Raw genomic sequence first — 41,815 nt, 5'->3', positions numbered from 1 at the left:
GCGGGCCACGCGGGCGGTGGCGGGGGCCATGGCCGAGGCTACGGGGCGCGCGGGCTTGGCAGCAGCAGCCGCCGCCGGACGGGCGCGGCCGGGGGCGGCCTGCGGGACCACGTCAAAGCGCAGCCGTTCGACCGGCTGGCCGTGGCGGCTGAGGACGCCCATGATGTCCTTGGCGAAATGCCGGTTCACCCAGTCCGAGATGAAGCGGGTGGGGCTGGCGAAATGGGCAATCCCCCCATCCAGCCCGGTCAACCGCAAGGGTTTGATCCAATGGTTGAAATTGTTCGGCCCCACGCTTGTTTCCAGCGTGGCGCATGCCTGACCCCAAAGATCGTCCATTGTCGTGCCCTATCTATCCTGTCCCCAGCCTTCGCCGGACGATCCGGCGAAACAGGATTCGCGACGCGCATCGGAATGGCAAAACCGCGCCAACACCCCACCCTGCGGCCCGAAACAGGGTCGCATGACGGGGCTTTCGCCCGATTCCAGATCCAAAGACACGAGGCCCGCGCGCATCCGGTGGCAGCCGTCTGCAAGAACCCCGAGGGCAGCATGAAGCGCCTGTTGCTTCACTGACCCGACCTGCCGTTTGCGGATTTGAAATCCGCCGCCGACCGGCCCGTCCCCCAACACAGCGACGTGAATCGCCCCATCAGGTTAGCCACGGCGCCGGGGGCCCCGCAACCGAACTATGCGCTTGACAGGGTCTTTGCCGAACCGAATCTGCGAGCCCCTTGACTCAAAAGGAAAGAATCCCGAACGCCTTGAAATGTAGGCATTTTTGCAACATTCGCAGGTGCAGAAACGCAAAATCGGGCGCGGATTTTCCTCCACGCCCGATCCTGTTCCAGGGCCCCGGGGGCCGCGATTTCAAGGCAATCCGGGCCAGGGCCCGCGCGGCGATCAGACCGCCGACAGCGCCTTCACGCGGGCCGCCAGGCGCGAGATTTTCCGCGACGCAGTATTCTTGTGGACCACGCCCTTGGTGACGCCGCGCATCAGTTCGGGCTGCGCCGCCTGCAGCGCCGCCTTGGCCCCATCGGCATTGCCCGAAGCGATGGCTTCTTCCACCTTGCGGATGAAGGTGCGGATGCGCGAGCGGCGGGCCTTGTTCACATCGGTGCGGCGCTCGATCTGGCGGGCGCGTTTCTTGGACTGGGGCGTATTGGCCATGGGATCTATCCTTTGGGTCTTTCAGCGTTTCGGTCGCGCGAAAGACCCAAGGCATCCGCTTTCCGGGGAAAGCAGCCATGATTCTTGCCTAAGCGGGCCCACGCGCATGTAAGCCGGGGCGTATAGGGCAAACCTTCCAGAAAGGAAAGCCTGAAATCAGCGGTCGCGGAACTGCGGCTCGCGCTTTTCCAGGAAGGCGGCCATGCCTTCCTTCTGGTCCTCGGTGGAAAACAGCGCCTGGAAGGTGCGCCGCTCGAACAGGATGCCCTCGGTCATGGTGGTCTCAAAGGCGCGGTTCACGGCCTCCTTCGCGGCCTTGACCGAGACTTGCGATTTCTCGGCGATCTTTCGGGCCGCGGCCATGGCCTCGGGGATCAGCTTGGCGGCGGGCACCACGCGGCTGACAAGGCCCGCGCGCTCGGCCTCGGCCGCGTCCATGAAGCGGCCGGTCAGGTGCATGTCCATGGCCTTGGACTTGCCCACGAAGCGGGTAAGCCGCTGCGTGCCGCCGATGCCCGCGATGACGCCCAGGTTGATCTCGGGCTGGCCGAACTTGGCGGTGTCCGCCGCGATGATGAAATCGCAGATCATCGCCAGCTCGCAGCCCCCGCCCAAGGCATAGCCGGAAACGGCAGCGATGATCGGCTTGCGGATGCGGGTGATGGCGTCGATCTTGGCGCCGAACAGGTCTTCCTCATAGGCGTCCACGAAACTCTTGGTGGACATTTCCTTGATGTCGGCGCCGGCCGCGAAGGCCTTTTCGCTGCCGGTCAGCACCACGCAGCGGATCTTGTCGTTGCGGTCGGCATCAGCCAGGGCATGGCCCAGTTCCGTGATCAGCGCGGTGTTCAGCGCGTTCAACGCCTCGGGGCGGTTCAGGCGGATCAGGGCGGTGCTGTCCTCGATCTCGACGATGATGGTGTCATAGGCCATGGTTGCGCCCCCCTTGCGATGCGTTCGGGGCGGACCCTAACAAAAGCGGGGACGAAAAGCCAAGCAGCCTATCTCTGGCAGACCGGACAGTAGAAACTCGACCGGCCCCCCTGGACGATGCGGCGGATGGTGCCCGCGCAGCCTGGGGTGGGGCAGGGCGCGCCCTCGCGGTCATAGACGCGGAAGCTGTGCTGGAAATAGCCCAGTTCCCCGCTGGCCTGCCGGTGGTCGCGCAAGCTGGATCCGCCCGCCGCGATGGCGTCCGTCAGCACGTCGCGGATATGGCCCACAAGCGCCGCGATGCGCGCGGCCCCGATGCGCCCCGCCGCCCGGCGCGGGTCGATGCCCGCGCGGTGCAGCGCCTCGCTGACATAGATGTTGCCAAGGCCCGCGACGATGCGCTGGTCCAGCAGCGCCTGTTTCACGGGCACCCTGCGGCCCGCAAAGGCCGTCGCCAGATAGCCCGGCGTGAAGCTGTCGTCGAAGGGTTCCGGCCCCAGGTGGTCCAGCAGCGGATGGGACACCCCCTCGCGGATCAGGTCCACCATGCCAAAGCGGCGGGCGTCGTTGAAGGTGATCGTGGTGCCCCCGTCCGTCACCAGCACCACATGGTCGTGGCGCGGCAGGATCGCCGGGTCGCGGTGGAAATCTCCAAGGCTGCCCCCCTGCACCAGCATCCGCCCCGACATGCCCAGATGCATCAGCAGCGTGCCGCCCCGGTCCAGGTCGGCCAGCAGGTATTTCGACCGCCGCCGCAGCGCCGTCACCGTGGCCCCGGTCAGCACCTGCACCAGATCGACCGGCAAGGGCCAGCGCAGGTCGGGGCGGCGAACCTCGGCCCGCCGGATGCGTTGGCCTTCGAGGTGCGGCAACAGGCCGCGGCGGACGGTTTCGACTTCGGGGAGTTCTGGCAAAGGGGCCTGCCCATGCATTGTGTGTCGGGGACTTCGGGCTTATCTGGCGATGAAACAGCGGATCGGCAAGCGGCATGAGCGACAAGACCCAGACCCATTTCGGTTTCCGGACCGTGGACGAGGATGCCAAGGCCGGGATGGTCCACGGGGTCTTTTCCAGCGTTGCCAGCCGCTATGACCTGATGAACGACCTGATGAGCGCGGGCGTCCACCGGGTCTGGAAGAACGCGATGATGGACTGGCTTGCGCCGCGGAATGGCCAGCACCTGCTGGACGTGGCGGGCGGCACGGGCGACATCGCCTTCCGCTTTCTGGACCGCGCGCCGGGCGCGCGCGTCACCGTCTGCGACATGACCGAATCCATGCTGGTCGAGGGGCGCAAGCGCGCCGATGCTGTGGAGAAATCCGACCGGCTGGCCTGGGTCACGGGCGACGCGATGGCGCTGCCCTTTGCGGATGCCAGCTTCGACCGCTACACGATCAGCTTCGGCATCCGCAACGTCACCCGCATCCCCGACGCCCTGGCCGAGGCGTACCGCGTGCTGAAGCCCGGCGGGCGGCTGGTGGTGCTGGAGTTCAGCCAGATCCCGGTGGATGCGCTGCAATGGGCCTATGACCGCTACAGCTTCAACGTCATCCCGGCCATGGGCCAGGCGGTGACGGGGGATCGCGACAGCTATCAATACCTGGTCGAATCGATCCGCAAGTTCCCCGACCAGGACAGCTTCGCCGACATGATCCGCGCGGCGGGCTTTGACCGCGTGCAATACCGCAACCTGTCCATGGGCATCGCGGCCCTTCATTCGGGCTGGAAGCTTTGAGGGGGCCGCACAACCTTTTGCGCCTGATCCGCACGGGCGCCACGTTTGAACGCACCGGCGCCATGCGCGCGGTCCTGGACGCGGTGGATGCGCCGCCGCGCCTGCGCATCGCCGCGCGCGTGCTGGGCTGGCCGTTCCGCTGGCTGGGCTACAACGGCGATCCGAACCTGCCGCCGATCACGCGGGCCATCACCGCGCTTGGACCGGCCTACATCAAGTTCGGCCAGATCCTGTCCACCCGCGCCGATGTGGTGGGGGTCGAACTGGCCCAGCAGTTGCGGATGCTGCAGGACCGCCTGCCGCCCTTTCCCACCGAGCAGGCGAAAGAGATCATCCAGGCCGACCTGCGCCAGCCGGTGGACCTGCTGTTTTCGGAATTCTCGGAACCCGTGGCCGCGGCCTCCATCGCCCAGGTCCACCGCGCCCGCGTGCGCGACACGGGGCGAGAGGTCGCGGTCAAGGTCTTGCGCCCCGGCATCGGCCCCGCCTTCCGCCGCGACATCGACGCCTTTCACTTTGCCGCCGGGCTTATCGAGGCCCTTGCGCCCGGCAGCCGCCGCCTGCGCCCGCGCGACGTGGTGCGCCATTTCGAATCCACCGTCACCGCCGAACAGGACATGCGGCTGGAAGCGGCCAACGCGTCCGAATTCGCGGAAAACACCAAGGGCGATGCGGGCTTTGCCATTCCCCATCCGCATTGGGACCTGTCGTCGCGGCGCGTCCTGACATCGGACTGGGCCGAGGGGTTGCCAATGGGCGACCGCGCCGCGCTGGTGGCGGCGGGGCACGACACGGCCCGCATCGCCACGCGGGTGATCCAGCTGTTCCTGCAGCACGCGCTGCGCGACGGGTTCTTCCATGCCGACATGCATCACGGCAACCTCAAGGTCGCGGCGAATGGCGACGTGCTGGCCTATGACTTCGGCATCATGGGCGAGATCGACGAATACACCCGCCGCATCTATGCCGAGATCCTGTATGGCTTCATCCAGCGCGATTACCGCCGCGTGGCCCGCGTGCATTTCGAGGCGGGCTATGTCCCCCGCGACCGCGACGAGGCGCAGTTCGCCCGCGCCCTGCGGGCCGTGGGCGAGCCGATCTTCGGGGCCAATGCCAGCCAGATTTCCATGGCGAACCTGCTGGCCTATCTGTTCGAGGTGACGGAACGCTTCGGGATGCAGACCCAGACCCAGTTGATCCTGCTGCAGCGCACCATGGTCGTGGTCGAGGGCGTGGCCCGGTCGGTCGATCCGCAGCTGAACATCTGGGACGCGGCCAAGCCCGTGGTGTCGGACTACATCCGGTCGAACATCGGGCCGAAGGCGCTGGCGGGCGACATGGCGCGCGTGGCGCAAACCGTCGGGCGATACGGCCCGCTGCTGCCGCGCATCGTCGAGCAGGCGCTGTGGGAACGCGCGCACCCCGAGGATGCCCGCCGGGTGCAGCCCGTGCTGGTGCGGCGCGGCGCGCCGGTCTGGCTGGCGGTGGTGCTGGCGCTTGGGGCCGGGGCGGCCTTGGGGATGGTGCTGGTTTGAGGGGCCGTCCCTTGGGCTGGCGAAGGCCATCGCCTTCGCCACATTGGAACATATCCATCTGAACTGCCGGGCCCAAAGGCCCGGCCAGCGCCCGCCCCGCCCCCGGCGGGCGCTTCACGCCCCCCGAGGCGGGCGCCGGCCTTTCGTGGTCATGAGACGGCACCGTCTCTGAGTGAACCGTCCGATAAAGGGCGGGGGAAACGCATGCGTTTCCTGATCCCGCCTTCAACCTTCGTTCAGAAACACAAAATCTCGGCCTCGGCCTCGGCGCGCTTCAGCCCGGCCACGATCTCGGTCATCTGGGCCATGCTCTTGAACATGCCCGCGCGCTCGCCGGTGGTCTGCTGCATCCGCAGCACGGTTTCGGCCTGGACATAATCGTCATAGGGCAGAACCTCGGCGATCCGGTCGATGGCGCAGGAACAGCGGTCCAGCATGTCGCGGCTTTGCCCGTTGGTCGCCATGCAGGCAAAGACATATTCGGCCCGCGCGTTGGTCGGGTAATCGTTGACCGCCTGCGCATGGACCGCCCCGGCCCCCAGGGTGGTCGCCAGGACCAGCAGCCGCAGGATCATTGCAGCGCCATCCGGTTCAGATAGCCGGGCTGATCGCCTTGGGTCTCGGCCCGCAGTTCGCGGATCGGCTGGCGGGGATCGCCCAGCACGAAGGTCAGCGTCAGGCTGTCGAAGCCCCCCATGCGGGCCGCGTTCGGATCCCCGTCGAAGGGCTGGAAGCTGGCCACCGACTGTTCCCCTTCACGGGTGATCCGGCCGCCGCCGAACAGCGCGTCCTTGATGCGGTTGCGGATATAGAAGGGGCTTCCCCCGGTCAGCCGCGCCATGTCGCGGGCCGTCTGTTCCAGAAAGAAGGTCAGCACCGGATCGCCGCCGGACACCGGAAAGGGCCCGATCTGCCGGGTGCGGGTGTCGGTCTTCTGGACCAGTTGCAGGATCGGCTGCCGGTCCGAAGGATCGGTGCCCTCCCTCAGGGTCACGCTGCCCTTGTCGATGCGCAGAAAGCCCGGCGACTCGGGGCCCTCGACATGCAGGGTCCAGTTGAGATCGCGGCCCTCCAGCGACCAGGGGCCGCGCTCGGCAAAGACGGCATCCCCGGCCTCGCCCGCCAGGACGGGGCTGGCGGTCAGCACGGACAGGCCCAGCCACAGGGCTGCGGCAATCGCACGGTTCATGGTCATCCTCCCACATGCAGATCCAGATTTGCGCCGCAAGGGCCCAAGGGCAAGCCCTGCCGCGCGCGCCCTCGGCCTTTGGTCGCAGGTCACGCGAGGATCCCGCCCAGCATCTCGGCCAGTTCAGCGGGGCGGACGGGCTTTTCCATCAGGTGCACCCCCATGGCCGCGCAGCTGCGGCCGATCTGCGGGTCGCGATGGGCGGTGATCATCACCGCCGGAATGGCCTGGCCCACCGATCCGCGCAGCGCCCGGATCGCGTCCACCCCGGTGTCGCCGTTTTCCAGGTTGTAGTCGGCCAGGATCACGTCGGGCGGGTCGTCGCCCATGGTGGCCAGGGCCTCGGCCGTGCCGCCGGTCACGCGGGCGACCATGCCCAGCCGGTCGCGCAGGATCATCTCGTATCCGCGCCGCATCCCGGGGTCGTTTTCCACCACCAGCGCCACGCGCCCGCGCAGGGGCAGGGCCGCCTGGTCGGGCCGGGCGGGCGGGCCGATGGGGTCGCGTTCCACCACGGGCAGGCCCACGCGGAAGACGGTGCCGCGCATGGCCTCGGAATCCAGGCGGATGGGGTGGTCCAGTTTCGCGCAGGCGCGGCGCACGATGGACAGGCCAAGGCCCATGCCGGGGGTGGCCGCGTCATGGGACAGGCGCTGGAATTCGTCGAAGATGCGGTTGCGGTCCACCGCCGGGATGCCCACGCCCGTGTCATAGACACACAGCCAGCACAGATCCCCCCGTTTGCGCGCGCCCACCACCACGCCGCCCTTGTGGGTGTACTTGATCGCGTTCGAGACCAGGTTCTGCGCGATCCGCCGCAGGAAGACCGGGTCGCTTTCGACCACCATGTCGGTGGGGACAAAGGACAGGCGCAGCCCCTTGGCCTCGGCCAGGGGGGCGAATTCGACGGCCAGGCGGCGGAACAGATCGCCCAGGGGGACGGGCTGGCGGTGAAACTCGATCCGCTGGCTGTCCAGGCGCGAGATGTCGAGCACCGCGTGCATCAGCTGCTCCACCGATTCAAAGGCCCCCGACAGCCGGCCGGTCAGTTCGGACTGAAGCTCGCTCATCGGGGTGTCGGTCAGCATCGACAAAAACAGCCGCGCCGCCGAGAGGGGTTGCAGCAGGTCGTGGCTGGCCGCGCGCAGGAAGCGGGTCTTGGACCGGTTCGCCTCCTCGGCGGATGCGCGCGCCACGGCCAGTTCGCGGTTTCGCTGCGACAGGTCGGCCAGGGCGCGTTCCAGGTCGCGGGTGCGGGCCATCACCTCCTGCTCCAGCGCGACGGCGGCCTGGAACATCGACCAGGCGGACCCGCGCGATTCCTCCAGCCGGTCGATGCGGTCGATCAGCACCTGGTTGATGCGGCGCAGCTTCTCGACCTGGCGTTCGGGCGTGTCGTCGTCACGCAACATGGGCGGGGGCCGCATCCGGGTTGGGCATGAAGGCCAGCCCCACGAAGGTCTGGTTCACATGCATCCCGCTGTGCTGTTCGCCATAGGTGTTGAAGCCCGCCACGCGGTATCGCGAGAGCAGCTCCGACATCTGGTCGCGCAGGCCTTCGCGTTCCAGGGCAAGGCGGCGCAGGATGCAGTCAAAGCCCAGCACCATCAGGGGCGGGCGGGGCAGGGAGGCCAGCGCCTCGGCAAAGCCCTGGGTCATATCCTCGGCCCGGCCCAGGGTCAGCACGGTTCCGGTGTCGATGGCCGACATCAGGGACAGCCCGCCATCGCCGGTCTGGGCGCTGATGGCGCGGACATGATGGTGGCGCCCCATGCGCAGCAGCAGGGGATGGCGGGCAAAGTCCGCGGGCGTCAGCGCGTCGGTGGCGATGCCGGTCAGGCGGGCATATTCCTCGGCCGCGGGTTCGGCGTTCAGTTCCAGGATGCGGCGCTTTTCGGGAATGGCTGCGGTCACCACCACGCGCGTGGCGGTGGGGCTGAAATGGGCGAAGGTGACCTCGCTGACGGCAAGGTCGGTTTCCACCAGCAGGAAGACGGCGGCGTTGGTCACGACCTTGCCCCCCGCCAGAAGCCAGGTCTGGCGGAACAGCAGCCCGTCGCCCGCCGATCCGCCCAGCGTGGGGACCGAAGGCAGCGCCGCGTCGATGGTGGCCACAAGCGCGTCTTCCTGGCCCGCCAGCCCATCGACCATCAACAGCCCGAACAGCGACCGCTGCGGATCGGGGCCGAAGCCCGCCTGCAACCGGCGCAGCGCCGCCATCCAGTCCGACACCGGAAGCTGGTCCAGATGCGGCAGCACCAGGACGGATGCGCGGAAATGGGCTGCAGGAAACCCGATCGCGACCACGCTGTCGCTGGCATAGCCGTCCGGGCCGATCTCGCCGGCGGACGAACAGCCCGCGATCACGCAGCCCTCGGGCAGGCCCGCCCGCAGGGTGGCGTCCAGCGTGGCCAGATCGGGGCCATGGGCGCCGAAGACCAGCACCAGCCCGGGATTGGCTCCGCGCAGGCCGTCCAGCAGAACCTGGCCGTGATCGGCCCGTCCGCGGTCGGCCTGCACGGCCACCGGCCCGGTGGCGCCCTCCTTCGCAGCCGGGCCGGTATCCATCAGCCCGCCTCGAACAGGCGGACCGTGTTGGCAAGCAGCACCGCCTGGGTGCGGCGGCGCGCGTTGATCTTGGACATGATCGCGGTGATGTGGGTCTTCACCGTGGCCTCGGCGATGGACAGGTCATAGCTGATTTCCTTGTTCGCCTTGCCCTGGCAGATCAGCCGCAGGATCTTCATCTGCTGCGGCGTCAGGGTGGCGAAGCGGCGGGCGAGTTCCGCCTTGGCCTCGTCCTCGGCGCAGGCCTGGTCGGGGGCATAGCCTTCGGGCGTGACATGTTCGCCTTCCCACATGCGGCGCAGGCTGTCGACCAGCGCCTCTCGGCTCAGCGACTTGCTGATGTATCCCTGCGCGCCCGCCGCCATCGCGGCGGAAATCATCGCGCCGTCCAGGTCGGCGGAAATCATGGTGATGGGCACGTCGGGCAACTGGCGGCGCAGGGTCACGATGCCCTCGGCCCCCCGCGCGTCGGGCAGGTTCAGGTCCAGGATCACGGCGTCGGGCGCGCCCTGGGCGCGGATGCCGTCCAGCGCGGCGCCCAGGCTGCGGGCGGTGCGCACATTCTTCAGCCCGAAGCTGATCTTCAGCGTCAGCGCCAAGGCGTCGCACATCAGGGGATGATCGTCCACGATCAGGATTTCCCGGACCTGATCGGCGCTTTGCCGTGGCGTCTGCGGCACGCGTGCCTGCATGGCTGCGGCTGTCATGCATATCCCTCCATTGCGTAACCGCGCGGTCTCCCCTCCGCGCCGTTCCGATCTTAGGGCAGTGTTGCAACAAAGCAACCCTGCATCTGCGACAAAGGTCTGATGGAACCGGCGGTCATCCGCCCGCGGCGAATTCCTGGTCCCAGACATTGCCGTCGGTGTCCTCGGCATGGACGCGGATCGGCTGGCCGTTGGGGCGATAGGCAAAGCGGAACACCGGATCCTCGCTGATCGAGATCCCGGCCTTCAGCGCGAACAGCAGCTCCTCGCCCTGGCGCACGTCCAGGCGGTCGATGAAATGGGCGGGGATGTTCAGAAGCGTCACCTGGTCGCGCTGCAGGCCGGAAAAGTTCGGGTGCCGGATCATCAGCGTGCCAACCTGGCGGCCGTCTTCCTGGGCCGTGCGCCAGCGCATCTGGCCCATCGTCGCCTCGACCGCGGCCATGTCCTTGCCCGCAGGCGCCGAGCATCCGCCCGAGGCCTTGACGAAGCGCCCCGCCATGACCTGGCTGCCGGTGCCCGTGTCGGCAATGGCGCGCACGTCGGAATAGCTGTCCACGCGGACGCGGAATTCGAAATCCAGCGGCATCATCGCCGGGCCGAAGCTGTATTCGGCGGCGACCGGGGCGGGGTTTTCGTCGATCACCAGGGTCGCGGCGGTGATGGCCGGGGCCCCGTGCGGCTGCACCAGGCGGATGGGAACGATGGCGGCCTCGTGCGCGCGCACGGGGGCCTCCAGGTCCAGGACGCCCAGGTCCTGCGGCACGTCCGAGGCCAGGCCCAGGACCGAATCGCGCAGGTCGTCCCAGGTGGCCGAATCCTGCAGGGGGTTGTCCTGCGCCATCGCCGGTCCGGCCAGCAGCAGAACGGCAAGGATATGCGCTTTCATCGCTTACTCTCCTTTCCTCATGCGGCGATAGACAAGATCGGCGGTGTCGGCCCGGGCGTCGTCCTCGGCCCGCGCCACGACCTGCGCGTGAAAGGGCGACAGCGAGCAGACCGGGTCGGTCGCCCGCGCATCGCCCGCCAGCGCCATGGCCTGGCAGCGGCAGCCGCCGAAATCCACGGTCTTGCGGGCGCAGGACTGGCAGGGCTCGGGCATCCAACCCGTGCCGCGAAAGGCGTTGAAGCTGTCGGACCCGTGCCAGATTTCGCCCAGGGGGGTGTCGCGGACATTCTCGAACCGCATCCAGGGGATCGACTGCGCGGCGTGGCAGGGCAGCACCGTGCCGTCGGGCGCGACGTTCAGGCCTGTCGATCCCCAACCGCCCATGCAGGCCTTGGGATAAACCGCGTGATGATCGGCGGGGACATAGTCGATGACCATGCGCCCGCGCAGCCGGATGCGCGCGTCGTTCACCACCTGGCGCGCAAAGGCCGCCTGTTCGCGCGTGGGCATCAGCGCCTTGCGGTTCAGATCCGCCCAGCCGTGGAACTGCACGGTCGCGACCTCGATCCGCCGCGCGCCGAGTTGTTCGGCCAGCGCGATCATCTCGGGCAGGCGCTCCAGGTTCTGGCGGTGAACCACGGCGTTGATGGTCAGGGGAAAGCCGATCTCCTGCACCCAGGCGGCGAAGGCCATCTTCTTGTCCCAGGATCCCGGATGGCCGCTGATGCGGTCGGCCATGTCGGGGCGGATGCCCTGCAAGGACAGTTGCACGTGATCCACGCCCGCGCGGTCCAGCTCCTCCAGCCGCTCGCGCGTGATGCCGATGCCGGAGGTGATCAGGTTCACATAAAGCCTCGCATCCCGCGCATGGGTCACGATCTGCGCCAGATCGCGCCGCGCGCCGGGTTCCCCGCCCGAGACATGGACCTGCAACACGCCCAGGTCGGCGGCCTGCCGGAAGACGCGGCCCCAGTCGTCGGCGGTCAGTTCCTGCGCGGCGCGGGTCAGTTCGACCGGGTTGGAACAATAAGGGCAGGCGAGGGGGCAGCGATGCGTGACCTCGGCCAGCATGGCCATGGGCAGGCCGGGGGTGACGGGGTTGCCGTCCAGGTCGCGGGGTTGGTGTTGCTGGTCCTTCATGGCGTCCTCACAAAGACCATCCGCCGTTCGATCAGCCCGGTCAGGAAATCGCGCACGTCGCCCGCGATCTGGTCTTCGGGGGCATTATAGCGCGCGGCAAGGCCGCTGACGATGGCCGACAGGGGGCGCGCGCCGTCCAGTTCCCCCAGGATCGCGTCGCCGATGGCGTCCAGCTGCATGGCCCGTTCGGGGGCCTGCAACACGCGGATGCCGCGCACGCGGTCATGGGCCAGCCGCACGCCGCGCGGCAGATAGGGGATGTCGTCGGGGCCGATCAGGGGGGCGGGCCGGATGGAAGCTGGCTGGGCGGTCATTTCGCCATCCCCTCGCCCGGCCGCCAGGCGCCCGGCGGGATGTTGCCTTCGACATAGCCGTGCCACAGCGCGTCAAGCTGCGCCCACAGCACGTCGGTCTTGAAGACCAACGCCGCCGCCGCCGCGTCCTGTTTTTCGCGCGTGTCGGCATGGGTCAGCACGTAATCAAGGCCGAATTTCACGTCCTCGGGCGCCTCGGTCAGGCGCTTTCGGAAATAGGACAGGCTGGAATCGTCCGCAAAATCGTAATGCGCCAGCAGCCCCTCGATCCGCTGGGCATGGATTTTCGGCGCGAACAGTTCGGTCAGGCTGGCCGCCACCGCGTCCAGCAGGGGCATGTCGCGCACGAAGCGGACATAGGCGTCCACCGCGAAGCGCGTGGCGGGCATGATGCCCACGCCGGATGCCACATAATCCGGATCCAGCCCCACGGCCTGCGCCAAGGCCAGCCAGCGCCGGATGCCGCCGCCTTCGGCGATGCCGCCGTCGTGATCCTCGATCCGCTTGCGCCAATGGCGGCGCAGGTCGGGATCCTCGACGCGGGACATGAAGGCCGCGTCCTTCATGGGGATGCGGGATTGATACATCCAGCGGTTGATGACCCAGGCTCGAACCTCGTCGGGGGTGCAATGGCCGCCATGCAGCCGTTCGTGGAAGGGGTGGCGGTCGTGGTAACGCGCGGCCCCGATGGCGCGCAGCCGGGCCTCGAAATCCTCGCGCGATTGCGCCTGGTCTTGCCCCGGTTCTGAAAAGGCGTCCTTCACAGCGTGATCTCCATTCCGTCGCGGCCGATCTGCCAGCCGCTGGCTTCTGCTTCGCGCGTCTGAGTGCTGGCCGGATCGACCAGCGGATTGGAATTGTTCATGTGGACGAAGACCCGCCGCCCGACAGGCACGTCCTTGAATGCGGCAATGGTTTCCACCACCGGCATGTGCCCCATGCGCCGCCCGGTCTTCTGGCCAAGGCCCAGGCGGATCATCTCGTCATCCTCCCACAGGGTGCCGTCGAACATCAGCAGATCCGCGCCCGCGATGCGGTCCGCCAGCCAGTCCGGCAGGTCCGCGCAGCCCGGGATATAAAGCGCCCGGCGCCCGTTCGCCGTCAGTTCCACGCCCACGGTCGTCTCGCCCACCAGGCCCGTCTCGACCACATCGCCTTCCTGGTAAAGCGGCACCTTGCCCGGCACCGCGAACAGCCTGGCCGTCAGCCCCGGCGCGATCCCGACCGGCTGGTCCAGGGTGACGCGGTTTCGCGGCACCAGATCGGCGCGCAAGGCCCCCAGCATCGGGTTTGCGGCCAGGACCGCATGGATCGCGGGCGTCGCCCACAGCGCAAAGGGCTGGCTTTCGCGCAGCGTCAGCAGCCCCGCCACATGGTCGATATCGCCATTCGTCACCAGCACCGATTGCAGCGGCACGTCGCGCAGCCCTGTCGGATGCAGCGCGGGCGTGGCCGCCAGCTGCGCCCGGATGTCGGGCGAGGCGTTCAGGACCGCCCAGGACCGCCCATCCGCGCTGACCGCGACCGAGCTTTGCGTCATCGCCGGTATCCGGCCGTCCCGCGCGGCATTGCAGTTGCCGCAGCCGCAGTTCCATTGCGGCAGGCCCCCGCCCGCCGCCGCGCCCAAGACGATGATCCGCATGATCCCCCTGACGAAAAGACCCCGCCCGATTGCCTCGGACGGGGCCGTTCATGATGCCTGAAGCGGGTGCCTCAGAACAGGACGGGCTCGTCCTCGGCCGGGGCGTACATGTTGATTTCCATGCCGCAGGCGATTTCTTTCAGGGTGGGTTTAGTCCAAGCCATGCATTTCCTCCAAATCCACGGCCGCCGGTCTGGCGACTGTGTGTCATGTTAGAGCAGAGACAACGCGATTCAACAGGACTAAGGTCGCATACAACGGAAAGTTACGCCTTGCGGCCCCTGCCGGGAAAATGTGGCAATGTTCCTCGTTGTTTTATCCGCCTGCCTTGCCGGAGAGGTGCCCACCTGCGGGCCCGTGACGCTGGCCGGCCAACCCTTCGCCAGCATTGACCAATGCGCGGCCGAGGCGCCGCGAATCGCTGAAGGCTGGCTGGCGGACCATGCCCCGCTGGTCCAGGGCGGATTGTCCTGCCTGCCCCTGTCCGGCCTGCCCGCCCTGCCGGTCGCGGCGGTGGCCCCCGGCGTCAATGTCCACCTGGGCCAGGTCGCGCAGTTCGAGGATAGCCCCGACGGCTGGATCGCAAACCTGGGCTTTGTCGTGGGCCGCGACAGCATCGCGGTGATCGACGCGGGGGCGTCCCGCGCGCAGGGGCAGGCGCTGTTCGCGGCCATCCGGGCCGTCAGCGACAAGCCGATCAGCCATCTGGTTCTTACCCACATGCATCCCGACCACGCCTTCGGGGCCGAGGTCTTCCGCGAAGCGGGCGCCGCCGTCATCGGCCATGAAAAGCTGGCCGATGCCCTGCAAGCGCGCGGCCCGGCCTATCTGGACAACCTGACCCGGCTTTACGGCCCCGGGCCGATGATCGGCACGCGGGTGGCGCTGCCGGACGTGGCAGTCGCGGACCGGCTGGAAATCGACCTGGGCGGGCGCGTCCTGACGCTGACGGCCACCGGCCCCGCGCACAGCGACAACGACCTGACGGTGCGCGACAGCGCCACCGGCACGCTGTTCGCGGGCGACCTGGTGTTCCGCGGGCTGACGCCCATCGTGGACGGATCGCTGCCCGGCTGGCTGGACTGGATGGCGGTGCCGCAGCCCGGCGGCCCCGTTGTGCCCGGCCATGGTCCGGTGGCGGCGGACTGGCGCGATGCGGTCACGGCGCAGCGCGACTTCCTGACGGCCCTGGCCCATCACACGCGCCAGGCGGTCCGTGCGGGCCTGCCCCTGTCCCAGGCGGTGCCCGCCATCGTGGACGGCTTGCAGCCTTTCGCGGGGAACTGGGCGTCCTTCCCCGACTCCGTCGCGCGCGACGCCACCGCCGCCTTCAAGGAACTGGAATGGGAGTAAGGGTTTGACAGGACGGGGCTTGTCAAGCGACCATCTTGCCAAAGGCTCGCACGCAGGTTGCGAACAGGGGGGAAAAGACGTGAAACCATCGTTCTACATCACCGTGGCCATGGCCGCGCTGCTGGCCGGGGGCGCGCAGGCGCAACTGGTCATCGAGAAAGGCAGCGACGACCGCATCAACTGGAAAAGCCTCGAGGATTTCGGCGCGGCCCATGCGGATCTCAAGGGGAAAAGCGTGTCGATCCTGGCCCCCTGGATGGGCCCCGACCAGGAGCTGTTCACCTCGATCGCCGCCTATTTCGAGGATGCGACGGGGGCGAAGGTGAACTATTCCGGCTCGACCAGCTTCGAGCAGCAGATCGTCATCGACAGCGAGGCCGGATCGCCCCCCGATATCGGCGTGCTGCCGCAGCCGGGCCTGGCCGCCGAACTGGCCGCCAAGGGATACCTGAAGGATCTGGGCGACGACACTGCCCAATGGGTGCGCGACAATTATGCGGCGGGCGACAGCTGGGCCGCGCTTGGCACCTATGCGGGCCGGGACGGGGCGGAAAAGATGTTCGCCTTCCCCTACAAGGCGGACGTGAAGTCGCTGGTCTGGTATGTGCCGGAAAACTTCGAGGACGGGGGATACGAGATCCCCGAAACCTATGAGGATCTGCGCGCGCTGACCGAACAGATCGCCGCCGATGGCGAGACGCCGTGGTGCATCGGCCTGGCCTCGGGCGGGGCGACCGGCTGGCCCGCGACCGACTGGGTCGAGGATCTGATGCTGCGGCTGAACACCCCCGAGGATTACGACGCCTGGACCACCAACGCGCTGCCCTTCAACGATCCCAAGGTCGTCAAGGCCATCGAGGAATTCGGCTGGTTCGCCAAGAACGACGATTTCGTCGCGGGCGGCGCGGCATCCGTTGCGTCGAACGATTTCCGCGAAAGCCCGGCCGGTCTGTTCGCAAGCCCGCCCGGCTGCTACATGCACCGGCAGGCAAGCTTCATCCCGTCCTTCTTCCCCGAGGGCACGGTCGAGGGCGAGGATTACGATTTCTTCTATTTCCCCGCCCCCGCCGATGGCAGCCTGGGCCAGCCGGTGCTGGGCGGCGGCACGCTGTTCGGGGTCTTCACCGACAATCCCGTGGCCCTGGCCTTCATCGAGTTCCTGCAGACGCCCGCCGCCCATGAGCTGTGGATGGCGCAATCGGGCTTCACCACGCCCTATACCGCCGTCAACATGGAGGCCTATGCCGGAGAGACGCAGCGCAAGATGGGCCAGATCCTGCTGGACGCGACCACCTTCCGCTTTGACGGGTCGGACCTGATGCCCGGCGCGGTGGGCGCGGGGGCCTTCTGGACGGGCATGGTCGATTTCGTGGGCGGCGCATCGGCGCAGGACGTGGCCGACCGCATCCAGCAGACCTGGGCCACGCTGAAGTAACGCCTTGGGCGCGGCGGAACCGCCGCCGCGCCGTGTCACGGGTTCGGGGGTTTTCCGGCATGGAACTGTTCTGGCTGGCCGTCAGCACCATCGCGATCGGCGTCTTCGGCTGCGTGGCCTGGTTCTGGGGATCGAACTGGGTGCTGGACCGCATCTATCCCCCGCGCGGGCCGGATGCGGGCGACAACATCCGCAAGGCCAACCAGATCCGGCCTTGGCTGTTTCTGGGCCCCGCGATCCTGTTTCTGGGCGTCTATCTGGTTTATCCGATCTTCGACAGCCTGTGGCGGTCGGTCCACAACGCGCGCGGCACGGAATTCGTGGGCGGGTCGAACTATGCCTGGCTGATGGGCGACGGCAAGTTCCGCGAATCGATGCGCAACAACCTGGTCTGGCTGCTGGTGGTGCCCGCGCTGTCCACGCTGTTCGGGCTGATCGCGGCGCAGCTGACCGACCGGCTGAAATGGGGCAATATCGGCAAGTCGCTGATCTTCATGCCCATGGCGATCAGCTTCGTGGGCGCGGGGGTGATCTGGAAGTTCATCTATGAATACCGCGAACCGGGCGAGGCCCAGATCGGCCTGCTGAACGCCATCGTGCAGGCGCTTGGCGGCGGCCCGCAGCTGTGGCTGACGCTGATTCCCTGGAACAACTTCTTCCTGATGGTGGTGCTGGTCTGGATCCAGACGGGCTTTGCGATGGTGATCCTGTCCGCCGCCCTGCGCGGCATCCCCGAGGAAACCATCGAGGCCGCGATCCTGGACGGCGCATCCCCCTGGCAGGTGTTCTTCAGGATCAAGGTGCCCCAGATCATGGGCACCATCGCGGTCGTCTGGACCACCATCACCATCGTGGTCCTGAAGGTCTTCGACATCGTGTTCGTGATGACCAACGGGCAATGGGGCACGCAGGTGCTGGCGAACCTGATGTATGACTGGATGTTCCGGGGCACGCCCGATTACGGGCGCGGATCGGCCATCGCCATCATCCTGATGCTGCTGGTGACGCCCATCATGATCTGGAACATGCTCAACGTGCGCAGGGAGGTGCGGTGATGGAGGGCATGGCCGGACAGAAATCCTCGCTGGTCTGGGCCGTGAACATCGCGGCCTTCCTGCTGGTCCTGCTGTGGACGATCCCGACGCTGGGGCTGCTGGTGTCGTCCTTCCGCGACCGGGACCAGATCCTGACCTCGGGCTGGTGGCAGTCCTTTTCCGCGCAGGAGGCCACGGGCTTCGTGCGCACCGGGACCGGCGACGACGCGGTCCAAGAGGACGGGCTTTATGTCATAGAAGGCACCGTGCTGGAGGAGGGCCAGAGCCTGATCGGCTGGGGCACCCGCGCCCGCGAACCCGCCGCCTTCGCGCCCGGCGACACGACCGAGATCGAGGACGGCTGGCAATTGACCGTGGCCGCCGACGGCACATACCGCCTGACCTCGCCCACCCCCTTCGAGATGCGCAGGGGAGAGCGGATCTTCGTCACCACCGGCGCGCCCGCCCGGCTGACCACGGAAAACTACAACCGCGTCCTGACCGCCGAAGGCCTGGGCCGGGCCTTCATGAACACGCTGACGGTGACGATCCCCGCCACCGTGATCCCCATCCTGATCGCGGCCTTCGCGGCCTATGCCCTGGCCTGGATGGAGTTTCCGGGCCGCGCCATCCTGACCGCCGCCGTGGTGGGCTTGCTGGTCGTGCCCCTGCAGGTGGCGCTGATCCCGCTGTTGCGGCTGCACAACGATCTGGGGATCGGCAAGGGATACCTGGGCATCTGGCTGGCCCATACCGGCTTCGGCCTGCCGCTGGCGATCTATCTGCTGCGCAACTACATGGCCGGCCTGCCGCGCGAGGTCATTGAATCCGCCCGCGTGGACGGCGCGACCGAATTCCAGATCTTCCGCAAGATCATCCTGCCCTTGTCCTTTCCCGCCCTGGCGTCGTTTGCGATCTTCCAGTTCCTGTGGGTCTGGAACGACCTGCTTGTGGCGACCGTCTTCCTTGGCAATACACGCGAGCAGTTGGTCATGACCGGCGTGCTGCGCGAATTGATGGGATCCAAGGGGGGCGAATGGGAAATCCTCGCCACCTCGGCCTTCATCTCGATCGCGGTGCCGCTGCTCGTGTTCTTCGCGATGCAGAAATATCTGGTCCGCGGCCTTCTGGCCGGGTCCGTGAAAGGTGGATGAGACTTGACGGCAACGAAAATCGATTGGTGGAAGGGTGGAGTCATCTATCAGATCTATCCGCGCAGTTTCCAGGACACGACGGGCGACGGGATCGGCGACCTGCCGGGCATCACGCAGCGCCTGCCCTATGTCGCCTCGCTGGGCGTGGACGCGGTCTGGATCTCGCCCTTCTTCACCTCGCCCATGAAGGATTTCGGCTATGATGTCAGCGACTATCGCGGCATCGATCCCCTGTTCGGCCGGATGGAGGATTTCGACGTCCTGATCGCGCGCGCCCATGAACTGGGCCTGAAGGTGATGATCGACCTGGTGATGTCGCATACCTCGGACCAGCACCCGTGGTTCGCGGAAAGCCGCGCCAGCCGGGACAACCCGCGCGCCGACTGGTATGTCTGGGCCGATCCCAAGCCCGACGGCACGCCGCCCAACAACTGGCTGTCGATCTTCGGCGGCCCCGCCTGGCATTGGGACGCCCGGCGGGAACAGTACTACCTGCACAACTTCCTGGTCTCGCAGCCGGATCTCAATTTCCACAACCCCGCCGTCCAGGACGAGCTGCTGGACATGGCCCGGTTCTGGCTGGACCGGGGCGTGGACGGCTTCCGGCTGGACACCGTCAACTTCTATTTCCACGACGCGCAACTGCGCGACAACCCGCCCTTGGCCCGCGAGTTGCGCAAGTCGGACACCGCGCCGGCGGTCAACCCCTACAACCACCAGAGCCACCGTTACGACAAGTCGCAGCCGGAAAACGTGGCCTTCCTGGAACGCTTCGCCGCCCTGCTGCGCGGCTATGGCGCCGCCGTGATCGGCGAGATCGGCGACAGCGAACGCGCCCTTGAACTGCTGGAGGAATATACCGGCGTCGCGGGGCGGATGCAGATGTCCTATGTCTTCGACTTCCTGTCGGGACAGGATCTGGCCGCGACCCGCATCACCCAGGTCTTCGACGCCCTGCACAGCGTGGCGCCCAATTCTTGGCCCTGCTGGGCCATGTCGAACCACGACGTTGTCCGCCATATCAGCCGCTGGACCCTGTCCGACCCCGCCGCCAAGGCCTATGCCACCGTGCTGTTGTGCATGAAGGGCTCCGTCTGTCTTTACCAGGGCGAGGAACTGGGCCTGCCCGAAGCCGAGATCGCCTTTGAAGACCTGCAGGATCCCTATGGCAAGGAATTCTGGCCGGAATTCAAGGGCCGCGATGGCTGCCGCACGCCGATGGTCTGGGACATGGGCGTGAACGGCGGCTTTTCCACGGCGAAACCCTGGCTGCCCATTCCCCATGCGCATCTGCAACGCACCGTGACAGCCCAGGAAGCCGACGCCCAGTCGATGCTGCACCATTACCGCTGGGCCATCGGTCTGCGGCGCAGGCATTCGGCGCTGCGGGGCGGGGACATGACCGACATCCGGGCCGAGGGTCCGGTCCTGACCTTCAACCGTGCCGACGACCAGCAGGTGCTGCACATCCGCGCCAACCTGTCGGCGGACGAGGCGGGGGGCCTTCGGCCCTGGCAGGTCCAGGTCATCGAGGGATAGGGTTCACGCGTAACAGGCAAGGGGGGAACGCCGATGGCCGATCTGAAACTGACCGATGTCGCCAAGTCCTATGGCGACGTGCATGTCCTGAAGGGCATCGACCTGGACATCCGGTCGGGCGAGTTCATCGTCTTCGTCGGCCCCTCGGGCTGCGGGAAATCCACCCTGCTGCGCATGATCGCGGGGCTGGAACGGATCAGCAGCGGCACGCTGGACATCGACGGGCAGCGGATGAACGACATCCCGCCCAGCCAGCGCGGCATCGCCATGGTGTTCCAGTCCTATGCGCTGTATCCGCACATGACGGTGCGCGACAACATGGCCTTTGCCCTGAAGATCGCGGGCAAGTCCAAGGCCGAGGTTCAGGCGGCTACTGACCGCGCGGGCCGGATGCTGCAACTGACGCCCTATCTGGACCGCCTGCCCAAGGCCCTGTCGGGGGGCCAGCGCCAGCGGGTCGCCATCGGCCGGGCCATCGTGCGCGACCCCAAGGTTTATCTGTTCGACGAGCCCTTGTCGAACCTGGACGCCGCCCTGCGCGTGGCGACCCGCATCGAGATCGCGCAGCTGAAGGCCGCCATGCCCGACCGCACGATGATCTATGTCACCCATGACCAGACCGAGGCGATGACCCTGGCCGACCGCATCGTCGTGCTGGCGGGCGGCGGCATCGCCCAGGTCGGCGCGCCGCTGGAACTGTATGAGCGCCCGGTGAACGAATTCGTCGCAGGGTTCATCGGCAGCCCGGCGATGAACCTGCTGCCGGGCCGTGTCGCCGCCACCGGCGCCACGACCACCGTGCAACTGGACGACGGCGGCACCGCGCTTGTGGCCATCCCGACTCGCGCGGGGGACGAGGGGATGCGCGTCAACCTGGGCGTCCGCCCCGAGGACATGCGCGAAACGGACGGTCCCGCCCTGTTCGAGGGCACCGTGGACCTGACCGAGGCCCTGGGCGAGGTGACGCTGCTTTACTTCGGCACGCGCGGCGACACCGTTCCGGTCATCGCCAAGCTGCCCGGCATCCATCCCGGCCTGAACGGCCGGACCGTGCGCCTGACCGCCGACCCCGCCGCGCTGCACCTGTTCCACGACGGGCGGTCGTTGCTGTATCGCGACGGGGTGGATCTGCCGCCCTACCAGCCGCGCGCATCCGTGGGGGCGCATCTTCCCGCCTGACGGCCAAGGCCGGCAGTTTGCACAAGGCGCATGGCAGGGCTTCCGAATTTCCCGGGAACCATGCTCGCCTGTCCCGGTTCGGGTTCAAAGGGGACAGACATGCGCATCATCATCACCTTGGCTTTCGCCCTCATCGGTGCCGTTCTTCTGGCAGGGGGTGTCTATCTTGCCACCTTGGGGGGCAGCCCGTTCATCGCCGCATCTGGGGCGGTGCTGATCCTGGTGGCGGTGCTGGTCGCCGCGCGCAGTCCCTGGTCCCGCTGGGTTTATGCCGCGTTCCTGGTCGCGCTGGCGGTCTGGTCCTGGCTTGATTCCGGCTATGACTGGTGGGCGCTGGCCTCGCGCATGGGGATGTTCCTGGTCCTGGGGCTGCTGCTTCTGCTGCCCATCGGCGCAGGCCGCAACCGGCCCGGCCGGATCGCCCTGTTCACTGTCACCGCGATCACCGGCATCGCCCTGCTGGGCAGCCTCGCCACCGACCCGCACGAGATCACCGGCGCGCTTCCCGACCAGGTCGCCAATGCCGATCCCGCCCTGGGCCCGCCCGGTGGACCGGACGACTGGCTGGCCTATGGGCGCACCAGCTTCGGGCAACGTTTCTCTCCGCTGGACCAGATCACGGCGGAAAATGTAGGCGCGCTGGAAACCGCCTGGACCTACCGGACCGGCGACATGCGCCAGCCCGGTGACACGGACGAGACGACCTATCAGGCGACCCCGATCAAGGTGGGCAACACGCTTTACCTTTGCACGCCGCACAACTGGCTGGTGGCGCTAGACGCCGACACGGGGGCCGAACGCTGGGTCTACAAGGCCGCCATCGAACCCCTCAGCCAGCGCCAGCACCAGACCTGCCGGGGCGTCAGCTATTGGCCGGGCGACGGCGCCGCCACCGCCGCCGCGCCGGAACCCGCCGTGCTGCCCGCCGCGACCGACCATCCGCAAAGCCCCGCCGTCAGCGCCGAAACACAGTCCTCGGGGCCCTGCACCGACCGGATCTTCATGCCGACCTCGGACGCGCATATGCTGGCGCTGAACCCGCAGACCGGGCAGTTGTGCAGCGATTTCGCCGACAAGGGCGCGCTGAACCTGATCCACAACATGCCCTTCAAGCAGGCGGGGTTCTATTATTCGACCTCGCCCCCGGTCATCATCGGCAATGCCCTGGTCGTGGGCGGCGCGGTGAACGACAACTATGATGTGAACGCGCCCTCGGGGGTGATCCGGGCCTATGACGTGCGCGACGGGCGGCTGCTCTGGAACTGGGATTCGGGCAACCCGCAGGCGACCGCGCCCTTCGACGTGACCGACCCGAACCAGACCTATACGCCGTCTTCGCCGAACAGCTGGGCGCCCCTGTCGGCGGACCCGGACTTGGGGCTGGTCTATGTGCCCATGGGCAACCGCACGCCCGACCAGCTGGGCATGTTCCGCAACGAGGCCGAGGAAACCTATTCCTCCTCGGTCGTGGCGCTGGATGCTGCCACCGGGCAGGCCCGCTGGGTCCGGCAGTTCGTCCACCATGACCTGTGGGACATGGACACGCCCGCGCAGCCCACGCTGCTGGACCTGGACATGCCGGATGGCCGCGTGCCCGCCCTGGTGGTGCCCACCAAGCAGGGCGATGTCTATGTCCTGAATCGCCAGACGGGCGAGCCGATCCTGCCCGTCACCGAACGCCCCGCCCCCCAGGGCACCGTGCCTGAGGATTTCGCGGCCCCCACGCAGCCTGTCTCTGCCCTGTCCTTTGAACCGGAACCGCTGACCGAATCGCAGATGTGGGGCGCGACGCTGATCGACCAGATGCTGTGCCGGATCCAGTTCCGCAAGCTGCGCTATGAAGGCCGCTATACCCCCCCGTCGCTGCAAGGCACGCTTGTCCATCCCGGCAATTTCGGCGTCTTCAACTGGGGCGGCATCGCCGTCGATCCGCGCCGCCAGGTGATGTTCGGGATGCCGCTGCAACTGGCCTTCACCTCGCGCCTGGTGCCTGCGGAACAGGCAGCGGGGCAGGCCACCAATTCGGGCGAACAGGGGCTCAATTCCAATGCCGGGGCGCCCTATGCGGTGGAAATGGGGCCGTTCCTGTCGCCCCTGGGCGTGCCCTGCCAGCAGCCGCCCTGGGGTTTCGTCGCGGGCGCCGACCTGCGCACCGGAGAGATCGCCTGGAAGCACCGCAACGGCACCACCATGGACATGACGCCGCTGCCCTTGGCCCTGCCCCTGGGGATGCCGGGAATCGGCGGGCCGGTCATCACCGGGTCGGGCGTGGTCTTCATGGCGGCTGCGGTGGACAACTTCCTGCGCGCCTATGACCTGACCACGGGCCGGGAACTGTGGCGCGGGCGGCTGCCTGCGGGCGGGCAGGCCACGCCCATGACCTATCTAGACAGCCAGGGCCGGCAGGTGGTGGTGCTGGTCGCGGGCGGGCATGGGTCCATCGGCACCGATCTGGGCGATCATGTGCTGGCCTGGCGGCTGCCTGCCGGTGCCGGCAATTAGTTCTTGGCCGGATCGCACCCCCGCGTGCTATGATCCGCGCTACCGACCGAGGAGGAGCCGGCCCGGTATGCGTCACGCCGATCATGTCGCCCGAGAGTCGCAGTCCAATTCCGCGACCTCTGCCCTTGCCGCGTCCTGGCGGCGGTCGCTGCTGAAGCACGGGCTGGACCCGTCGGATGCGCGCCGCCCCGAGCGCCTGACCCTGCCCGAACTGGCCCGCCGCCGCCAGGCGATGGATCATTTCCTGCGCGTGGCATCCCCGCAGCTGGACCAGCTGTTCAACCTGGTCGGCCTGTCCGGCTGCAACGTCCTGCTGACCGACGCCGATGGCGTGGTGCTGGACCAGCGCGTGAATGCGGCGGATGCCGAACAGTTCCGGGACTGGGGGTTGTGGCAGGGCGCCGACTGGTCCGAATCCGCCCAGGGCACCAACGGCATCGGCACCTGCTTGGCCGAGGGGCGGCCCATCACCATCCACCGGGGCGAACATTTCCGCACCCGCAACACGGCGATGTCCTGCATGGACGCGCCGATCTGGGGACCGGACGGGCGGCTGCTGGCGGCGCTGGATGTCAGTTCCGCGCGGGCCGACCAGACCGAACGCTATAACCGCCTGATCGGCGCGCAGGTGGCCCAGACCGCCCGCGCGATCGAGGCGATGTTCTTCCGCGCCAGTTTCCCGGGCGCCCGCATCGTCGCGCCCGGCGATTCGGTCGATGCCGCCGTGCTGCTGGCCGTGGACAAGGACGACCTGGCCATCGGCGCGACCCGGGCCGCGCGCCGTGCCCTGGGGCTGGAACGCGAAGGCGCGATCCGCCCGCGCCCCGCCGCCGACCTTCTGGGCCGCGACGACGACCTGACCGGGTTCGACAAGGCCGAACGCGCCGCCGTGGCCCGCGCCCTGGCCCGGGCCGAGGGCAACGTGTCGGCGGCGGCGCGCGCCCTGGGGGTCGGGCGGGCCACGCTCTACCGCCGCATGGCGCGGTTGGGCCTGGGCGAAAAGAACGGCTGACTGTCTCAATCGTGAGACAGGGCCGGGGCTGCGGCGCGGGAAAGCCGCTTGCAACGAATCGCCCAAGCGCCAAGCTGTCACCCATACCCGGAGAGGGAGAGACTCCGGGCGGTACCCAGAGGAGGAAACGATGCCGAACGACCAGACGCACGAGTTCAAGGGCGTGGGCGTGATGCCCTTTGCCAAGCGTTACGACAACTTCATCGGCGGCCAGTGGGTCGCGCCCAAGGCGGGCCGCTATTTCACCAACACCACCCCCATCACCGGCGCCGCCATCGGCGAGATCGCCCGGTCCGACGCCAGCGACATCGAGGCCGCGCTGGATGCGGCCCACGCCGCCAAGGACAAATGGGGCCAGACGTCGCCTGCGGAACGGTCGCTGATCCTGAACCGCATCGCCGACCGGATGGAACAGAACCTGGAACTGCTGGCCACCGCCGAAACCTGGGACAACGGCAAGCCGATCCGGGAAACGATGGCCGCCGACCTGCCGCTGGGCATCGACCATTTCCGCTATTTCGCGGGCGTGCTGCGCGCGCAGGAAGGCGGGATTTCGGAAATCGACCACGACACGGTCGCCTATCACTTCCACGAACCGCTGGGCGTGGTGGGCCAGATCATCCCCTGGAACTTCCCGCTGCTGATGGCGGTGTGGAAGCTGGCCCCGGCGCTGGCCGCGGGCAACTGCGTGGTGCTGAAGCCCGCCGAACAGACCCCTGCCACCATCATGATCTTTGCCGATCTGATTTCCGACCTGCTGCCGCCGGGCGTGCTGAACATCGTGAACGGCTTCGGCCTGGAAGCGGGCAAGCCGCTGGCGTCCAATCCGCGCATCGCCAAGATCGCCTTTACCGGGGAAACCACCACCGGGCGGCTGATCATGCAATATGCGTCGGAAAACCTGATTCCGGTGACGCTGGAACTGGGCGGCAAGTCCCCCAACATCTTCTTCGAGGATGTCTGCCGCGAGGACGACGATTTCTTCGACAAGGCCATCGAAGGCTTCGTGATGTTCGCGCTGAACCAGGGCGAGGTCTGCACCTGCCCGTCGCGCGCCCTGATCCACGAATCCATCTATGACCGCTTCATGGAACGCGCGCTCAAGCGCGTCGAGGCGATCAAGCTGGGCGACCCGCGCGACAGCGCCACCATGGTCGGCGCCCAGGCCTCGTCGGAACAGAAGGAAAAGATCCTTTCCTATTTCGACATCGGCCGCAAGGAAGGGGCCGAGGTGCTGATCGGCGGCGAGGCGGCGGATCACGGCGGGGAACTGTCGGGCGGCTATTACATCAAGCCGACCGTGTTCCGCGGCAACAACAAGATGCGCATCTTCCAGGAGGAGATCTTCGGCCCCGTGGTGTCGGTGACCACCTTCAAGGACCAGGACGAGGCGCTGTCGATCGCCAATGACACGCTGTATGGCCTGGGCGCGGGCATCTGGTCGCGCGAGGCCAACACCTGCTACCGCTTCGGCCGCGCGATCAAGGCGGGCCGGGTCTGGACCAACTGCTATCACGCCTATCCGGCCCACGCGGCCTTCGGCGGCTACAAGCAGTCGGGCATCGGGCGCGAAAACCACAAGATGATGCTGGACCATTACCAGCAGACCAAGAACATGCTGGTCAGCTACTCGCCCAAGAAGCTGGGCTTCTTCTGAAACGGACGGGCCGGGGCGAACCCGGCCCGTCCAGCCGCGCCGGGGGCCGGGCGCCTGTCCTTCCCGCCAGGGCGCAACCATCCGCCGGGTGCGGCGTTGAACCGGAAGCCACCCGCTTCTGGTTCTTCCCATGCCCAAGGACGCCGTCATCTCCGACCCCCGCGACGCCGCGAAGGAAGCGGGGCTGGTTTATGTCAACGACGACATGCCGGGGATCACGCGGCGAAGGTCCGGCAAGGGGTTTGTCTATCGCGGCCCGGATGGCAAGGCGATCACCGACAAGGCCGAACGCGCGCGGCTGGCATCGCTGGCCATCCCGCCCGCCTATGCCGATGTCTGGATCTGCCCCGATCCGCGCGGCCATATCCAGGCCACCGGCCGGGACGAGAAGGGCCGCAAGCAATACCGTTACCACCCCGATTTCCGCGCGGTCCGCGACAGCGCCAAATACGACCACATGCTGGACTTCGCCCATGCCCTGCCGCAGATCCGGGCGCGCGTGGACCAGGACATGTCCCGGCGCGGGATGCCCGCCGAAAAGGTGCTGGCGACGGTGGTGCATCTGCTGGAAAACACCATGATCCGGGTGGGCAACCTGGATTACGCCAAGCAGAACAAGTCCCACGGGTTGACCACCCTGCGCGACCGGCATGTGAAGATCGACGGGAACGAGGTCCGCTTCCGCTTCAAGGGCAAATCGGGCAAGGAATGGAACCTGGGCCTGAGGGACCGGCGCGTGGCGCGCATCGTGCGCGCCGCCCAGGACATCCCCGGCCAGCACCTGTTCCAGTATCTGGACGAGGACGGCGCGCGGCAGAAGGTCACCTCGACCGAGGTGAACGCCTACCTGCGCGAGATTTCCGGCCAGAACGTCACTGCCAAGGATTTCCGCACCTGGACCGGCACCGTCCTGGCCGCCCTGGCGCTGATGGAATACGAGGCCTGCGACAGCCAGGCGGCCGCCAAGCGCAACATCTGCGACGCGATCGAGCGTGTCGCCAGCCGCCTTGGCAACACGCCCACGATCTGCCGCAAGTGCTATGTCCACCCCGAGGTGATCGACGCCTATCTGGCCCGCGAATTGAAGCTGGAATTGCAGGACGAAATCGCCGACGATCTGGAACAACCCGGCCTGCGCCCCGAGGAGCGGCAGGTGCTGGAATTCCTGAAGAAAAGGTTGAAGCCATGAGCACGGTCACAGCCACCCCCGCCGCCCTGGACCTGATCGCCGAGATCGTGGCCGATCACGGCCCGGTCCTGTTCCACCAGTCGGGCGGCTGCTGCGACGGATCCTCGCCCATGTGCTATCCGCAGGGCGATTTCCGCGTGGGCGAACGCGACGTGAAGCTGGGCGAGATCGGCGGCGCGCCCTTCTATATCAGCGCCTCCCAGGCCGAGGCCTGGGCGCATACGGATCTGATCATCGACGTGGTGCCCGGGCGCGGCGGCATGTTCAGCCTGGACAACGGGCGGGAAAAGCGGTTCCTCACCCGGTCGGAAATCTGCCGGATCTGATTGGCAGGGGGTCGCCGGTCCCCTATAACGCCCCGACATCATCGGGGGTCGGATCATGGCATACAGCGTTTTCATCGACGGCGAGGCAGGCACGACGGGCCTGCAAATCCGCGAGCGGCTGGCACCGCGCGATGACATCCGCCTGATCCAGATCGACCCCGACCGCCGCAAGGATGCCAGCGCCCGGCGCGAGGCGTTCCAACAGGCCGACGTGGCGATCCTGTGCCTGCCCGACGATGCCGCGCGCGAGGCGGCGGCCCTGGCCGCCGACGGGGACACGCGGATCATCGACGCATCCACCGCGCATCGGGTGGATCCGGCCTGGGCCTTCGGGTTCCCGGAACTGAACGCGGGCGCGCGGGACCGGGTCGCAGGCGCCCGGCTGGTCAGCAACCCCGGCTGCTATTCCACCGGCGCCATCGCGATCCTGGCGCCCCTGGTCGCGGCGGGGCTGATCGCGCCGGACGAGGCGCTGACGATCAACGCGGTCAGCGGCTATACCGGCGGCGGCAAGGCCCTGATCGCGGAATACGAGGAAGGCGCGGCCCCCGCCCATTTCGTCTATGGCCTGAACCAGCGCCACAAGCACATCCCGGAAATCATGGCCCATGCCGGCCTGTCCCGGCAGCCGATCTTCGCGCCCTCGGTCGGTAACTTTGCCCAAGGGATGGCTGTGCAGGTGCCGCTGTTCCTGGACAACCGGCGGACGCTGGACAGCCTGACCGCTGCCCTGGCCGATCATTACGCCGGGCAGCGGTTCATCGAGGTGGCGGCGGGCAGCGGCGCGCGCATCGTGCCGACGGATCTGAATGGCACCAACCGCCTGCGCATCACCGTGCAGGGCGACGCGCAGAACGGCTGCGCGACGGTCGTGGCGGTGCTGGACAACCTGGGCAAGGGGGCCTCGGGTGCTGCGGTCCAGAACCTCAACATCATGCTGGGGGCCCAGGAAAGCGCGGGGCTGTGATCCCCTGACCCTAGCCGGCGGAAACGGCCCCTTCGGCCAGGCGAACCAGGTCGGCGGCGGGACGGGCGCCCGCCTGCCGGGTGATTTCCCGGCCGTCGCGGAACAGGATGAAGGCCGGGATGCCGCGGATGTTCCAGCGGCTTGACGCTTCGGGATGGCTTTGCGTGTCGATCTTGGCCAGCCGGGTGCGGCCCTTCAGCGCGGCGGCCGCCTTGTCGAATTCCGGCGCCGTCATCCGGCAGGGACCGCACCAGGGCGCCCAGAAATCCACCAGAAGCGGCACCTGATCGGTGCGGGCGGCCTTTTCCAGCGTCGCCGGATCGACGGCCACGGGCTTTCCGGGCATCAGCGGCGCGCCGCAGGTGCCGCATCTGGGCTGTGCGTCCAGCCGCTCGGCGGGAACGCGGTTGGTCTGCGCGCAGGACAGACAGACGATCTTTCTGGACGACATCGCGGCCTCCTGTGTCCACAAGGATATGAGGCCGCGACGATGCCGTTCAAGCCACCGTGCCTATTCCGCTGCCTCAGCGTAACTTTCCAGCGGCGGGCAGGTGCAGACCAGGTTGCGGTCGCCATAGGCGTTGTCCACCCGGCCCACCGGCGGCCAGTACTTGTCCACCCGGAAGGCGCCCGCCGGGAAGCAGCCCTGTTCGCGCGAATAGGCGCGGTCCCAGTCGGCCACCAGATCCTCGACCGTGTGGGGGGCGTGGCGCAGGGGGCTTTGATCGGCGGCGATGCGGCCTTCGGCCACGTCCGTGATCTCGTCCCGGATCGCCAGCAGGGCGGTGATGAAGCGGTCGATCTCGGCCTTGGTTTCCGACTCGGTCGGCTCGACCATCAGCGTGCCCGCGACCGGCCAGCTCATCGTCGGCGCATGGAAGCCATTGTCGATCAGGCGCTTGGCGATGTCGTCCACGGTGACGCCGTGTTCGGCGAAGGGCCGCGTGTCGATGATGCATTCATGCGCGACCCGCCCCCGGTTGCCCATGAACAGGATCGGATAGGCCCCGGCCAGACGCGACGCGATATAGTTTGCGTTCAGGATCGCCACCCGCGTGGCCTGCGTCAGCCCCGCGCCCCCCATCATCAGGCAATAGGCCCATGAGATCAGCAGGATCGACGCCGACCCATAGGGCGCCGCGCTGACCGCGCCCTCACCCGTCTGCGGATCGCCCGGCAGGAAGGGCGCCAGATGCGATTTCACCCCGATCGGCCCCATGCCCGGGCCGCCGCCGCCATGGGGAATGGCGAAGGTCTTGTGCAGGTTCAGGTGGCTCACGTCGCCGCCGATCTCTCCGGGCTTCACCAGCCCGACCAGCGCGTTCATGTTGGCCCCGTCGATATAGACCTGGCCGCCATGCCGGTGGGTGATGTCGCAAACCTCGCGCACCGTGTCCTCGAAGACGCCATGCGTGCTGGGATAGGTGATCATCACCGCCGCCAGCCGGTCGCCCGCCTTGGCCGCCTTGTCCGCGAAATCCTCAAGGTCGATGTCGCCGTTGGGGGCCGATTTCACCACCACGACCTTCATCCCGCACATCTGCGCGCTGGCCGGGTTGGTGCCATGGGCGCTGACGGGGATCAGGCAGACATCCCGATCCTCGCCACGCGCGCGGTGATAGGCGGCGATGGTCAGCAGCCCCGCATATTCCCCCTGCGCGCCGCTGTTGGGCTGCATGGAAAAGGCGTCATATCCGGTGATCCGGCACAGCTTTTCCGTCAGATCCGCGATAGCCTCGGCATAGCCTGCCGCCTGATCGGCGGGGGCAAAGGGGTGCAGCGCCCCGAATTCCGGCCAGGTGATCGGCATCATCTCGGCCGCGGCGTTCAGCTTCATGGTGCAGGAACCCAGCGGGATCATTGCCCGGTCCAGCGCCAGGTCGCGGTCCGACAAGCGGCGCATATAGCGCATCATCTCGGATTCCGCGCGGTTCATGTGGAAGACCGGATGGGTCAGGTAATCCGACTCGCGCAGCAGGGCGTCGGGGATGGCCGGTGCCGTCGCGGGCGCGGCGGTGTCAGAGATGCCGAAGGCGTCCAGCAGCCGCGTGATCACGCCCGCGTCGGTGGTTTCATCCACGCTGATGCCCACGCGGTCGCGGCCGACCTTGCGCAGGTTGATGCCGCGATGGCGCGCGGCGGCGAGGATCCCCGCCTGGCCCACGCCCACCTTGACAGTGATCGTGTCGAAGAAGGCCTCCGGCGCAACATCGGCCCCCGCCGTGCGCAGGGCATCGGCCACCGTGACCGCGTGCAGATGCACCCGCTGCGCGATGGCGCGCAGGCCGACGGGGCCGTGGAAGACCGCATAGAAGGACGCCATCACCGCCAGCAGCGCCTGCGCGGTGCAGACGTTCGACGTGGCCTTCTCGCGCCGGATATGCTGCTCGCGGGTTTGCAGCGACAGGCGATAGGCCTTGTTGCCCTTGGCGTCGATGGAAACGCCGACGATCCGGCCCGGCATGGCGCGCTTCAGATCGTCTCGGCAGGACATGAAGGCCGCGTGCGGCCCGCCATAACCCATCGGCACCCCAAAGCGTTGCGCGGATCCCACGGCGATGTCGGCGCCCATCTCGCCCGGCGCCTTCAGCAGGCACAGCGCCAGCAGGTCGGTCGCCACCACGGCCAGCGCACCCGCCGCGTGCAGGGCCGAAATCTCGGGCGTCAGGTCGCGGATGTGGCCATAGGTGCCCGGATACTGGAAGATCGCGCCAAAGACCTGATCGGCCTGCAGATCGTCGATGGATGCCTTGACGATGCGGATGCCCAGCGGCGCGGCCCGCGTCTCGATCACGGCGATGGTCTGCGGATGCAGGTCATGGGCCACGAAGAAGGCATCCGCCCTGGACTTCGACTGCCGCCGGGCCATGGCCATCGCCTCGGCCGCCGCCGTCGCCTCGTCCAGCAGGCTGGCGTTCGCCACCGGCAGCCCCGTCAGGTCGGCCACCATGGTCTGGAAATTCAGCAGCGCCTCCAGCCGCCCTTGCGCGATTTCCGGCTGATAGGGGGTATAGGCCGTGTACCAGGCCGGGTTTTCCAGGATGTTGCGCTGGATCGCGGGCGGCGTGACGGTGCCGTAATAGCCTTGGCCGATCAGGCTGGTCATCACCGTGTTCTTCGCCGCGACCTGCCGCATCCGGTCCAGAAGTGCTGCCTCGGACAGAGCGGGCCAGTCCAGCGCCGCGTCCTGCCGGATCGCGGCGGGCACGGTCTGGTCGATCAGCGCGTCCAGGCTGTCGGCGCCGACGGCCTTCAGCATCTCGGCCATCTCGGCGGGCGAGGGCCCGATATGGCGGCGGTTCGCGAAATCGTCGGGGTTGTAGTCGGTGGGTGTCCAGCGGGTCATCGTCGCCATCTCTCCAAGATGCATCTTCACCTTGGTCCAAATATCCTCGGGGTCCGGGGGCAGACAGCCCCCGGGCGACATCAGCCGATCAGCGCCTGATAGGCATCCTCGTCCATGAAGCCGTCCATGGCGCTCGCATCCGTGGGCTTGATGCGGAAGAACCAGGCCGTCAGCGCGTCGTCGTTCACCTGGCCCGGCGCATCGGCCAGGGCCGTATTCACCGCCGTGATCACGCCCGCCACGGGGGCCGCGATGTCGGATGCCGCCTTCACGGATTCGATCACCACGACCTCGTCCCCGGCCGCGACCTCGCGGCCTTCCTCGGGCAGTTCGATGAAGACGACATCGCCCAGCTGCTCGCTGGCGTGGGGGGTGATGCCGACGACGATCTCGTCGCCCTCGGCACGCAGCCATTCGTGGTCTTCGGTGTATTTCAGCATGGGATCCTCAGCGTTTGTAGGACGGGGTGACGAAGGGCAGGGGCGCGATGGCGACGGGGATGCGCTTGCCGCGCAGTTCTGCGTGAACCGTCGCGCCATCCGGCAGATCGGCGGGCAGGCGCGCCATGGCGATGGGACCGCCGACCGACGGGCCGAAGCCGCCGGAGGAAACATGGCCAATGGGACTGCCGCCCTCGGGTCCGGCAAAGATCGCCACGCCCTCGCGGATCGGGGCGCGGCCTTCGGGGCGCAGCCCGCGCCGCACCATCGCCGGGCCTGCCGCCAGTTCGGCCAGCACCGCATCGGCCCCCGGAAAGCCGCCCGCCCGCGCACCGCCCGCGCGCCGCGCCTTGGGGATCGACCAGCCAAGCGCCGCCTGCGCCGGGGTCACGTCCGCATCCATGTCATGCCCGTAAAGCGGCATTCCTGCCTCCAGCCGCAGGCTGTCGCGCGCGCCAAGGCCGATGGGCGCGACCTCGGGCTGGTCCAGCAGGGCCTGGGCAAAATCACGCAACCGGGCTTCGGGGACCGAGATCTCGAACCCGTCCTCGCCCGTATAGCCCGACCGGGACACCCACAGCTCGACCCCGTCCCAGTCAAGAATCCGGCTGTCCATGAAGCGCATGGCGGCCACGGCGGGCACCAGCCGGGCCAGCACGGCAGCGGCAAGCGGGCCTTGCAGCGCCAGCAGCCCGCGATCCGTGACAGGCGTCACCGTCACCCCGCCAAGGGTTTGCAGATGCGCGATGTCCTGTTCGGCACAGGCCGCGTTCACCACCAGCAAGACATGATCGCCCCGGTTGGCGAACATCAGGTCGTCAAGGATCCCGCCCGCGTCATTCGTGAACAGCCCATACCGCTGCCGTCCCGGGGCCAGGCCCAGCACATCGGCGGGGATCAGCCTTTCCAGCGCCAGCGCGGCCGCCGCCATGTCGCCGTCCTGCGGCGTGATCACGACCTGGCCCATATGGCTCACGTCGAACAGCCCCGCCTGCGCGCGCGTGTGCAGATGCTCGGCCATCACGCCCGTCGGATATTGCACCGGCATCTCCCACCCGGCGAAGGGCACCATGCGCGCGCTCAGCGACAGATGCAGGTCATGAAGCGGGGTCCGGCGCGGATCGTCGGTCATGCGACCTTCCTTCTCAAACAGCCGGGCAGCCGGCATCGGTTGGCGGGCGGATGCCCGGAACGATGCCCCCTCTGTCCCTGCCCCGGACGGGGCGCCTGAGATCGTTATCCCTTCGGCGGGCGCGTCGCGCCACTCTCCAGAGTTTCTGGCGGAAAACGGTCCTTCTGCCTGAGAGTTCGCCGGGGCGGCTGCTCCTTCGGCACTGGCGCGGGCCAGCTTCTCCCGAGTTCCGATCCCGTCAGAGCTAGCCGGGCGGCAGGCCCAAGGCAAGCCTTTTGTCGCAGCTCGCAACCCCGGCGCGATTGACAGCGGCCCGCACCCGCAGCAAGGGTCGCGCGGCATCAGCGGGATGCATCGGAACAGGGGGCGGCGTGGCGCGGAAATTCTTTCAGATCGGCTTCAACAAATGCGGCACGACCTTCATCGCCAGGCTGTTCGGGATGAACGGCTATCCGACCGTCCACTGGGCCGAGGGCGCCCTGGCCGAGGATATCGCCTGGTCCAAACTGGCGGGGATCAAGCCCCTGCAGCCCTGGGCCGACACGGTGGCCTTCACCGACATGGAATCGGTGCGCTACCTGAACATGCCGGTCATCGAGGCCTTCAAGGAGTTCCGCTTTCTTGACGCAAGCTATCCGGGTTCCGTCTTCCTGCTGAACACCCGCCGGGTCGAGGATTGGGTGGTCAGCCGCTACATGCACCGGGGCGGCAGCTATGCCCGGGCAACCGCCCAGATCCGGGGGGTGGCGGTCGGCGACCTGGCCGACCTGTGGGCCGCCGAATGGGACGCGCATCTGGCCGATTGCCGCGCCTATTTCGCAGGCCGGGCCGAGTTCGTGGAAATCGACATCGACCATGCCGCCCCCGGCGACTATCGCGATGCCCTGGCGCCCTGGTTCGACCTGAAGGACTGCCCGCCCCGCCCGGGCGCGGGGGTGAAATCGCGGCGCGAGGGCTATCTGGCCCCCCTGTCGCGGATGCTGGAGGCCCCCCCGGCAGGGGCGGGAATCGCCCGCGCCGAGCGCGACCGGATCAGCGCCGCCATCGCCGCCACCGCGCGTCCGGCCGCCATCGCCCCGGCGGATCATCCCCCCGGGTCGAACCATCAGGCCGTGGTCGATCTGGACAGGAACGAGGTCCGCGACAGCCGGGGCGAAATCCTGCCCCTGCGCCGGGGCCCAGGCGGGCTTTTCTATGCCAGGCCGGGGATGGCGCATCTGCTGCGCATCGCCACCACGGCCAATGACATCGCCCAGGCGGCGGACCACGGCACCTATCGCATCGACATGCAGCCCGGCCATGCGGGCGGCGGGGGCGGGCCGGTCCTGGCCGCTTGCCGCAGGAATGGGGCGGCCAATGCCTTTTTGTGGCCAATGCCCTGGATCCACCGGCTGGGCAATGACGGTTATCTGGGCCGCCCCGACCGGATCGACCCGCCCTTTGGCCAGAAGCGGGACCGGGCGGTCTTTCGCGGCGATCTGTCGGGCCATGTCCTGTCGCCCGACGGCCAGCCCCGCCGCCCCCTGCACCAGGCTGTGGGCGATCTGCTGGGGGGCAACCCCGAGGCCGCCGCCGACCTGCGCGCCGCCACCCGCGTCGCCCTGGTCCTGGAACACCGGGGTTCCCCCGACATCGACGCAGGCCTGACCCCCGACACGCGCGGGCAGCGGGCGCTGGAGCGCGCGGGCCTGTCGCACCTGATCGGATCCCGCAAGGGCGACGATTTCCTGCTGTCGCACCGCTATCTGATCTGCCTCGGCGCGACCTCGGGGGCCGAGGATTTCCTGCCGCTGGCCAACAGCCAGTCCGTCGTGCTGCTGGAAGAAGACGGCTGGGAAACCTTCGCCCGCGCCATCTTCCAGCCCTGGCAGCATTACATCCCCCTGCGCCCCGGCGCGGGCGACCTGCCCGACAGGCTGGCCTGGGCCCGCGCCAACCCGGATGGCTGCCGGCAGATCTCGGCCCGGGCCCGCGCCCTTTGCGCCCTGCTGGCCGACCCCGAGGCGCGGCGCGACCAGCTTTCCGCCATCCTGCGCGATTACCGCGCCGCCACGGGACAGCCCTAGATCGTGACGTTCAGCGCGCCGCCATCCAGCAGGATGTTCTGGCCGACGATGAAGCGCGCCTGCTGGCTGCACAAAAAGGCGCAGGTCGCGCCGAAATCGCCCGGATCGCCATAGGTGCCGGTTGGGATGCCCGCCTGTCGCTGGCGGCGCGCCTCCTCCAGGCTGATGCCCTGCTTGTCGGCCACGCCCTTGTCCAGGCTGACGGCGCGGTCGGTCGCGTGGATGCCGGGCAGGATGTTGTTCACGCAGACCCCATGCCCCGCCACCTGCCGCGCCATGCCCGCGACAAAGCCGGTCAGCCCCGCCCGCGCCGTGTTCGACAGCCCCAGCACCGCGATCGGGGACCGCACCGATTGCGAGGTGATGTTGACCACCCGGCCCCAACCGCGATCCATCATGGGGGGAACCAGGGCCTGCATCAGCGCCACGGCCGACAGCATGTTGGCGTCGATGGCGCGGATGAAGTCGTCGCGGTTCCAGTCGCGCCAGTCGCCCGGCGGCGGCCCGCCCGCGTTCGTGACCAGGATGTCGGCCTGTCCCACCGCCGCCAGAACCCTGGCGCGGCCTTCGTCGGTGGTGATGTCGGCGGCGACGGGGGTGACGCTGGTGCCGTATTTCGCGGCGATTTCCTCAGCCGTGCGGGTGATCTCGGCTTCGGTGCGGCTGTTGATGACCAGATCCACGCCCGCCTCGGCCAAGGCCTCGGCGCAGCCGCGCCCCAGACCTTTTGATGCCGCGCAGACCAGCCCGCGCTTTCCCCTGATGCCCAGATCCATTGCCATCTCCTGTTGCTGGCCGCAGGATGCGCCTGCGCGGGGGAATGTCAAACCAAAGGGCCCAGTTCATGCCGAAACGCACCGCCGATCCGGTCCGGGGCCGGGCCAGGGCGCCAGCACGATGGTGAAGCTTGTCCTGATGCACAAGGCGGACTCGATCTATGACGATCAGCCAGACAAGGTTTACGACTTCCCACGCCAGTATCTCAAGGCCATGAACGAGGCAGTGGGCGACTGGATCGTCTATTATGAACCCGTGAAGGCCGGTCCGCGCGGCTATTTCGCGCTTGCCGTGATCGACCGGATCGATCCCAATCCGGCCGTGCCGGGGCGGTATCTTGCGCGCATCCGTCCCGGCAGCTTTCTGGAACTGGACCGCCATGTGCCGCGACTGATCGATGGCAGACCGATGGAAACGGCGCTGACCGCCCTTGACGGATCGCCCCTGTCAGGTGGCCTTGCCCAGTCAGCCGTGCGCCGCATCACCGAGGCCGATTTTGCCCGGATCGTGAACCTTGGCCTGCCGCAGCAGCTCGAGAACATCGAGGCCACCCGCTATGACCCGCAGCCTTTCGACATGGCCGAAGGTGCCCAGGCCTTCGAGCGTCCGGTCGTCGAGCGTCTGTTGCGCAGGTCCTATCGGGACGTGGCCTTCCGGCGCAAGGTGCGTGAAGCCTATGATTATCGCTGCGCCATGTCCGGGCTGCGGCTGCGCAATGGCGGCGGCCGCCCCGAGGTTCAGGCGGCCCATATCCGTCCTGTCGAGCATCAGGGCAGCGATTCCGTGCGGAACGGGCTTGCCCTGTCGGGAACGCTGCACTGGATGTTCGACCGGGGACTGATCTCGGTTGCCGACGACAATTCCATCCTTGTGTCGCGCAACAAGGTTCCGTCCGATGTCGTGGACCGGCTGCTTTTGCCAGGAGGCAAGCTGATCCCGCCCCGCGACCCCAGGGATGCGCCTCACCCCGAAAACCTGCGCTGGCATCGGGAAAACGTCTTCGGCCAGATCACGCCCGACGATCCGGCCTGGTAGCCTCAGGCAGGCAGCGCCAGCCCCCGCGCCGCATCACGGATCGCCCGGATGTTCTGCCCGTAAACCTGCGGCTGGCCGACCGAGCCGCCCTTGAAGACCGCCGATCCCGCGACCAGCACATCGGCGCCGGCCTTCGCGACCAGAGGCGCGGTCTTGGGGTCCACGCCGCCGTCCACCTGGATATGGATCGGCCGGTCGCCGATCATGCCGCGCAGCCGGGCGATCTTGTCCACCTGCGAATGGATGAACTTCTGCCCGCCGAAGCCGGGGTTCACCGTCATCACCAGCACCATGTCGGCCAGATCCAGCAGGTATTCCACCGCCTCGACCGGGGTGCCGGGGTTCAGCGCGATGCCCGCCTTCTTGCCCGTCGCGCGGATCGCCTGAAGGGTGCGGTGGGGATGGGGGCCCGCCTCGACATGGGCGGTGATCATGTCGGCGCCAGCCTCGGCATAGGCCTCGATATAGGGGTCCACCGGGGCGATCATCAGGTGGACGTCCATGAAGGTCCGCACATGCGGGCGGAAGGCCTTCACGGCGGGGGGACCGAAGGTCAGGTTCGGCACGAAATGCCCGTCCATCACATCGACATGGACCCAGTCGGCGCCTTGGTCCTCAATCGCGCGGATCTCTCGCCCGAAATCGGCGAAGTCGGCGGACAGGATGGAGGGGGCGATCTTGATGCTGCGGTCGAAGGTCATGGCGGACTCCCTATTCGGCGGCTTGGCTGATCGCCTGCCTTGTCCTGCGGTCCACGTCAAGCCCGCCCCCGAAGACGCGGCTGGCGCGCAGGTCGGGTTCGGTGATGGTGGACAGCGTGTCGGCGTCCAGCGGGCCCTTCGCCTCGTTGAACAGCCGGTTCGCCTGGCGCAGCCGCGCGCGGTCCAGCGCATTCCTGACCGACCGGGCATTGGCGAAATGCGGCTGCCCCCGCCGCGCGGCGATGTATTCCCCCATTGCGGCCCGCGCGCCCTCGTCGAGGCGATAGTTCTGCGCGGCCAGCATCCGTTCGGCAATGTGCAGCAGTTCCCCGTCCGAATAGTCGGGAAACTCGACGTGATGGGCGATGCGCGACCGGAAGCCGGGGTTCGAGGCGAAGAAGCGGTCCATCCGGTCGGCGTATCCCGCCAGGATCACCACCAGGTCGTCGCGGTTGTTTTCCATGACCTGCAGCAGGATCTCGATGGCTTCCTGGCCATAGTCGCGTTCGTTTTCCGGGCGATACAGGTAATAGGCCTCGTCGATGAACAGCACGCCGCCCATGGCCTTCTTCAGCACCTCCTTGGTCTTGGGGGCGGTGTGGCCGATATACTGGCCGACCAGGTCGTCGCGCGTGACCGTCACCAGGTGGCCCTTGCGGACATAGCCCAGGCGGTGCAGCAGGTCGGCCATCTTCAGCGCCACGGTGGTCTTTCCGGTGCCGGGATTGCCGGTGAAGGACATGTGCAGCGTCGGCGTCTCGGTCGCCAGCCCAATCTGGCGGCGGGCCTTGTCCACCAGCAGCAGGGCGGCGGTCTCGCGGATGCGGGACTTCACCGGCTCCAGCCCGACCAGGGTTTCGTCCAGTTCGCGCAGCACGTCGCGCACGCCGCTGTCCTCGAAGGACCGGGCCAGATCGACATGGGTGGGGCGGGGTTCGTTCATGGGGGCACCTTGCTGGATCCAAGCGGCCTCTTTCACTTTGGCCTAAATATCCTCTGGGGGTCCGGGGGGCGAAGCGCCCCCGGCCTGGGGTCAGTAGCGCAGCCCTTCGGGTTCGCGGGTGGCATAGCTTTCGATCGTATAGCGGACTACGCGGCCTGCGGCCTCCTGCCGGACCAGGCGGAAGCCGGGTTCCGTGGCGGGGCGGTTCACGATGAAGCTCATGCGGATGGATTCCCATCCGGGGGTCGAATCGAAGGCGATGACGCGGATATACTTGCCGCCATGTTCCTTGCGGCATTCGTTGACCTCGAAGACCACGGCGGCGGCATCCGGGTTGTCGAACATCGGATGCCCCCACATTTCCCAATAGGTGTTTCGGGGATGCGGGTCATCGGAATATTCCACGGACACGGCCCAGCCATGGTCGATGGCGTATTGGGCCTGCACGCGAATGTCGTCATCCGAAAGATCGGGAAGAAAGCTGAACTGTCCTTGGCGCAGTCTCATGGGGTGGTTCCTTTGTGGTTCGTGGAGCAGGTGCGTGCAGAGCACACACCCTACGGGCGTCAGGATCCGGGCGATGGCGTAGGGTGCGTGCTTGCACGCACCGTTGCCGGTCACATCGACACTTCGGGCGTCGGCGCGAAATCGGGCGCGTCGGTCGAGGCATAGTTGAAGGACACGTCCTTCCACACATCCAGCGCCTGCTTCAGTGGCGTGCAGGTCTTGGCCGCATCGCGCAGGATGTCCTCGCCCTTGTTCCAGATGTCGCGGCCGGCGTTGCGGGCGAAGACCATCGCCTCCAGCGCCACGCGGTTGGCGGTCGCGCCCGCCTGGATGCCGTGGGGGTGGCCGATGGTGCCGCCGCCGAATTGCAGCACCACATCCTCGCCCAGATAGGTCAGCAACTGGTGCATCTGGCCCGCATGGATCCCGCCCGAGGCGACGGGCATCATCTTGTTCAAGGACGCCCAGTCCTGGTCGAAGAAGATGCCGTTCTCCAGCGCCATCGGGTTCCGCTCCTCGCGGAAGATGTCGTAATAGCCCTTGGTCGTGGCCGGATCGCCTTCCAGCTTGCCGACGACGGTGCCCGCGTGCAGGTGATCCACCCCCGCAAGCCGCATCCATTTCGCGATCACGCGGAAGCTGACGCCGTGGCTGCGCTGGCGGGTATAGGTGCTGTGCCCGGCGCGGTGCAGGTGCAGGATCATGTCGTTGTCCCGCGCCCATTTCGCCATCGACTGGATCGCCGTATAGCCGATCACCAGGTCGATCATGACGATGACGCTGCCCAGGTCCTTGGCGAAACAGGCGCGTTCGTACATCTGCTCCATCGTGCCGGCGGTGACGTTCAGATAGGTGCCCTTGACCTCTCCGGTCGCCGCCGAGGCGCGGTTCACCGCCTCCATGCAATAGAGGAACCTGTCCCGCCAATGCATGAAGGGCTGGCTGTTGATGTTCTCGTCATCCTTGGTGAAGTCGAGGCCACCCTTCAGCGCCTCATAGACGACGCGGCCATAGTTGCGCCCCGACAGGCCCAGCTTGGGCTTCACGGTCGCGCCCAGAAGCGGGCGGCCATAGACGTTCAGCCGCTCGCGTTCGACGACGATGCCGGTCGCCGGGCCCTGGAAGGTCTTCACATAGGCCACGGGCAGGCGCATGTCCTCGAGCCGCAGGGCCTTCAGGGGTTTGAAGCCGAAGACGTTGCCGATGATGGATGCGGTCAGGTTGGCGATGGAGCCCGGCTCGAACAGGTCCAGGTCATAGGCGATATAGGCGAAGTATTCGCCCGCGCTGTTCGGCACCGGATCGACCCGGTAAGCCTTGGCGCGGTATTTCTCGCAAGCGGTCAGGCGGTCGGTCCAGACCACCGTCCAGGTCGCGGTGCTGCTTTCGCCCGCCACCGCCGCCGCGGCTTCCACCGCATCCACCCCGTCCTGCGGCGTGATGCGGAACAGCGCGATCACGTCGGTGTCCTTCGGCGTGTAGTCGGGTTCCCAATAGCCCATCTGCGCGTATTTCAGCACGCCCGCGGAATACCGCTTCCTGGCATCCATCTTGGGGTTCGACATCTCGTTCATGGTCTTTCCTCCTCTCAGGCGGCTTTCGCGCCGGTGATGGCCGGGTCAAGCGCCCCCGACGCATAGCGTTTGGCCATCTCGTCCATCGCGATGACCTTGATCTTGTGGGCCTGCCCCGCCGT

Annotated in this window: 41 protein-coding genes and 1 riboswitch (1 of these 42 cut by a window edge); of the genes, 16 read left to right on the top strand and 25 right to left on the bottom strand. The window is 67.7% G+C overall.

The genetic code is table 11. The features are described from left to right. The 4 genes from JX613_RS06160 to mutM all read right to left on the bottom strand — a co-directional run. Positions 1-339: DnaA N-terminal domain-containing protein (locus JX613_RS06160; protein ID WP_272874508.1), on the bottom strand; the 339-nt coding region annotated here is incomplete at its 3' end. A gap of 564 nt (positions 340-903) precedes the next feature. Next, positions 904-1,173: a 30S ribosomal protein S20 gene (gene rpsT, locus JX613_RS06155; RefSeq protein ID WP_207100582.1), complete on the bottom strand. Its 270-nt coding sequence runs from the start codon at positions 1,171-1,173 to the stop codon at positions 904-906. 156 nt (positions 1,174-1,329) lie between these two features. Further along, a complete protein-coding gene (locus tag JX613_RS06150; RefSeq protein ID WP_207100581.1) occupies positions 1,330-2,106 on the bottom strand; it encodes an enoyl-CoA hydratase in 777 nt (258 codons plus the stop codon). 68 nt (positions 2,107-2,174) lie between these two features. Beyond that, positions 2,175-3,020: a bifunctional DNA-formamidopyrimidine glycosylase/DNA-(apurinic or apyrimidinic site) lyase gene (mutM, locus tag JX613_RS06145; RefSeq protein ID WP_207100580.1), complete on the bottom strand. Its 846-nt coding sequence runs from the start codon at positions 3,018-3,020 to the stop codon at positions 2,175-2,177. 74 nt (positions 3,021-3,094) lie between these two features. On the opposite strand from mutM, the gene ubiE reads away from it, so the two are divergent. Together ubiE and ubiB are read left to right on the top strand one after the other, a co-directional pair. Beyond that, positions 3,095-3,841 carry a bifunctional demethylmenaquinone methyltransferase/2-methoxy-6-polyprenyl-1,4-benzoquinol methylase UbiE gene (gene ubiE / locus JX613_RS06140; RefSeq protein ID WP_207100579.1) on the top strand — a complete coding sequence of 249 codons (747 nt, stop codon included), beginning with the start codon at positions 3,095-3,097 and terminating at the stop codon, positions 3,839-3,841. Continuing rightward, on the top strand, positions 3,838-5,376 hold the full coding sequence (gene ubiB / locus JX613_RS06135) for a 2-polyprenylphenol 6-hydroxylase (protein WP_207100578.1): 1,539 nt from the start codon (positions 3,838-3,840) through the stop codon (positions 5,374-5,376). The genes ubiE and ubiB overlap by 4 nt, the downstream gene beginning before the upstream one ends. A 236-nt stretch (positions 5,377-5,612) precedes the next feature. Here ubiB and JX613_RS06130 read toward each other — a convergent pair whose 3' ends face one another. The 11 genes from JX613_RS06130 to pqqA form a co-directional block, all read right to left on the bottom strand. Next, positions 5,613-5,951 (bottom strand): hypothetical protein, encoded by a 339-nt coding sequence (locus tag JX613_RS06130; RefSeq protein ID WP_207100577.1) that lies wholly within the window; start codon positions 5,949-5,951, stop codon positions 5,613-5,615. After that, the gene (locus JX613_RS06125; RefSeq protein WP_237168386.1) at positions 5,948-6,571 is read right to left on the bottom strand and encodes a hypothetical protein; all 624 of its coding nucleotides are present in this window, start codon (positions 6,569-6,571) and stop codon (positions 5,948-5,950) included. Before JX613_RS06125 ends, JX613_RS06130 begins: the two co-directional genes overlap by 4 nt. Before the next feature lie 83 nt (positions 6,572-6,654). Continuing rightward, positions 6,655-7,977, bottom strand: a complete 1,323-nt coding sequence (locus JX613_RS06120; RefSeq protein ID WP_207100576.1) for an ATP-binding response regulator — start codon at positions 7,975-7,977, stop codon at positions 6,655-6,657. Then, a complete protein-coding gene (locus tag JX613_RS06115) occupies positions 7,967-9,133 on the bottom strand; it encodes an FIST N-terminal domain-containing protein (RefSeq protein ID WP_207100575.1) in 1,167 nt (388 codons plus the stop codon). The genes JX613_RS06120 and JX613_RS06115 overlap by 11 nt, the downstream gene beginning before the upstream one ends. Then, positions 9,133-9,840, bottom strand: a complete 708-nt coding sequence (locus JX613_RS06110) for a response regulator transcription factor (protein WP_207100574.1) — start codon at positions 9,838-9,840, stop codon at positions 9,133-9,135. The genes JX613_RS06115 and JX613_RS06110 overlap by 1 nt, the downstream gene beginning before the upstream one ends. Before the next feature lie 115 nt (positions 9,841-9,955). After that, on the bottom strand, positions 9,956-10,729 hold the full coding sequence (locus tag JX613_RS06105) for a quinoprotein dehydrogenase-associated SoxYZ-like carrier (protein ID WP_207100573.1): 774 nt from the start codon (positions 10,727-10,729) through the stop codon (positions 9,956-9,958). A 3-nt stretch (positions 10,730-10,732) separates the two neighbouring features. Continuing rightward, positions 10,733-11,869, bottom strand: a complete 1,137-nt coding sequence (gene pqqE, locus JX613_RS06100) for a pyrroloquinoline quinone biosynthesis protein PqqE (protein ID WP_207100572.1) — start codon at positions 11,867-11,869, stop codon at positions 10,733-10,735. Further along, positions 11,866-12,183 carry a pyrroloquinoline quinone biosynthesis peptide chaperone PqqD gene (pqqD, locus tag JX613_RS06095; protein WP_207100571.1) on the bottom strand — a complete coding sequence of 106 codons (318 nt, stop codon included), beginning with the start codon at positions 12,181-12,183 and terminating at the stop codon, positions 11,866-11,868. The genes pqqE and pqqD overlap by 4 nt, the downstream gene beginning before the upstream one ends. Beyond that, a complete protein-coding gene (pqqC, locus tag JX613_RS06090) occupies positions 12,180-12,947 on the bottom strand; it encodes a pyrroloquinoline-quinone synthase PqqC (RefSeq protein WP_207100570.1) in 768 nt (255 codons plus the stop codon). The genes pqqD and pqqC overlap by 4 nt, the downstream gene beginning before the upstream one ends. Further along, complete coding sequence (gene pqqB / locus JX613_RS06085; protein ID WP_207100569.1) at positions 12,944-13,825, bottom strand: pyrroloquinoline quinone biosynthesis protein PqqB; 882 nt, start codon at positions 13,823-13,825, stop codon at positions 12,944-12,946. The genes pqqC and pqqB overlap by 4 nt, the downstream gene beginning before the upstream one ends. Positions 13,826-13,896: 71 nt before the next feature. Further along, on the bottom strand, positions 13,897-13,989 hold the full coding sequence (gene pqqA / locus JX613_RS06080) for a pyrroloquinoline quinone precursor peptide PqqA (protein ID WP_076522366.1): 93 nt from the start codon (positions 13,987-13,989) through the stop codon (positions 13,897-13,899). 193 nt (positions 13,990-14,182) lie between these two features. On the opposite strand from pqqA, the gene JX613_RS06075 reads away from it, so the two are divergent. The 12 genes from JX613_RS06075 (at position 14,183) to argC (ending at position 29,172) form a co-directional block, all read left to right on the top strand. Then, positions 14,183-15,178: a quinoprotein relay system zinc metallohydrolase 2 gene (locus tag JX613_RS06075; protein ID WP_336512278.1), complete on the top strand. Its 996-nt coding sequence runs from the start codon at positions 14,183-14,185 to the stop codon at positions 15,176-15,178. A gap of 109 nt (positions 15,179-15,287) precedes the next feature. Then, a complete protein-coding gene (locus JX613_RS06070) occupies positions 15,288-16,613 on the top strand; it encodes an ABC transporter substrate-binding protein (protein ID WP_207100591.1) in 1,326 nt (441 codons plus the stop codon). Positions 16,614-16,672: 59 nt separating this feature from the next. Next, complete coding sequence (locus JX613_RS06065) at positions 16,673-17,668, top strand: carbohydrate ABC transporter permease (RefSeq protein WP_207100567.1); 996 nt, start codon at positions 16,673-16,675, stop codon at positions 17,666-17,668. Next, entirely contained in the window at positions 17,668-18,801 is a 1,134-nt protein-coding gene (locus tag JX613_RS06060; protein ID WP_207100566.1) for a carbohydrate ABC transporter permease, read from the top strand. The genes JX613_RS06065 and JX613_RS06060 overlap by 1 nt, the downstream gene beginning before the upstream one ends. A gap of 3 nt (positions 18,802-18,804) precedes the next feature. Then, on the top strand, positions 18,805-20,340 hold the full coding sequence (locus JX613_RS06055; protein ID WP_207100565.1) for an alpha-amylase family glycosyl hydrolase: 1,536 nt from the start codon (positions 18,805-18,807) through the stop codon (positions 20,338-20,340). Positions 20,341-20,373: 33 nt separating this feature from the next. After that, complete coding sequence (locus JX613_RS06050; protein WP_207100564.1) at positions 20,374-21,519, top strand: ABC transporter ATP-binding protein; 1,146 nt, start codon at positions 20,374-20,376, stop codon at positions 21,517-21,519. Positions 21,520-21,618: 99 nt separating this feature from the next. Beyond that, entirely contained in the window at positions 21,619-24,021 is a 2,403-nt protein-coding gene (locus JX613_RS06045) for a membrane-bound PQQ-dependent dehydrogenase, glucose/quinate/shikimate family (protein ID WP_207100563.1), read from the top strand. Positions 24,022-24,088: 67 nt separating this feature from the next. Then, the gene (locus JX613_RS06040; protein ID WP_207100562.1) at positions 24,089-25,033 is read left to right on the top strand and encodes a GAF domain-containing protein; all 945 of its coding nucleotides are present in this window, start codon (positions 24,089-24,091) and stop codon (positions 25,031-25,033) included. Positions 25,034-25,163: 130 nt separating this feature from the next. Further along, entirely contained in the window at positions 25,164-26,690 is a 1,527-nt protein-coding gene (adh, locus tag JX613_RS06035) for an aldehyde dehydrogenase (RefSeq protein WP_207100561.1), read from the top strand. Between the two features lie 130 nt (positions 26,691-26,820). Continuing rightward, positions 26,821-27,879 (top strand): DNA topoisomerase IB, encoded by a 1,059-nt coding sequence (locus JX613_RS06030; protein ID WP_207100560.1) that lies wholly within the window; start codon positions 26,821-26,823, stop codon positions 27,877-27,879. Beyond that, on the top strand, positions 27,876-28,205 hold the full coding sequence (locus tag JX613_RS06025; RefSeq protein ID WP_103172560.1) for a DUF779 domain-containing protein: 330 nt from the start codon (positions 27,876-27,878) through the stop codon (positions 28,203-28,205). Before JX613_RS06030 ends, JX613_RS06025 begins: the two co-directional genes overlap by 4 nt. Positions 28,206-28,260: 55 nt before the next feature. Next, positions 28,261-29,172, top strand: coding sequence for an N-acetyl-gamma-glutamyl-phosphate reductase (argC, locus tag JX613_RS06020; RefSeq protein ID WP_207100559.1), 912 nt, complete (start codon positions 28,261-28,263; stop codon positions 29,170-29,172). A gap of 10 nt (positions 29,173-29,182) precedes the next feature. On the opposite strand, the gene trxC is transcribed toward argC, so the two are convergent. The 4 genes from trxC to gcvT form a co-directional block, all read right to left on the bottom strand. Next, on the bottom strand, positions 29,183-29,623 hold the full coding sequence (trxC, locus tag JX613_RS06015; RefSeq protein WP_207100558.1) for a thioredoxin TrxC: 441 nt from the start codon (positions 29,621-29,623) through the stop codon (positions 29,183-29,185). Between the two features lie 60 nt (positions 29,624-29,683). Then, positions 29,684-32,518 carry an aminomethyl-transferring glycine dehydrogenase gene (gene gcvP, locus JX613_RS06010; RefSeq protein WP_207100590.1) on the bottom strand — a complete coding sequence of 945 codons (2,835 nt, stop codon included), beginning with the start codon at positions 32,516-32,518 and terminating at the stop codon, positions 29,684-29,686. Between the two features lie 80 nt (positions 32,519-32,598). After that, positions 32,599-32,955, bottom strand: coding sequence for a glycine cleavage system protein GcvH (gene gcvH, locus JX613_RS06005; protein ID WP_207100589.1), 357 nt, complete (start codon positions 32,953-32,955; stop codon positions 32,599-32,601). Between the two features lie 10 nt (positions 32,956-32,965). Then, entirely contained in the window at positions 32,966-34,090 is a 1,125-nt protein-coding gene (gcvT, locus tag JX613_RS06000) for a glycine cleavage system aminomethyltransferase GcvT (protein WP_207100557.1), read from the bottom strand. 146 nt (positions 34,091-34,236) lie between these two features. Continuing rightward, a riboswitch (glycine riboswitch) is annotated at positions 34,237-34,325 on the bottom strand. A 136-nt stretch (positions 34,326-34,461) separates the two neighbouring features. Here gcvT and JX613_RS20265 point away from each other — a divergent pair. Then, positions 34,462-36,156: a glycosyl transferase family 90 gene (locus JX613_RS20265; RefSeq protein ID WP_207100556.1), complete on the top strand. Its 1,695-nt coding sequence runs from the start codon at positions 34,462-34,464 to the stop codon at positions 36,154-36,156. Here the strand turns inward: JX613_RS20265 and JX613_RS05990 are convergent. Further along, positions 36,153-36,932 (bottom strand): SDR family oxidoreductase, encoded by a 780-nt coding sequence (locus JX613_RS05990; RefSeq protein WP_207100555.1) that lies wholly within the window; start codon positions 36,930-36,932, stop codon positions 36,153-36,155. The two genes, JX613_RS20265 and JX613_RS05990, sit on opposite strands and share 4 nt — an antisense overlap. A gap of 121 nt (positions 36,933-37,053) precedes the next feature. Here JX613_RS05990 and JX613_RS05985 point away from each other — a divergent pair, with 121 nt between their 5' ends. Continuing rightward, complete coding sequence (locus JX613_RS05985; RefSeq protein WP_207100554.1) at positions 37,054-37,968, top strand: HNH endonuclease; 915 nt, start codon at positions 37,054-37,056, stop codon at positions 37,966-37,968. A 2-nt stretch (positions 37,969-37,970) separates the two neighbouring features. On the opposite strand, the gene rpe is transcribed toward JX613_RS05985, so the two are convergent. The 5 genes from rpe to fba form a co-directional block, all read right to left on the bottom strand. Continuing rightward, positions 37,971-38,669 carry a ribulose-phosphate 3-epimerase gene (gene rpe / locus JX613_RS05980; RefSeq protein WP_207100553.1) on the bottom strand — a complete coding sequence of 233 codons (699 nt, stop codon included), beginning with the start codon at positions 38,667-38,669 and terminating at the stop codon, positions 37,971-37,973. 10 nt (positions 38,670-38,679) lie between these two features. Further along, a complete protein-coding gene (cbbX, locus tag JX613_RS05975; RefSeq protein ID WP_207100552.1) occupies positions 38,680-39,612 on the bottom strand; it encodes a CbbX protein in 933 nt (310 codons plus the stop codon). Between the two features lie 90 nt (positions 39,613-39,702). Then, positions 39,703-40,119, bottom strand: coding sequence for a ribulose bisphosphate carboxylase small subunit (locus JX613_RS05970; protein ID WP_207100551.1), 417 nt, complete (start codon positions 40,117-40,119; stop codon positions 39,703-39,705). Between the two features lie 110 nt (positions 40,120-40,229). Continuing rightward, positions 40,230-41,684 carry a form I ribulose bisphosphate carboxylase large subunit gene (locus JX613_RS05965; protein ID WP_419538815.1) on the bottom strand — a complete coding sequence of 485 codons (1,455 nt, stop codon included), beginning with the start codon at positions 41,682-41,684 and terminating at the stop codon, positions 40,230-40,232. A gap of 23 nt (positions 41,685-41,707) precedes the next feature. Further along, positions 41,708-41,815, bottom strand: partial view of a class II fructose-bisphosphate aldolase gene (gene fba, locus JX613_RS05960; protein ID WP_207100549.1) — the 3' portion only. Its footprint extends 972 nt past the window's final position; 108 of the gene's 1,080 nt are visible here — the last part of the coding sequence; its start codon lies off the right edge, out of view; it ends in the stop codon at positions 41,708-41,710.

It is taken from the genome of Paracoccus shandongensis (genome assembly GCF_017315735.1).
GTDB lineage: Bacteria > Pseudomonadota > Alphaproteobacteria > Rhodobacterales > Rhodobacteraceae > Paracoccus > Paracoccus shandongensis.
This window is presented reverse-complemented; position numbering and strand designations above follow the sequence as displayed.

Coding starts and splice junctions, on each gene's coding strand:
- rpsT (WP_207100582.1), bottom strand. CDS start 1,173: ATGGCCAATACGCCCCAGTCCAAGAAACGCGCCCGCCAGATCGAGCGC.
- JX613_RS06150 (WP_207100581.1), bottom strand. CDS start 2,106: ATGGCCTATGACACCATCATCGTCGAGATCGAGGACAGCACCGCCCTG.
- ubiE (WP_207100579.1), top strand. CDS start 3,095: ATGAGCGACAAGACCCAGACCCATTTCGGTTTCCGGACCGTGGACGAG.
- JX613_RS06130 (WP_207100577.1), bottom strand. CDS start 5,951: ATGATCCTGCGGCTGCTGGTCCTGGCGACCACCCTGGGGGCCGGGGCG.
- JX613_RS06125 (WP_237168386.1), bottom strand. CDS start 6,571: ATGACCATGAACCGTGCGATTGCCGCAGCCCTGTGGCTGGGCCTGTCC.
- JX613_RS06120 (WP_207100576.1), bottom strand. CDS start 7,977: ATGTTGCGTGACGACGACACGCCCGAACGCCAGGTCGAGAAGCTGCGC.
- JX613_RS06115 (WP_207100575.1), bottom strand. CDS start 9,133: ATGGATACCGGCCCGGCTGCGAAGGAGGGCGCCACCGGGCCGGTGGCC.
- JX613_RS06110 (WP_207100574.1), bottom strand. CDS start 9,840: ATGACAGCCGCAGCCATGCAGGCACGCGTGCCGCAGACGCCACGGCAA.
- JX613_RS06105 (WP_207100573.1), bottom strand. CDS start 10,729: ATGAAAGCGCATATCCTTGCCGTTCTGCTGCTGGCCGGACCGGCGATG.
- pqqE (WP_207100572.1), bottom strand. CDS start 11,869: ATGAAGGACCAGCAACACCAACCCCGCGACCTGGACGGCAACCCCGTC.
- pqqD (WP_207100571.1), bottom strand. CDS start 12,183: ATGACCGCCCAGCCAGCTTCCATCCGGCCCGCCCCCCTGATCGGCCCC.
- pqqB (WP_207100569.1), bottom strand. CDS start 13,825: ATGCGGATCATCGTCTTGGGCGCGGCGGCGGGCGGGGGCCTGCCGCAA.
- pqqA (WP_076522366.1), bottom strand. CDS start 13,989: ATGGCTTGGACTAAACCCACCCTGAAAGAAATCGCCTGCGGCATGGAA.
- JX613_RS06070 (WP_207100591.1), top strand. CDS start 15,288: ATGGCCGCGCTGCTGGCCGGGGGCGCGCAGGCGCAACTGGTCATCGAG.
- JX613_RS06065 (WP_207100567.1), top strand. CDS start 16,673: ATGGAACTGTTCTGGCTGGCCGTCAGCACCATCGCGATCGGCGTCTTC.
- JX613_RS06060 (WP_207100566.1), top strand. CDS start 17,668: ATGGAGGGCATGGCCGGACAGAAATCCTCGCTGGTCTGGGCCGTGAAC.
- JX613_RS06050 (WP_207100564.1), top strand. CDS start 20,374: ATGGCCGATCTGAAACTGACCGATGTCGCCAAGTCCTATGGCGACGTG.
- JX613_RS06045 (WP_207100563.1), top strand. CDS start 21,619: ATGCGCATCATCATCACCTTGGCTTTCGCCCTCATCGGTGCCGTTCTT.
- JX613_RS06040 (WP_207100562.1), top strand. CDS start 24,089: ATGCGTCACGCCGATCATGTCGCCCGAGAGTCGCAGTCCAATTCCGCG.
- adh (WP_207100561.1), top strand. CDS start 25,164: ATGCCGAACGACCAGACGCACGAGTTCAAGGGCGTGGGCGTGATGCCC.
- JX613_RS06030 (WP_207100560.1), top strand. CDS start 26,821: ATGCCCAAGGACGCCGTCATCTCCGACCCCCGCGACGCCGCGAAGGAA.
- JX613_RS06025 (WP_103172560.1), top strand. CDS start 27,876: ATGAGCACGGTCACAGCCACCCCCGCCGCCCTGGACCTGATCGCCGAG.
- argC (WP_207100559.1), top strand. CDS start 28,261: ATGGCATACAGCGTTTTCATCGACGGCGAGGCAGGCACGACGGGCCTG.
- trxC (WP_207100558.1), bottom strand. CDS start 29,623: ATGTCGTCCAGAAAGATCGTCTGTCTGTCCTGCGCGCAGACCAACCGC.
- gcvP (WP_207100590.1), bottom strand. CDS start 32,518: ATGACCCGCTGGACACCCACCGACTACAACCCCGACGATTTCGCGAAC.
- gcvT (WP_207100557.1), bottom strand. CDS start 34,090: ATGACCGACGATCCGCGCCGGACCCCGCTTCATGACCTGCATCTGTCG.
- JX613_RS05990 (WP_207100555.1), bottom strand. CDS start 36,932: ATGGATCTGGGCATCAGGGGAAAGCGCGGGCTGGTCTGCGCGGCATCA.
- JX613_RS05985 (WP_207100554.1), top strand. CDS start 37,054: ATGGTGAAGCTTGTCCTGATGCACAAGGCGGACTCGATCTATGACGAT.
- rpe (WP_207100553.1), bottom strand. CDS start 38,669: ATGACCTTCGACCGCAGCATCAAGATCGCCCCCTCCATCCTGTCCGCC.
- cbbX (WP_207100552.1), bottom strand. CDS start 39,612: ATGAACGAACCCCGCCCCACCCATGTCGATCTGGCCCGGTCCTTCGAG.
- JX613_RS05970 (WP_207100551.1), bottom strand. CDS start 40,119: ATGAGACTGCGCCAAGGACAGTTCAGCTTTCTTCCCGATCTTTCGGAT.
- JX613_RS05965 (WP_419538815.1), bottom strand. CDS start 41,684: ATGTCGAACCCCAAGATGGATGCCAGGAAGCGGTATTCCGCGGGCGTG.